At 71.8% G+C, this 55945-nt stretch carries 60 protein-coding genes (2 of these 60 running past the window's edge); 28 read left to right on the top strand and 32 right to left on the bottom strand.

Annotated features, from left to right (window positions below; genetic code table 11):
- The 8 genes from OHB44_RS15365 to OHB44_RS15330 form a co-directional block, all read right to left on the bottom strand.
- Window positions 1-879, bottom strand: the 5' portion of a protein-coding gene (locus OHB44_RS15365; RefSeq protein ID WP_330441076.1) for an NAD(P)/FAD-dependent oxidoreductase. 423 nt of this gene lie to the left of the window's left edge; 879 of the gene's 1302 nt are visible here — the first part of the coding sequence; its start codon is at window positions 877-879; the stop codon falls past the left edge of the window.
- Window positions 880-933: 54 nt separating this feature from the next.
- Window positions 934-3087 (bottom strand): amylo-alpha-1,6-glucosidase, encoded by a 2154-nt coding sequence (locus tag OHB44_RS15360; protein WP_330441075.1) that lies wholly within the window; start codon window positions 3085-3087, stop codon window positions 934-936.
- A 147-nt stretch (window positions 3088-3234) separates the two neighbouring features.
- Window positions 3235-3879 (bottom strand): LuxR C-terminal-related transcriptional regulator, encoded by a 645-nt coding sequence (locus tag OHB44_RS15355; protein WP_238682786.1) that lies wholly within the window; start codon window positions 3877-3879, stop codon window positions 3235-3237.
- On the bottom strand, window positions 3867-5141 hold the full coding sequence (locus OHB44_RS15350; RefSeq protein ID WP_238682785.1) for a sensor histidine kinase: 1275 nt from the start codon (window positions 5139-5141) through the stop codon (window positions 3867-3869). Before OHB44_RS15350 ends, OHB44_RS15355 begins: the two co-directional genes overlap by 13 nt.
- Window positions 5142-5477: 336 nt before the next feature.
- Window positions 5478-6425: an alpha/beta fold hydrolase gene (locus OHB44_RS15345; protein WP_330441074.1), complete on the bottom strand. Its 948-nt coding sequence runs from the start codon at window positions 6423-6425 to the stop codon at window positions 5478-5480.
- Window positions 6426-6579: 154 nt separating this feature from the next.
- Complete coding sequence (locus tag OHB44_RS15340; RefSeq protein ID WP_330441073.1) at window positions 6580-7107, bottom strand: GNAT family N-acetyltransferase; 528 nt, start codon at window positions 7105-7107, stop codon at window positions 6580-6582.
- 69 nt (window positions 7108-7176) lie between these two features.
- A complete protein-coding gene (locus OHB44_RS15335) occupies window positions 7177-7899 on the bottom strand; it encodes a VOC family protein (protein WP_330441072.1) in 723 nt (240 codons plus the stop codon).
- 96 nt (window positions 7900-7995) lie between these two features.
- On the bottom strand, window positions 7996-8760 hold the full coding sequence (locus tag OHB44_RS15330; protein WP_330441071.1) for a group II truncated hemoglobin: 765 nt from the start codon (window positions 8758-8760) through the stop codon (window positions 7996-7998).
- Between the two features lie 71 nt (window positions 8761-8831).
- Here OHB44_RS15330 and OHB44_RS15325 point away from each other — a divergent pair, with 71 nt between their 5' ends.
- Window positions 8832-9176 carry a winged helix-turn-helix transcriptional regulator gene (locus tag OHB44_RS15325; RefSeq protein WP_266302720.1) on the top strand — a complete coding sequence of 115 codons (345 nt, stop codon included), beginning with the start codon at window positions 8832-8834 and terminating at the stop codon, window positions 9174-9176.
- A gap of 77 nt (window positions 9177-9253) precedes the next feature.
- Window positions 9254-9661, top strand: a complete 408-nt coding sequence (locus tag OHB44_RS15320; RefSeq protein ID WP_330441070.1) for a pyridoxamine 5'-phosphate oxidase family protein — start codon at window positions 9254-9256, stop codon at window positions 9659-9661.
- Window positions 9662-9843: 182 nt separating this feature from the next.
- Here OHB44_RS15320 and OHB44_RS15315 read toward each other — a convergent pair whose 3' ends face one another.
- The 5 genes from OHB44_RS15315 to OHB44_RS15295 all read right to left on the bottom strand — a co-directional run bounded on the left by OHB44_RS15315 (window position 9844) and on the right by OHB44_RS15295 (window position 13274).
- On the bottom strand, window positions 9844-10137 hold the full coding sequence (locus OHB44_RS15315) for a DUF6510 family protein (RefSeq protein ID WP_210785135.1): 294 nt from the start codon (window positions 10135-10137) through the stop codon (window positions 9844-9846).
- A 36-nt stretch (window positions 10138-10173) separates the two neighbouring features.
- The gene (locus tag OHB44_RS15310) at window positions 10174-10953 is read right to left on the bottom strand and encodes a ferredoxin reductase (RefSeq protein ID WP_266302724.1); all 780 of its coding nucleotides are present in this window, start codon (window positions 10951-10953) and stop codon (window positions 10174-10176) included.
- Window positions 10946-11545 carry a sulfite oxidase-like oxidoreductase gene (locus OHB44_RS15305; protein ID WP_091408112.1) on the bottom strand — a complete coding sequence of 200 codons (600 nt, stop codon included), beginning with the start codon at window positions 11543-11545 and terminating at the stop codon, window positions 10946-10948. The genes OHB44_RS15310 and OHB44_RS15305 overlap by 8 nt, the downstream gene beginning before the upstream one ends.
- Before the next feature lie 75 nt (window positions 11546-11620).
- Window positions 11621-12646 (bottom strand): TerC/Alx family metal homeostasis membrane protein, encoded by a 1026-nt coding sequence (locus OHB44_RS15300; RefSeq protein ID WP_238682775.1) that lies wholly within the window; start codon window positions 12644-12646, stop codon window positions 11621-11623.
- Between the two features lie 217 nt (window positions 12647-12863).
- Window positions 12864-13274, bottom strand: a complete 411-nt coding sequence (locus tag OHB44_RS15295; protein WP_238682774.1) for a DUF2267 domain-containing protein — start codon at window positions 13272-13274, stop codon at window positions 12864-12866.
- Between the two features lie 155 nt (window positions 13275-13429).
- Here OHB44_RS15295 and OHB44_RS15290 point away from each other — a divergent pair, with 155 nt between their 5' ends.
- Both OHB44_RS15290 and OHB44_RS15285 read left to right on the top strand, forming a co-directional pair.
- The gene (locus OHB44_RS15290; RefSeq protein ID WP_030332551.1) at window positions 13430-13702 is read left to right on the top strand and encodes a DUF2795 domain-containing protein; all 273 of its coding nucleotides are present in this window, start codon (window positions 13430-13432) and stop codon (window positions 13700-13702) included.
- A 42-nt stretch (window positions 13703-13744) separates the two neighbouring features.
- On the top strand, window positions 13745-14410 hold the full coding sequence (locus tag OHB44_RS15285; RefSeq protein WP_238682773.1) for a DUF1345 domain-containing protein: 666 nt from the start codon (window positions 13745-13747) through the stop codon (window positions 14408-14410).
- A 270-nt stretch (window positions 14411-14680) separates the two neighbouring features.
- Here OHB44_RS15285 and OHB44_RS15280 read toward each other — a convergent pair whose 3' ends face one another.
- From OHB44_RS15280 to OHB44_RS15255, 6 genes are all read right to left on the bottom strand, one after another.
- Window positions 14681-15349, bottom strand: a complete 669-nt coding sequence (locus tag OHB44_RS15280; RefSeq protein ID WP_330441069.1) for a hypothetical protein — start codon at window positions 15347-15349, stop codon at window positions 14681-14683.
- A 52-nt stretch (window positions 15350-15401) separates the two neighbouring features.
- On the bottom strand, window positions 15402-16376 hold the full coding sequence (locus OHB44_RS15275; protein WP_238682771.1) for a pirin family protein: 975 nt from the start codon (window positions 16374-16376) through the stop codon (window positions 15402-15404).
- 105 nt (window positions 16377-16481) lie between these two features.
- Complete coding sequence (locus OHB44_RS15270) at window positions 16482-17468, bottom strand: hypothetical protein (protein WP_330441068.1); 987 nt, start codon at window positions 17466-17468, stop codon at window positions 16482-16484.
- 188 nt (window positions 17469-17656) lie between these two features.
- A complete protein-coding gene (locus tag OHB44_RS15265) occupies window positions 17657-18826 on the bottom strand; it encodes a DDE-type integrase/transposase/recombinase (protein WP_330437513.1) in 1170 nt (389 codons plus the stop codon).
- Between the two features lie 429 nt (window positions 18827-19255).
- On the bottom strand, window positions 19256-19840 hold the full coding sequence (locus tag OHB44_RS15260) for a hypothetical protein (RefSeq protein WP_330441067.1): 585 nt from the start codon (window positions 19838-19840) through the stop codon (window positions 19256-19258).
- A gap of 647 nt (window positions 19841-20487) precedes the next feature.
- On the bottom strand, window positions 20488-20802 hold the full coding sequence (locus tag OHB44_RS15255) for a MazG-like family protein (RefSeq protein WP_238682768.1): 315 nt from the start codon (window positions 20800-20802) through the stop codon (window positions 20488-20490).
- Between the two features lie 189 nt (window positions 20803-20991).
- Between OHB44_RS15255 and OHB44_RS15250 the strand changes: the two genes are divergently transcribed.
- Window positions 20992-22362, top strand: a complete 1371-nt coding sequence (locus tag OHB44_RS15250; protein WP_330441066.1) for an alpha/beta hydrolase family protein — start codon at window positions 20992-20994, stop codon at window positions 22360-22362.
- Between the two features lie 66 nt (window positions 22363-22428).
- Here OHB44_RS15250 and OHB44_RS15245 read toward each other — a convergent pair whose 3' ends face one another.
- The 4 genes from OHB44_RS15245 to OHB44_RS15230 all read right to left on the bottom strand — a co-directional run bounded on the left by OHB44_RS15245 (window position 22429) and on the right by OHB44_RS15230 (window position 26049).
- Window positions 22429-23142, bottom strand: a complete 714-nt coding sequence (locus OHB44_RS15245) for a hypothetical protein (RefSeq protein WP_238682766.1) — start codon at window positions 23140-23142, stop codon at window positions 22429-22431.
- A 603-nt stretch (window positions 23143-23745) separates the two neighbouring features.
- Window positions 23746-24216, bottom strand: coding sequence for a VOC family protein (locus tag OHB44_RS15240; RefSeq protein ID WP_330441065.1), 471 nt, complete (start codon window positions 24214-24216; stop codon window positions 23746-23748).
- 118 nt (window positions 24217-24334) lie between these two features.
- On the bottom strand, window positions 24335-24964 hold the full coding sequence (locus OHB44_RS15235) for an MBL fold metallo-hydrolase (RefSeq protein WP_238682764.1): 630 nt from the start codon (window positions 24962-24964) through the stop codon (window positions 24335-24337).
- Entirely contained in the window at window positions 24961-26049 is a 1089-nt protein-coding gene (locus OHB44_RS15230; protein ID WP_238682763.1) for an S-(hydroxymethyl)mycothiol dehydrogenase, read from the bottom strand. Before OHB44_RS15230 ends, OHB44_RS15235 begins: the two co-directional genes overlap by 4 nt.
- 185 nt (window positions 26050-26234) lie before the next feature.
- Between OHB44_RS15230 and OHB44_RS15225 the strand changes: the two genes are divergently transcribed.
- Window positions 26235-26654, top strand: coding sequence for a hypothetical protein (locus OHB44_RS15225; protein WP_330441064.1), 420 nt, complete (start codon window positions 26235-26237; stop codon window positions 26652-26654).
- Window positions 26655-26680: 26 nt separating this feature from the next.
- On the top strand, window positions 26681-27862 hold the full coding sequence (locus OHB44_RS15220; protein WP_330441063.1) for a low temperature requirement protein A: 1182 nt from the start codon (window positions 26681-26683) through the stop codon (window positions 27860-27862).
- 137 nt (window positions 27863-27999) lie between these two features.
- Here the strand turns inward: OHB44_RS15220 and OHB44_RS15215 are convergent, their stop codons facing one another.
- Both OHB44_RS15215 and OHB44_RS15210 read right to left on the bottom strand, forming a co-directional pair.
- Window positions 28000-28455, bottom strand: coding sequence for a hypothetical protein (locus tag OHB44_RS15215; protein ID WP_330441062.1), 456 nt, complete (start codon window positions 28453-28455; stop codon window positions 28000-28002).
- The gene (locus OHB44_RS15210; RefSeq protein ID WP_330441061.1) at window positions 28455-28934 is read right to left on the bottom strand and encodes a hypothetical protein; all 480 of its coding nucleotides are present in this window, start codon (window positions 28932-28934) and stop codon (window positions 28455-28457) included. The genes OHB44_RS15215 and OHB44_RS15210 overlap by 1 nt, the downstream gene beginning before the upstream one ends.
- Before the next feature lie 44 nt (window positions 28935-28978).
- Between OHB44_RS15210 and OHB44_RS15205 the strand changes: the two genes are divergently transcribed.
- From OHB44_RS15205 to OHB44_RS15175, 7 genes are all read left to right on the top strand, one after another.
- On the top strand, window positions 28979-29956 hold the full coding sequence (locus OHB44_RS15205) for a helix-turn-helix transcriptional regulator (protein WP_238682758.1): 978 nt from the start codon (window positions 28979-28981) through the stop codon (window positions 29954-29956).
- Window positions 29957-30048: 92 nt separating this feature from the next.
- A complete protein-coding gene (locus OHB44_RS15200; RefSeq protein WP_266302730.1) occupies window positions 30049-30681 on the top strand; it encodes an ATP-binding cassette domain-containing protein in 633 nt (210 codons plus the stop codon).
- Window positions 30678-31955: an extracellular solute-binding protein gene (locus tag OHB44_RS15195; protein ID WP_330441060.1), complete on the top strand. Its 1278-nt coding sequence runs from the start codon at window positions 30678-30680 to the stop codon at window positions 31953-31955. Before OHB44_RS15200 ends, OHB44_RS15195 begins: the two co-directional genes overlap by 4 nt.
- On the top strand, window positions 31952-33718 hold the full coding sequence (locus OHB44_RS15190) for an ABC transporter permease (RefSeq protein ID WP_266302732.1): 1767 nt from the start codon (window positions 31952-31954) through the stop codon (window positions 33716-33718). Before OHB44_RS15195 ends, OHB44_RS15190 begins: the two co-directional genes overlap by 4 nt.
- On the top strand, window positions 33715-36084 hold the full coding sequence (locus tag OHB44_RS15185) for a tetratricopeptide repeat protein (protein WP_330441059.1): 2370 nt from the start codon (window positions 33715-33717) through the stop codon (window positions 36082-36084). Before OHB44_RS15190 ends, OHB44_RS15185 begins: the two co-directional genes overlap by 4 nt.
- A gap of 40 nt (window positions 36085-36124) precedes the next feature.
- On the top strand, window positions 36125-36748 hold the full coding sequence (locus OHB44_RS15180) for an ABC transporter ATP-binding protein (protein WP_112602474.1): 624 nt from the start codon (window positions 36125-36127) through the stop codon (window positions 36746-36748).
- On the top strand, window positions 36745-38166 hold the full coding sequence (locus OHB44_RS15175) for a DUF6297 family protein (RefSeq protein WP_330441058.1): 1422 nt from the start codon (window positions 36745-36747) through the stop codon (window positions 38164-38166). The genes OHB44_RS15180 and OHB44_RS15175 overlap by 4 nt, the downstream gene beginning before the upstream one ends.
- Before the next feature lie 24 nt (window positions 38167-38190).
- Here the strand turns inward: OHB44_RS15175 and pdxR are convergent, their stop codons facing one another.
- Window positions 38191-39663, bottom strand: coding sequence for a MocR-like pyridoxine biosynthesis transcription factor PdxR (gene pdxR / locus OHB44_RS15170; protein WP_330441057.1), 1473 nt, complete (start codon window positions 39661-39663; stop codon window positions 38191-38193).
- A gap of 62 nt (window positions 39664-39725) precedes the next feature.
- Between pdxR and OHB44_RS15165 the strand changes: the two genes are divergently transcribed.
- Window positions 39726-40337, top strand: coding sequence for a LysE family translocator (locus tag OHB44_RS15165; protein WP_238682751.1), 612 nt, complete (start codon window positions 39726-39728; stop codon window positions 40335-40337).
- Window positions 40338-40344: 7 nt separating this feature from the next.
- Entirely contained in the window at window positions 40345-41085 is a 741-nt protein-coding gene (locus OHB44_RS15160; RefSeq protein WP_238682750.1) for a B3/B4 domain-containing protein, read from the top strand.
- On the opposite strand, the gene OHB44_RS15155 is transcribed toward OHB44_RS15160, so the two are convergent.
- On the bottom strand, window positions 41058-41660 hold the full coding sequence (locus tag OHB44_RS15155; protein WP_238682749.1) for an MBL fold metallo-hydrolase: 603 nt from the start codon (window positions 41658-41660) through the stop codon (window positions 41058-41060). The two genes, OHB44_RS15160 and OHB44_RS15155, sit on opposite strands and share 28 nt — an antisense overlap.
- A gap of 78 nt (window positions 41661-41738) precedes the next feature.
- On the opposite strand from OHB44_RS15155, the gene OHB44_RS15150 reads away from it, so the two are divergent.
- A complete protein-coding gene (locus OHB44_RS15150; RefSeq protein ID WP_330441056.1) occupies window positions 41739-42545 on the top strand; it encodes an SDR family oxidoreductase in 807 nt (268 codons plus the stop codon).
- A gap of 19 nt (window positions 42546-42564) precedes the next feature.
- On the opposite strand, the gene OHB44_RS15145 is transcribed toward OHB44_RS15150, so the two are convergent.
- Complete coding sequence (locus OHB44_RS15145) at window positions 42565-43173, bottom strand: hypothetical protein (protein ID WP_330441055.1); 609 nt, start codon at window positions 43171-43173, stop codon at window positions 42565-42567.
- A 181-nt stretch (window positions 43174-43354) separates the two neighbouring features.
- Here OHB44_RS15145 and OHB44_RS15140 point away from each other — a divergent pair, with 181 nt between their 5' ends.
- Together OHB44_RS15140 and OHB44_RS15135 are read left to right on the top strand one after the other, a co-directional pair.
- The gene (locus tag OHB44_RS15140; protein WP_238682746.1) at window positions 43355-44452 is read left to right on the top strand and encodes a DUF5919 domain-containing protein; all 1098 of its coding nucleotides are present in this window, start codon (window positions 43355-43357) and stop codon (window positions 44450-44452) included.
- A gap of 72 nt (window positions 44453-44524) precedes the next feature.
- Window positions 44525-45406 (top strand): pentapeptide repeat-containing protein, encoded by an 882-nt coding sequence (locus OHB44_RS15135; protein WP_330441054.1) that lies wholly within the window; start codon window positions 44525-44527, stop codon window positions 45404-45406.
- On the opposite strand, the gene OHB44_RS15130 is transcribed toward OHB44_RS15135, so the two are convergent.
- Complete coding sequence (locus tag OHB44_RS15130) at window positions 45351-45944, bottom strand: MarR family winged helix-turn-helix transcriptional regulator (protein ID WP_238682744.1); 594 nt, start codon at window positions 45942-45944, stop codon at window positions 45351-45353. The two genes, OHB44_RS15135 and OHB44_RS15130, sit on opposite strands and share 56 nt — an antisense overlap.
- 5 nt (window positions 45945-45949) lie before the next feature.
- Between OHB44_RS15130 and OHB44_RS15125 the strand changes: the two genes are divergently transcribed.
- On the top strand, window positions 45950-47170 hold the full coding sequence (locus tag OHB44_RS15125) for an MFS transporter (protein ID WP_330441053.1): 1221 nt from the start codon (window positions 45950-45952) through the stop codon (window positions 47168-47170).
- A 39-nt stretch (window positions 47171-47209) separates the two neighbouring features.
- On the top strand, window positions 47210-47446 hold the full coding sequence (locus tag OHB44_RS15120) for a preprotein translocase YidC (RefSeq protein WP_238682742.1): 237 nt from the start codon (window positions 47210-47212) through the stop codon (window positions 47444-47446).
- A 7-nt stretch (window positions 47447-47453) separates the two neighbouring features.
- On the opposite strand, the gene rnhA is transcribed toward OHB44_RS15120, so the two are convergent.
- Together rnhA and OHB44_RS15110 are read right to left on the bottom strand one after the other, a co-directional pair.
- Window positions 47454-47927, bottom strand: coding sequence for a ribonuclease HI (gene rnhA / locus OHB44_RS15115; RefSeq protein ID WP_091406604.1), 474 nt, complete (start codon window positions 47925-47927; stop codon window positions 47454-47456).
- Window positions 47928-47958: 31 nt separating this feature from the next.
- A complete protein-coding gene (locus OHB44_RS15110; protein WP_330441052.1) occupies window positions 47959-49218 on the bottom strand; it encodes a lycopene cyclase family protein in 1260 nt (419 codons plus the stop codon).
- Between the two features lie 125 nt (window positions 49219-49343).
- Between OHB44_RS15110 and OHB44_RS15105 the strand changes: the two genes are divergently transcribed.
- The 4 genes from OHB44_RS15105 (at window position 49344) to OHB44_RS15090 (ending at window position 53031) form a co-directional block, all read left to right on the top strand.
- Window positions 49344-50171, top strand: a complete 828-nt coding sequence (locus OHB44_RS15105; protein WP_330441051.1) for an ArsR/SmtB family transcription factor — start codon at window positions 49344-49346, stop codon at window positions 50169-50171.
- A gap of 415 nt (window positions 50172-50586) precedes the next feature.
- Window positions 50587-51072 (top strand): hypothetical protein, encoded by a 486-nt coding sequence (locus OHB44_RS15100; RefSeq protein ID WP_091406610.1) that lies wholly within the window; start codon window positions 50587-50589, stop codon window positions 51070-51072.
- A gap of 86 nt (window positions 51073-51158) precedes the next feature.
- A complete protein-coding gene (locus OHB44_RS15095) occupies window positions 51159-51770 on the top strand; it encodes a class F sortase (RefSeq protein ID WP_266302740.1) in 612 nt (203 codons plus the stop codon).
- A 160-nt stretch (window positions 51771-51930) separates the two neighbouring features.
- Entirely contained in the window at window positions 51931-53031 is a 1101-nt protein-coding gene (locus OHB44_RS15090; RefSeq protein ID WP_330441050.1) for a magnesium and cobalt transport protein CorA, read from the top strand.
- Between the two features lie 19 nt (window positions 53032-53050).
- Here OHB44_RS15090 and OHB44_RS15085 read toward each other — a convergent pair whose 3' ends face one another.
- Entirely contained in the window at window positions 53051-53761 is a 711-nt protein-coding gene (locus OHB44_RS15085) for an MBL fold metallo-hydrolase (protein WP_330441049.1), read from the bottom strand.
- A gap of 88 nt (window positions 53762-53849) precedes the next feature.
- On the opposite strand from OHB44_RS15085, the gene OHB44_RS15080 reads away from it, so the two are divergent.
- From OHB44_RS15080 to OHB44_RS15070, 3 genes are all read left to right on the top strand, one after another.
- The gene (locus OHB44_RS15080) at window positions 53850-54617 is read left to right on the top strand and encodes an SGNH/GDSL hydrolase family protein (protein ID WP_238682805.1); all 768 of its coding nucleotides are present in this window, start codon (window positions 53850-53852) and stop codon (window positions 54615-54617) included.
- Between the two features lie 24 nt (window positions 54618-54641).
- A complete protein-coding gene (locus OHB44_RS15075; RefSeq protein WP_238682736.1) occupies window positions 54642-55058 on the top strand; it encodes a YchJ family protein in 417 nt (138 codons plus the stop codon).
- A 188-nt stretch (window positions 55059-55246) separates the two neighbouring features.
- Window positions 55247-55945 carry the 5' portion of a hypothetical protein gene (locus OHB44_RS15070; protein WP_330441048.1) on the top strand. Its footprint extends 27 nt past the window's final position, so only the first 699 of its 726 coding nucleotides appear in the window; its start codon is at window positions 55247-55249; its stop codon lies beyond the right edge, outside the window.

Genomic DNA, 55945 nt, shown 5'->3' with positions numbered 1-55945 from the left:
ATAGCCGGGAACGTTGAGGAACTCGTCGGTGACCAGTCGACCCCGGTCGGTCCGCAGGCCCAGCTCGTTGACGAACGGGTCGGGACGCACCCCCACACACCACACCAGGGTGCAGGTCGGCACGTACTCGCCGTCGGTGAGCTTCACCCCGTCGCACGTCGCCTCGGCCACCGAGGTACCCATCCGCACGTCCACCCCACGCCGGTTGAGCACCTTGTGCGAGGTGTCCGACATCCGCTTGTCCAACTCCGGCAGCACCCGGGACGCCACGTCGAGCAGCATCCAGCGGGGTCGGACGGTGAGCCGGGGCCGCTGGGCGTGCAACGCGTCGGTGAACAACTGCCCGTGCGCCGCGACCTCGGTGCCGGTGTAGCCCGCCCCGACCACAACGAACGTGGACCGGGCCTTCTGCTCGGCCGGGTCCTCGGCCTGCTCGGCCAGCTCGATCTGCCGGACGATGTGATCATGCAGGTAGACGGCCTCGGGCAGGCCGCGGAAGCCATGCGCGTACTCGGTCACCCCCGGGATGGGCAGCAGCTTGTTGACGCTGCCCACGGCGAGCACCAACCGGTCGTACGCCAGCCGGTTCTTCTCCCCCTCGGCCTGGGTGAAGCCGACCCAGCGGTTCTGCAGGTCGACGTGGTCGGCCTCGCCGACCACCACCCGTACGCCCTTGAGCGTCCCGGTCAGCGGCACGGCGATCCGTTTGGGCTCGACCACCCCGGCCGCCACCTCGGGCAGCAGCGGCAGGTACAGGAAGTAGTCGGTGGAGTTCAGCACCACGATCTCGGCCCGATCCCGGGCGATCCGGCTCAACGTCTTCGCCGCGTGGTAACCGGCGAACCCGGCCCCCACGATCACCACACGAGGTTTCGTCATTGCGCGCCGTTTCCCGTCGAAGCCCGCGACAAACGTCCTACGCGCCAGCCGTGCTCAGCTGGGCTGAAGCCGGACGTGGCCGCTGCGACCGATCGCCTCCAACTCCCACTGTTGGCCGAACGCCCGGACCCGCTCGGCGGTGATCCGGCCCAGTTCCTCCGGGACGTCCGGATCGAGGACCAGCCGGCCGTTGACCGGGTTGACGCCGAGCATGGCGCGGATCAGGGCCAGCGGTGTGCCGGCCGCCCACGCCTGCGGGCTGCACGCGGTCGGATAGGGCACGGCGAAGAGCAGTCGCTCCCGATCGAACCCGCTGAGCGCCTCCGGCAGCCGGTGACCGAACTGTTCGGCCGCCTCGATCATCGCCAGGCTGATCCGGTTCGATTCGGCCCGGTAGCCGTACCGGGCCAGGCCGAGCGCGGCGATGGAGTTGTCGTGCGGCCAGACCGTGCCCAGGTGGTACCCGAGGGCGTTGTAGAGCCGCTCCTCCCGCGACAGCGTGCGAATGCCCCAACCGGAGAACATCTCCGGCGACATGAGTTGACGCACCACCGCGTCGGCCCGCTCCGGTGGCACGATTCCGCTCCACAGCAGGTGACCCATGTTGGAGGTCTTGGAGTCGACACGGTTCTTGTCGCCGTCCAGGGCGACCGCGTAGTAGCCGCCCCGGTCCTCGATCCAGAAGTCCTGGTTGAACCGCTCGTGCAGGGTGTTGGCCTCGTCGCGCAGCCGGCGCGCCAAGGTGGGATTGTCCAACGGACCGTCGAACAACTCGGCCAGTCGCATCTTGGCGTCGTAGGTGTAGCCCTGCAGGTCGCAGGTGGCCAGCGGGAGCACCGGAATTCGACCGTCGGCGAAGACGACGCCGTCCGGAGAGTCCCGCCAGCACTGGTTGCCCAGCCCCTCGGGCGAACGGGTCGCGTACTCGACATAGCCGTCGCCGTCCCGGTCGCCGTACTCGTCGATCCAGCGCAACGCGGCCACCGCGTTGTCCCGCAAGTGCCGGACGGTGTCGTCGTCGCCCGTCCAGCGCCAGTACTCGGAGAGCAGGACCAACCAGAGCTGGGTGGCGTCGGCGCTGCCGTAGTACGGCCCGAACGGTTTCTCGCCGCTGCGGGTCAGCTCGCCGCTGCGCACCTCGTGCAGGATCTTGCCGGGCTCCTCGTCGGTGAAGTCGTCGCACGTCTCACCCTGGAGCCGGGCCAGGGCGAGCAGGGTGCCCTTCGCCAGCTCGGGCCCGGCGACCAGCGTCTGGTACGCGGTGATCAGGGTGTCCCGTCCGAAGACGGCGAGGAACCAGGGCAGTCCGGCGCCGGGGAGGAGAATCCGCTGGCCCTTGACCTCCAGGTCGAGCCGCAACGCCGCCAGGTCGTTGCGGGACTGCCGCACGGTGTGCTCCAACGCCGCGTTGTCACTGCGCAGCACCGCCCGGTCCTCCAGCCATCGGCGCAGCGGGTCGTCGGCTCGGCCGTGGATGACGTCGGCGATGTCGCCCCGGACCGGCTCCACCACCCCCATCCCGGGTGGCAATGGCACGTGCAGGTCGACCTTCCACTCCTCGCGAGGGCCCAGCTCCAGGTCCCACACCAGGTCGTCGCCCTCGATGCGGTCGGCCGGGGTCGCGCAACACACCCGGGTCTGCGCGGAGAAGTCACCACGCTGATAGGAGAAGCACAGCTCGGACCCGTCGGCGGCGTGGTCGCGGCTGATCTCGGCGGAGCGGTCCCGGACCCTCGACTTGACCTCGAACAGGTCGGCGAAGTCGGCGGCGACGGCCAGCCGCAGCTCCACCCGGACCGGCTCCAGCCGGAAGGAGACCAGTTCCACGCGCTCGTGAAACCCGTCGCCGACGTAGCGCAGGCGCCTCAGGCCCAGCGTGTTCGGCGGCAGTCCGGGCAGCTCCGGGTTGGTGAGCACGTACTGCGCCGAGTAGTGGTCGATCGTCTCGGCGCGCAGCACCAGCAGCTCGCCGCCGTTGACGGTCAGGCTCCAACCGCTGATCAGGCGGGTGTCCAGGTGGACGAGCCCACCGATGCTGCCCGTCGGCACGTCCCCGCACGCGTTGGAGTACAGGAACGTGGGCCCGCTGAGCACCGCTAGCGAGTCGGGGCCCAACTCGGGCGGGATGGCCCGCTGGTCGGCGCTGTCCGCCTCCGCGACGGACAAACCGGGGAAGGGGTTGGCAGGGGTCGCGCGAACGGCAGCCATGCACCCACCGTAGGAAGCAGGGTACGGGGCGTCATCACCCGGTCCGGGTGAAAGGTCCGGTACTCGAACTAACGAGATCGCAACCCGTGTGTCGGCAACTCGCCAGGGCGTGCCGGCAACGTCGGATCTTGGAACCAGGCAAAGGACTCAGCCTTCCAGGTAGGCGAGTACCGCCAGGATGCGGCGGTTGTCGTCCTCGGAGGGCTTGAGACCGAGCTTGGTGAAGATGTTGTTGCTGTGTTTGCTGACGGTTTTCTCGGTGACGAACATCCGGGCGGCGATCGCAGCGTTCGAGCGGCCCTGCGCCATCAGGGTGAGGACCTCATGCTCGCGTGGGCTCAGCTCCAGGAGCTTGGGGTCGGTGGAGCGGTGGGTGAGTAGCGCACTCACCACGTCGGGGTCCATAACGGTGCTGCCGGTAGCGACCTGCCGGACACTGGCGACGAATTGGTCGACGTCCGTAACCCGGTCCTTCAACAGGTAGCCCACCGCGCCCGCGCGATCTGACATCAGCTCCCTGGCGTAGATCTGCTCGACATACTGCGATAGCACCATGATGGGCAGCCCTGGGATCTGGCGGCGGGCCTCGATCGCGCACCGCAGCCCCTCGTCGGTGAAGGTCGGCGGCAACCGCACGTCGACGATGGCGACGTCGGGGCGGTGCGTCGTCAGCGACCGGATCAGCGCGGGGCCGTTGTCAACGGCTTCCACGACCTCGAATGAGTTGGCCCGCAGGATCCTGATCAGGCCCTCGCGGAGCAGCGCGAGGTCCTCGGCTATCACGATACGCACGGCAGCGACATCCTCACCTCGGTAGGTCCGCCCGGCGGGCTGTCAACGGTCAGCGTGCCGTCGAAGGCCGCCAGGCGACGGACGATGCCACGCAGGCCCGTGCCGGAATCCATCGAAGCACCCCCACGGCCGTCGTCGGACACCAGCATCGTCAGTTCCCCGGCAGCGCCGCCCCGGTGGGGTGCGAACTCCACGGTGATCCGGATCTGCTGGGCCTGGGCGTGCTTGATGGCGTTCGACAGGGCCTCGGCGACGGCGAAGTAGGCCGCTGACTCGATCGGGGCCGGCAGCCGTCCGGGTAGGCGAGTTACCACAGTGGTCGGGATCGGATTGACCAGGGCCAAGGCCTTGAGTGCGCCATCCAGGCCACGGTCGGCCAGTACCGGCGGATGGATGCCTCGTACCAGGTCGCGCAGCTCGGTGAGGGCGGTGGAGGTCGACTCGCGGGCCTCGGCCAGCAACTGCTGGACGGCCTGCGGATCGGTGGGCAGTAACTGTTCGGCCAAGCCCAGGCTCATACCCAGCGACACCAGCCGGGCCTGCGCGCCGTCGTGCAGGTCGCGTTCGATTCGGCGCAGTTCACCGGCCTGGGTGTCGACGGTCTCAGCTCGCGAGGTCGCCAACTGTTGGACGCGAGCCCGCAGGCGCGTCTGTTCGGTGGGGCCGAGCAGAGCGCGGATCACCCGAGCGTTGAGGTTCGCGAGGCGCACCGCAGTGACGTACCAGAGCAGAAGGAAAACCGGACCGAGCGGTACCAGCCCGAACGACTGCGCGACGCTGTGCAGCCGGAAGCCCTCCCCCATCGGAGTGCGGAACACCTGAGAAGGCGTCAGCTGATAGATGAGCGGATAGATCAGGTATACGACTCCGAAGGCGAAGAACAGCAGCGACAGTCCGCAACTCAACCAAATGGTGATCGAGTTGACCACCAACCAGATCCAGTCCCGCCACGTCGCCGGGTCGCGCAGGATCGTCCAGAGCCGCACCGGCCACCCGGCGTCCGGCGTCGGCTGATAGGGCCGGGCGGGCACCGGTTCGCCGAGCCGGTCGGCGGCCCACTGGCGATGCAGGTCGGCGAACCAGCGCACCAGTACGGTCGCGAGCAGGGTCAGTGGGATTCCGGCGCCAAGCGCGGCGATCGATATCGAGGTGATCCAGAGTGTGGCCAGCACGGCACCGACGGCCGCGCCCGGGAGCAGCACCAGCGACCAGCCCAGCAGGCTCATCCGCTGCGCCAGGGCGGTTCCGCTGTTATCGGTCATCTCGTTCCCTCATTGCGCATCGTGCCGAACAGCCGGGGTGGTGATTCATGGTGGCCGGCGATCCGCGCTTCCCCACGTCGGTGTCCCCCACGTCGCGTGGGATCCGGCGGCCGTGGTGTCCGTCCGTGGTCCACGGAGGCTCGCATCGCCGATCGGCGGCTCGATCGATCGACACCCGCACACACGCTACCCATCGCGTCCGCAGTTCCGGCCCGCTCCCCGAATCTCGACCACCACCTCGCCGTCATCGGGGATCCGGACCGTGTGGCTTGTCGCGCTCGCCTACGGCGCTGCCCCGGTCAACCAGGCTCGCGGGGTCCTGTCAGCCGTCGGCCTCTACTTGAGGGTGGCGGTCATCTGTTCGATTTCCTTGAGCACCAGGGCGGGCTTGTCCTGGGGAACGTCGTGCGAGCTTCCCTCGGCGATGACGAGTGTGCGGTCGGGCCCCGCCTTGGTGAACGCCGCTGCCGCGTCGCGCCAGGCCTGAGCGTCCTGCGGAGATCCATCAAAGGGTGTCTTGTCCGACACGATATAGATGACGGGAACGCCGTCGGGCCAGGAGACCTTGTGGTACGCCTGGTGCGTGGGACCGAAGTTGTCGGCCGTGGCGATGAGCTGGCGGTTCGCCTTCGTCGACGGCGCCTTCTTGAGCTCTTCGATCTGCGGCGTGGTCAGCGCGACGAGGCGTTGGGTCTGGGTGTCGGTGAAGAATTGCGGAACGTTGGCATCGATGAGCACCGCCCCGGAGACAACGCCGGGGTTCGCGAGGACGAAGTAGTGGGCCACCTCTCCTGCCTGCGAGTGGCCCGCGAGGACCACGTTCTGGGTGACGCCGAGTTCACGCAGACCGGCCTGCAGGTCGGAGGCTGCGGCCTTGGGATCCCATGGGCCCTTCACCTCCTCGCTGGCGCCCAGACCGGCCCGGTCGTAGGTGATGATCTGCGATCCGGTGGCCTGCGACAGCTGCGGCACCAGGGCATCCCAGTACGAGGAGTCCTCGCCACCGCCGGCGTCCAGAACGATGGTGGGAGAACTTCCTGGCGTGACGTGGAAGGCAAGCTGATGCCCGTTGTTGGCGATCATATGCAAGCCCGCTGCGGGGGCCGCACTTGCCGGACCGGCCGCGCTTGTCGAGGTCGAGGGAACCGCGGCTACCGAACTGGCCGTGGGCGCGGCCTTCGGCGCGGCCGAGCCATCACACCCGGCGACTGCCGCAATCACTGCGATGGGAAGGACGAGGGCCAGGGTGGCCCGATCGAACCGGGAGATCTTCTGCGTGGTCATGGAAATGAGCTTCCACGGTTGCTGGATCTCGCTCGATCCTGCTACCTCCCAGTCGGGTTGGGAGTTACCCCTACCCTCGCCAGCGGCACATCAGAACCCGTCAGGCAGGTGCCCGGTCCGGGTCGGGCCACCAGCGCCCGCCGCACTGGCGCGCTCAGGCCGGGGTTGGTGCGGTGATCGCCCAGCGCTCGTGGTCGCGCCAGGCGCCGTCGATGAACAGGTAGTCCGGGGAGAAACCCTCCAACCGGAAACCCAGCTTGCGGGCCACCCGCCGCGACGGCTCGTTGCCCGGTTGGATGTTCGCCTCCAGCCGGTGCAACCCGACCGAGGTGAACGCATGGTCGATCACCAGGGAGACGCCCGCCGAGGCGTGCCCGGTCCCGCTGTACGGCAGGAACGCCGCGTACCCCAGGTAGCCACCACGCAGCGCGCCGAGCACGATCCCGCTGATGTTCACGTAGCCGGCGATCTCGCCGCTGGCCCGGTCGCAGATCAGGTAGCCGGCGCTGTCGCGGCGACGGATCCGGCGCAGATAGAGCTCGTACTCCTCCGGGCTGGCCGGCGCGGCCAACCAGGGGTGGTGCAGATCCCGACTGCGCCGCGCGGCGGCGACGAACTCGTCCGAGTCGGTGGGCCGGGGTCGCCGGATCGCGGCGGGACCACCGGTACGCAGGTATCTCACGGCGGATCACTCTGACCGACCGGTGCCGCCGTTGTCCAACCGGCCGTCGCGTACGCGTCGCGGCGCGGGCTAGCGGGACGTCAGCAGGCTGAACTCCTGGCCGTCGGGGTCGGCCAGCACGACTCGGCCTGTTCCCTCCTGGTCGGTGTCGACCCGGGTCGCCCCGAGCGAGAGCAGACGGTCGACCTCTGCCTGCCAATCGACGCCGACAGCCGGGGCGAGGTCGAGACGCACCCGATCCCTGCCTCCGTTCGGCATGTACGGCGGACCGCCCCAGGAAATCTTCGTGCCTCCGAGCGGCGACTGGATCGCGGTCTCCTCGTCCTGGTCCCAGACCAGCGGCCACCCCAGCGCCCGGCTCCAGAAATAGCCAACCTTCTGTGACCCGTCGCTGGCCAGCGCACCGACGAAGCCGCAGCCGGCGAGGAACCTGTTGCCCGGTGCGATGACGTCGAACTCGTTGCCCTCCGGGTCGGCCAGCACCACATGATCGATCTCCGGGCCCTGGCCGATGTCCGCGTGCCGCGCGCCAAGTTCCAGTGCCCTGGCCACCGTCTGCCGCTGGTCCTCCAGCGAACTGCTGGTCAGATCGAAGTGCATCCGATTCTGGACCACCTTCGGCTGCTGGTTCGGGGCGAAGCGGATGTGGTACTCGTTGTCGTTGGTGGGTAGGAGCAGGACGCCCTCGTGCGGATCGTCGGCGATGTTCCGCCCCAGGAGCCCGGACCAGAACTGCGCGAGCCGCAGAGGCTCGCTCGCGTCGAAACTGATCGCGAACAGGTGTGCGGTCATCGCTGCGCTCATCTCCCGTCGGGCCGGACGCCGTGCCGGCCGTCGAAGCGGGAGCCTAGGGGTGTGCCAGGTCGACCGCACCCGAGTTTCGGCGGATCATCCCCGGTACGGCGGGGCTACACCCCAACCCCAGCGTGGGATCGGCGCCTGCCGGATCGGGTCCGCGTCCGGTCGAGAATTGCCTACCGCCAACCGGGTGCCCCACTCGAGGTAGCTCGCGAAGGCGGCGCGAAACTCCGGATCATCGGGTAGGCCGACCTCGTCGGCGGCGTCCATCATCAGGTTGACCCACCGCCGACGCTGCGCCTCGCTGATCGCCCTGCCCAGGTGCTTGCCGAGCATGTGGCGGTAGCCGCCCTGCTCCGTCGTGTAGGTGGCCGGTCCACCGAAGACCTCGGCAAGCCATACCGCTACATGCCGGGGGTGGTCGGGGTGCATCTGCGCGAACATCGGCGCCAGCAGGTCGTCGGAGCGGACCAGGCGGTAGAAGGCCTCGCAGAGCCTCAGAAACGCGTCGGTGCCGCCGGCCCACTCGTACAAGCTCGGCGGCGCGGCGCCGCCGGGGCCGGCAACCGACGTTCGGGCGTAGTGCCGCATCTCCTGGATGTCCTCGACGTACGGCTTGATCGCGGCGAAGAACTGCCCGAACACCGGGCCACCCCGAAACCCCTTCAGGTGCTCGTCCACCGATGTCCAGGTGATGCGCAGCAGGTAGGAGGCGGGGTCGTCCAGGCAGCGGCTCAACTCGTAGTCCACACACTGCGGCGCGGCGCGTAACGCGCTGGCGGCCCGCTCGTACGCCGCCTCGAAACCGTCCAGCCGTTCCTGCGGGACGCGGTACCTGATGTACTCGATCACCATGGCTACAGCTCAACACCCGCAGCGGTGATGATCAAGTACGCACCTTTTGGTACGTGCCGAGGGAGGCCACGATGCCTAAGCGATACCACTGCCCGGTGGAGCTCGCCGTCGACGTCGTCGGCGGGAAATGGCGACCGGTGATCCTGGCCCATCTCAAGGAGGGCGTCCACCGCTATGGCGAGCTACGCCGCCGGATGCCAGGGGTCAGCGAGAAGATGCTGACGCAGCGTCTGCGCGAGTTGGAGGCCGACGGGCTCGTCCTGCGGCACGACCACGAGACCACACCACCCCACGTCGAGTACCGGCTCACCGAGGAAGGACTCAGCCTGGCCCCGGTGTTGCAGGCCCTGTACGACTGGGGCGCCGCGCGGGCCGCACGTACCGGTACCGCCATCGACGAACCCTCCGCCGCCTGATTCGACGCGCCGCACGCGGCCCGGCAGCAGTGGAAAGACCGTCGTCGGGACGTACGGCGTTGTGATCCACTGGCCCGGTGAGCCGAACCCCCTCGATCCCCCCGGCCGACGTCCAAGAGCGACTGTCGCGGGAACGGAACGTCTGGCTGTGCACGGTGCGGCGCGACGGGTCCCCGCACCTGACGCCGGTCTGGTTCGTCTACCTCTCGGCGACGTTCTGGGTCGGCTGCGAAAGCCGCAGCGTCAAGGCCCGCAACGTCGTGGCCGACCCACGGGTGTCAGTGGCCTTGGAGAGCGGCGACGCCCCAGTGGTGGCGGAGGGTGACGCCCACGTGCACCGAAGTGGATTCCCCAGCACCGTCGTCGAGGCGTTCGCGCGCAAGTACGACGGCTGGGACGTCGGCCGGCAGGTCGGCCCGGACGGTGAGCGGGCGCTGCTGGAGATCCCCGTCCGGCGGTGGCTGCTCGCGGGCACCGCCCAGTGAGTCTTCGCGACAGTGGCCGGCTGACCCGGGAGTCCGGCCGACAATTGCGGTGGACAGCCCTGCGACAGCGCTCCGGTGATCTCGCCGACCAGACCGCCTAGTGGAACCGGACCGCGAGCGGCACACCACGCCATCGACCAGTGCTCATCCGGCCATGTTGCCTCAGCCGGGCAAGCGTTCCGTCAGAGCGGGCCGGGGAACGTCTGTTCCATCGGCATCGGCACCTGGAGGTAGGTGGTGCCGCGCATGTCCAGCCAGGCCCGGTCCGGCCCGCGCACCAGGCGCACCATCACCTCCTCGCAGGAGGGGCAGCGGGCGACGAGGCCCGGAGCGTTCGAGTAGACGTGCAGGCTGGCCATGGAGCCGGTCGTCCCGCAGTTCTCACAGCGGCCCATCGCGCTGCTCAGGTCGACGGTGAACAGCTCACGCATCGGGCCGTCGAGCATGTTGCCGTCCAGGTACGACATCTCGGTCATCGAATTCTCCTCGGCACTGCGTGAGCGAGCGGGTGGTCAGCCGGTGGGGCCGAAGCGTTCGGTCTTGACGCGACGCGACGGGTGACCCAGGCCCACCAGCAGGTCGGCCACGGTCTCCACGAACGCTGTCGGACCGCAGACGTAGGTGAGTGGTTCCAGGTCCGGCGGCCACCCGTGCGTGTTGACGTCGGCCAGCCCGATCCGGTGCGGCTCACCGCGCCAGCCCTCGGGCGCCTCGCGGGTGTAGACGTACGCGACGTCCAACCCGAAGTCGTCGCGGACCCGGCGGCGCAGCTCGTCGGCGTAGATCACGTCGCCGGGGGTGCGCACCGAGTAGATCAGCCGGAACGGCGCCTTGCTGCCCACCGCCCGACGGGCCCGGATCATCGCCATCAGCGGCACGATGCCGGAGCCGCCCGCGACGAGTTGCACCGGCGCGGTCTCCTCGGGCCGCCAGATGAACCAGCCACCGAGCGGTCCGCGTACCTCCACCGGGTCGCCGCCGCCAAAGACATCAATGAGGTACGGCGACACCTCGCCGTCGTGCACCCGCTGCACTGTCACCTCGATGCGCGGTCCTCCCGGCCCGTCCACGGCCGGGCCGGCGATCGAGTACGACCGTGCCGCCTGGTAGCCGTCCGGGGCGGTGAGCCGCAGGTCGACGTGCTGCCCGGGCAGGTGCCCCGGCCAGTCCGGCACCTCCAGCACCAGGGTCTGCGCGGTGGATGTCTCCACCCGGCGCTCCACCAGGCGGCCAACCTGCCAACGGTTCGGCGTCCGACGCTGGGTGCTCGTCGCCGCTGCGCGCTCAGTCACCCTGGTACCGCTGTTCGCGCCACGGGTCGCCGTAGTCGTGGTACCCGGCGGTCTCCCAGAACCCCGGCTCGTCCATCGTCTTGAGCCGGAGGCCGCGCACCCACTTGGCGGACTTCCAGAAGTACAGGTGCGGCACCAGCAGTCGCGCCGGCCCGCCGTGCTCGGCTGGCAGCGGGGCGCCGTCGAAGGTGTGCACCACCCACGCCTGACCGCCCCGCAGGTCGTCGAGCGGCAGGTTGGTGGTGTACCCGCCGTAGGAGTGCGCCAGCGCGAAGTGCGCCCCCGTGTCGACGTCGGCGAGCAGCGTGTCCAGTGAGACGCCCTGCCAGTTGGTGCCCAGCTTGGACCAGCGGGTGACGCAGTGGATGTCCACCATCGGCGTCTCCTGCGGCAGGGCCATCAGCTCCTGCCACGACCAGCGGTGTTCGCTGCCGTTCTCGGCGGAGATGACGAACTCCCAGGTGTCCAGTGACACCCGGGGCGTCGGGCCGGCCGAGAGCACCGGAAAGTCCTCGGTCAGATACTGACCGGGTGGCAGGGCCGGCTCCTGCGTTCGGGGCCGACCCTGAAAGCCCGGTGACACGATTCCCATTGCACAGTCGTACCACCCGCGCCGGTGGGGGCGGAAGCTTTCCCGCGTACCGTGTCGTCAGCCGGCGCGGCGCGGTCAGTGCCGCTCCGCGACGACCTTGCGGTCCTCGGGGAGGTCGCCACCGCGGGTGGCGCGCAGGCTGGTCACCGTGACCACCACCAGCACCCCGATGATCACGCCAAGCGAGGCCAGGGTGGGGATCTGCGGGACGCTGTCCCAGATGCCGTGCGCCCAGTGCAGACCCAGCTTGAGGCCGATGAACGCCAGGATGACGGCCAGGCCGTAGCTGAGGTGCACCAGCCGGCTCAGCGCCGCGTGCAGGACGAAGTAGAGCGCCCGCAGGCCGAGCAGGGCGAACGCGTTGGTGGCGAACACCAGGTACGGGTCCTCGGTGATGCCGTAGACCGCCGGCACCGAGTCGACAGCGAAGACGATGTCGGTGGCCAGCACCGCGACCACCACCAGGGCGAACGGCGTGAGTGCCCGCTTCGCGCCCTGCCGGACGGTCATCTTGGTGCCGTGGTAGTCGTCGACCACCGGCATGACCTTGCGCAGCAGCTTCACCGACCGCATCTTGTTGATGTCGACTTCCTGCTGATGCCCGGACATGGCATCACGCAGCAGCTTCACCGCGGTGGCGATGAGGATGATCGCGAAGAGCAGGAAGGCGAAGTCGAGGGTCTGCAACGCCGCCGCGCCGAGGGCGATGAAGACGGCCCGCAGCACCAGCGCGCCGGCGATGCCGTAGAGCAGCACCCGCTGGGCGAGCACCGCCGGCACCGCGAACGCCGCCAACAGCAACATGAAGACGAAGAGGTTGTCGACCGAGAGCGACTTTTCCACCAGGTAACCGGTCAGGTATTCAACGCCCTGCTGGGAGCCGAATCGCCACCAGATCCAGCCGCCGAACGCCAGCGGCAGCGCTATGTAGAAGGCCGACCAGCCGATGGCCTCCCGCATGGACACCTCGTGCGGGCGACGGGTGACCAGGAAGTCCAGCACCAACAGCAGGAGGACCCCGATGATGGTGACCGCCCACAGCGTGGGCGTGCCCACCGACGACAGGTCACTGGCGGCAGACAGATACGACACTTGACTCATGTGGGGTCTCCTCGAACACCGTCATGTTCGAGGTCTCCTTCACCCACCACCTGGTGGGCAACCACCCGAGGCGCGCCGGGCGCGCCGTACTGACCGGAATGGTTCGTGGGAAGTACTCCCCTCGCACGACAAGGTTAGGCCAGGCGGAATCGCCGCGCCAAGCGGGACATCGATGGTTGCCCTGGTAAACCGCTGTGTGTGCCCGGTGCGAGTGCTGTCAGCCGCGGCGCAACGTCGCGCCCGGGGCCATCGCCTGCTCGACCAGGCCCCGATAGTCGCGTGGCAGTTGGGTCACCACGTCATCGAACTCACCGCCGGTGATCGCCTCGCGCAGGGTGGTGAAGACCGCTCGACCGGCGTCCTCCGCGGCGGGCTCCGGCACACCGGCGCGCAACGCGACCCGGGCGACGAACTCCGCCGCGCCGAACCGGTCCGCCTGCTCGGTGCTCGGGCTCGGTTTGAGTACCAGTTGCAGCGGTTGGGGCAACTGGGCGGCCAGGTCCAGGACCTCGCCGCCGGTCAACCGCTCGGCGAATGTCTCCAACACGGCCCGGGTCAGCTCGACCGCCCGCTCGGACGACGTGGCGGTGCGCTGGGAAACCTGGTCGATGAAGGTGTCGTAGTTCATCGCGTACTCCCTTGGACTCGCGTCGGCGCCTGCGGGTACCCGCGGTGGCCCAGGAGAAACGGCGCCGGAATCCTGCACCGGGCGGGCGTGACCGGCCGGCGGGCGGGTAACCGCCGCCGGTCGTCACCACATCGATGCCCGAGGGAGCCCACGCCATGGCGAGCTACGCCGACGTCCTGCAGTACCTGTCGAGCCTGGATTACCCGGCCGAGAAGGACGACGTGGTCCGCGAGGCCGAACGGGAGGGTGCCCCACCGGACGTGCTGAAGGCGCTGCGCGCCCTGCCGCCGGTCGACTACGCCAACGGGACCGAGGTGGCCCGGTCGGCCGGGATCGAGGCGGCGCCCGAGGTCGGCCCCGCCCAGCGGGCCGAGCAGGCCCGGGACAAGAAGCACAACCGGGTCTCACAGCACCTGCGCGGCATCTGACCCGGCGGTGGCGCCCACCACCCCGACCCGGGAGCGTCCCGAATGACCCAGACCGGTCCCGACCGGCCAGCGGACGTGCGTTTCCCGGCTGCGAAGCAGCTCGCCGTCGTGGCGGTGGTCGGCGTCATCGCCGGCTGCGTCTTCGCGCTGCTGTTGCCACTGCCGCTCGCCGCGCTGGCCGGCTGGGACGTGGGCGCGCTGAGCTGGCTCGTGCTGGTCTGGCACAAGATCTGGCCGATGGACGCCGAGCGGACCGCCCAACTGGCCGTCCACGAGGACCCGAACCGGGCGATCCGGGACGCCCTGCTGCTCGTCGCCTGCCTGGCCAGCCTGCTGGCCGTCGGGTTGGTCGTGGCCAGCGCACAGAGCGCGCCCCCCGGGATGGCCCGTGAGCTGCACAGCGGCGTGGGCGTGCTCAGCGTGGTGCTCTCCTGGTTCGTGGTGCACACCGTGTTCGCCGCCCGGTACGCCCGGATCTACTACACCGGCCCAGACGGCGGGGTGAACTTCAACCAGCCGGAACCGCCGCGCTACTCCGACTTCGCGTACGTCGCGTTCACCATCGGGACGACGTTCCAGATCTCCGACACCAACCTGACCAGCAACGAGATGCGTCGTACGGTGCTGCGCCACTCGATGGTGTCGTACCTGTTCGGCGCGTTCATCATCGCCGTGACCGTGAACCTGCTGGCGGGTCTGGCGCGGTGACGGCTATTGACGCCGCAGGCCCCGCAGTCCCCCGGAGCGCGACACGGGGGGAGCCGATCGAAGGGCCGGGACAGGCGGGCGCCCCTGGTCACGAACCGCGACCTAGGGCGCCACGCAAGCCTGCCCAGGCGGTGAACCGCATCCGAACCGGTCGCGGTCACCAGGCGGTGGAGGTCCGCTCGAACCGAGCGGCCAGCACTGCCGGGTCCAACCATACGGCAGAACATCCTCCGTTTGGTCAGAATTTGGGGAAGTGTGGGCCAGGGCACGTCACGGCCGACCGGTCACCTCCGCGTACCGATGCTCCAGGTCGACCCGGGCCAACGCCCCCACCAGCCAGGCCAACTGCTCGGACTCGCCAGTGGCCAGGCCGGCCAGGTCGTCCGCCGACCTGCCCAGCCCGAGCCGACGCGCGGCGGCCAGCGCCCGCCGATCGGCAACCGGGGCCACCTCCCGCCACAACGCCTGCGCCTCGCGGAGAAACAGGACGACGACCTGCTCGTCCACGCCCGGAAGCTCGGCCAGCAGCGCCCGCTCCCGGACCGGGTCGTGGCGCGCCACCGCCCGCAGCCGGCGCAGATCACCCCGATACCGCTCGATCACCGTCCGAGCCAGGTCACCCAGCACCGCGGCCAGCGCGTCCACGTCACCGCGCTGGCCGCTGGCGCGCAGCACCCGGACCCGGTCCTCGTGCAGCGAACGCGCCAGCCGGGCCGCGCTGTCCCACCCCTCGTCGCGCAACGCCCGCGCTCCGTCCAACGCCCGCCGGAAGTCACCACGACGGGCCAGCAGCACCGACAGGTACAACACCTGGAACAGGCTCGCCGGGTTGTTCGTCACCCGGAACCCGTACTGCTCGGCGAAGCCACGCCCGCTACCGGCGAGCCGGCGCGCCAGACGTTTACGGTCCTCCACCGGATTGATCAGACTGGTCGCCATGCCGGCGACTACCCGCGCCGGCGGCCAGCCACACACCGGCCGCACGTGCCCGTCAGCCGTGCAGGCCGCCGGTGCGGTCGCGGGCCTTGAGGCGGGTCGTGGGCAGGGCGGGTGCCGGCAGCGGCGGCGCCGAATCGTCGGCGACCACACCGAAGCGCCCGTCGCCGGCCATCCAGTCCTCCCGGGCGGCGGCGATCTCCTCGTGCGACCGACCCACGAAGTTCCACCACATCACCAACGGCTCCTCGAACGGCGTACCGCCCAGCAACAGCAACCGGGCCCCGGCCCCGCCCCGCACTGTCAGCTCCCGGCGGCCCGAGCCCAGATAGAGCAGCGCCCCCGGCTCGAACCCGACCCCGGCCGCCTCCGCGGACCCGGACATCGCCAACACGGCGTACTCGAAATCGGGCCGCAACGCCATCGTCGCCGGCGCCTCGCCGCGCAGCTCCAACTGCACCCCCACCAGCGGGGTGTGCACCACCGCCGGTGACCGCTCCCCGGCGAACTCGCCGACCAGCACTGTGACGTCCAGATCGCCGTCCCGCCAGCGAGGCAGGTCGGCGTGGTGCGCGAAGTCGGCCGCTCCGGCCCGCGCCGGGTCCGGCAGCGCCACCCAGAGCTGCACGCCGTGCATCACCGGCGGATGAGTGGCCGGCGAGCGCTCCGAATGGGCGATGCCGTTCCCGGAGGTCATCACGTTCAGTTGGCCGGGCACGATCGGCTGCACGTTGCCGAGGCTGTCCCGGTGCAGAATCTCGCCGTCGAGCAGCCAGGTCACCGTCTGCAACCCGGTGTGCGGGTGCGGCGGCACCTCCATGCCGGGCCGCTGCGCCACATCGTCCGGGCCGAAATGATCCACGAAACACCACGCGCCAACCATCCGGCGGGCACGCTGCGGAAGCAGCCGCCGCACCGTGGTGTACCGACCCAACGGCACGTCGTGGCCGGGCAACAACACACTGCCGGGATCGACGTCGGCCACGCCAGGCGGTCGGGTCTGCGCCAGCATCGATTCAGTACGCTCCACCGCCCGACTGTACGCGCACTCCCATTCGCGACCGCTGTGCTTTGAAGCGGGGCGGGCGGGGTTCACCAGCGCGTGGTTCTCACGGCCGGTTCGCCCGGCGTGGGCTTACCGGTTGCTGGAGGAGACCAGCACGCTGTTGGCGCCGGCGACCAGGTCCAGGTACAGGCGCTCCGCCGACCGGTCCCACCCCGGCGTACCCAGCACCGAGCCCGCAGCCACCCCATCCCAGCGGTCGCCGCGTACCACCACCGAGCCGGCACCGGCTCCCGCCCGCACCCGTACCGGAGTCGCCCCCGGGACCCGGACGTCGAGCTGGCTGGTGCCACCGGTGAGTCGTACGGTCAGGATGCTGGAGGGCAGGTCTGAGCGCGGGCCGGTGGGGTTGCCGGTGCCGGCGGCGGTGATCGGTGGCAGGAGAATCTCGGTACGGCTGGAACCTCCGGCGAGTTCCACCCCCAGCAGCCGAGCCCGGGTCAGGTCCAACACCTGACTGCTCACCCCGCCAACGAGGTGGAGGCGCCAGGCGACCCGCTCGTTGAGCAACACCCGCACGGCCCGTGGCCCGCGCGTCCCGGACTCCACGAGGTCGAGCCGCACGGTCTCCCCCCGCACCGCCGGTCGGCCCGCCACACCCGAGCCGGCCGGGGTACTGATCCGGTACAGGTCATCGCCCAACTCGGCCACCCGCAGCTCGAACGAGGACAGCCCATCCGCGAGCACGAAGGTGCCCTTCTGCCAACCCGCCAGCGGCGCTGTCAACGGTCGCTCGGCAGCAGCACCCGCACCACCGCGGCGACCCTCAGCCGCGTCCGGGTCGACGACGCCACCTGGGCGGGCGCCGTTACCGGGGTCGGTGCTGTCGGGGCGAGTGCCGTCGGGGCGAGTGCCGTCGGATTGCCCGGAGTAGGTCATGCCAAGGTGGTCGGGATCGGCGACGATCACGGCCACCGCTGCCGCACCCAGGAGCAACACGACGGCGGCAGCCGCCACCAACAGGCGAGCGCCGGTGGACCACCGCCGCGGTGTGGCCTTACCGGACGGTTCCGGCTCTGACTCCGGTTCGCGACCCGCGCCGTACCCCACTGCGGCCATGCCTCTTCCCTCCGCCGGTCCCCGCCCAGGGGTACGTACCCGCCGGCCGATCGGATCACTCGGCGCCGATCACGTCACTCCGCTACGTCGCCACCGTAGATCTTGGACAGTTTCCGTTCCGCGCGAACTGTGCTGTCCCGAGACATGTGTCAAGGGGAAGTCCCGATAGATGTGTCAGGTGTTGTTGATCAGGCTGCTCGGGTGAGGCTGATGTAGGTCCGGTCGGGGGCGAGGTGGAAGTGGCCGAGGGGTTGGCCGTCGTGGTGGTAGATGGTGATCCGGTTTTGGTCGCGGATGGCGGTGACGGTGGCGCCGGCGTGGGTGGTGCCGACGCTGGTGCGGTGTCCGGCGACGGTGATGGCGCCGGTGCTGCCGACCCGGCAGCGGTGCAGGGTGGCGTCGGTCTGCATCGGGAGGCTGGCTGGCCCGCCGAGGCTGGGCGCGTCTGTCCATGCCTGGGCGGGGGTGGCGCGTTGTGGCAGGGCGCTGTGGCGTCGTTGGGTGTTGTAGTAGCGGCGGTAGACGTCCAGCAGGTTCTGCAGCTCCGCGCGGGTGCTGGGGGTGGGTTGGGTGCTCAACCATTTCTTGAGGGTTTGGTGGTGGCGTTCGACCTTGCCGCAGGTTTGCGGATGGTAGGGGCTGGAATTGATCGGCCGGACATTGTGGTCCAGGAGGCACTGGACGAATGTGGAGATCGATCCGGGCCGGGTCAGTCGGCTGGTGAACGCGGTGCCGTTGTCGGACAACACGATCGCCGGGGCGCCGTACTCGTCGAACGCCTGCCTGACCGCGGTGACCGCGCCTTCGGCGGTCTCCGCGATCGTCGTGTAACAGCCGACGAGGGTTCGGGTGCAGTCGTCCAGGACGTCGAAGACCGCGGCGAGGCTGCCGTCGGCGAGCCGAACGTTCGTGGCGTCGATCTGGTAGCAGTCCCGGGGCCGGGCGTAGACGAACCGCCGAAACGAGCTGCGCGGCCGTTTCGCCGGGTTCCGCTCCAGCAGGTCATGCCGGGCCAGGACCCGGTTGATCGTCGACCTTGACGGCACCCGCCACACCGCACCGGTAGCGGCATGCACCTCGATCAGGGCATCGCGGATGAAGTCAGCCCCGTTGTCCAGGCCGAGTTCGACGCGCAGCTTGCAGATCCAGGCGTCCAACTCCGGTGGCGTCACCCGCGGACTGCTCCGCGGCCGCCGGGACCGCTCATGCCACTCGCCCACGTCCCGGATCCGCGCCTGATGCCGGTACACGGTACGGACCGACACCCCATGCTCACGCGCGAACTCGGCCGCGTTGATCCGCACTCCAGCAGCCAACTGCGCATCGAGCAGATTCATGACATGCCGCCGAGAAGCCATGCCCGGCACCATGGACCAGCACGCCCAAGATCCCCACCAAGTGACACATGTATCGGGACTTCAACACTGACAGATGTCATGGGACTGAATAGTTCCGCGCGAACGGAAACTGTCCAAGATCTACGGACACCCGCCAATTCAGACGACGTCATCTGCTCCCAGAGTGTGCAAGGCGGCGTCCCCATCCCGATGACCAACGACCAACGGCCCCGTGGCCCAGCGGTCGGCGGTCGGCGGTCGGCGGTCGGCGGTCGGCGGTCGGCGGTCGGCGGTCGGCGGTCGGTGAACGTTGGCGGCGACTGGTGTACGGCGAACGGCTAGAGCAGACAGGCCGCTGGCCGGCACCCCGGGTTGCGGGTGCCGGCCAACGGTCGGTGTCGTGCGGTGGTGCTGAGGCGCAGTGCTTCTGCGGTGGTGCTGTGACGCGGGTCAGCTGTTCCAGTACTGACCAACCAGGTCAGCGGCCTGCTGCTCCCACTGGGCGTAGGCGTCCGGGTACGCCGACACCTGCACCGTCTGCGCGGCGTCGGTCAAGGCCATGTCCTGCCACCCGTCGACCTGCTTCAAACCCTTGAGGAACGCGGTCGTGGAGTACTCAGGGTCGGTGATCTGCTCCGGCGTACCCCAACCCGAGCTCGGGCGCTGCTGGAACAGGCCCAGCGAGTCGTGGTCGTTCCTGTCGCCCAGGTGACCCAGGTTCTCCAGCTTCGACTCCTGCAGGCTCGTCGCGATCGAGATGACCGCGGCCCGCTCCGACAGACCGGCCTTCTTCGTGGCGGCGATGATCGCCTTCACGTTCGCGGTCTGCTCGTCATTCAGGCTGATACGCGACTGGTCGCCCTGGGTGCCGTGCGGGATCAGCTTGCTGGTGTCGGGCTTGTCGGCCTGCACCGCAACTGCGACGGGCTTGGCGTCGACCGGGTTTGCCACGTGGGCGATGGGGCCGGCGAAGACACCACCGGCGAACGCGAGACCAGCAACGGACAGAACGCTCTTACGCATGATCGTGTTCATGGGGGTAGCTCCTTCGGGGGTAGGACACCCAACCGCCAAGGGGGACGGCGGCAGGTGTGAGCACCTCGTCCGGCGCTGCACTAACAAGGGGAAAGTCTGGAGGGCGTCGAGGTCGGCGACCTGCCGAGCGGGGGCTCGTGGCGCCGGGTCCTTGTGTAACGACCGGGGGGCCGGGGTCATTCCGGGGTTGGCCCACCTGCCGGCACCCTCATCGTGGCGGTGCCTCCGGTCGTTCGTGGGGACTGTAACGACCGGGTGGAGGCTGGCATTCCAACCTGCGTGACCAGCCTTCAGGGGTCGGGCGGGCGGTCGGTGGTGCTGCGATCGTCAGGGTATGTAACGACCCCGGCCCGGCCATGATTCCGGCCCCCGAGTGCGCCCGGCCACACCCCACAAACACCCGCCGACGGCCAAACCGACCCACACGGCAGCCGGCCACGGCGTCCAACCGGCCCGCACCGGGTGATCCACTCGCCTTCACGGAAGTCGGGGCATCCCGGATTCCCGGACACCCCGACTTCCTGAAGCCCGAGTCGATCACGAATGACAGCGACCGGCGCATACCACCCAATGCCGGCAAAGTTCTCAGAGAGGCCCGGCAGGCGACCGCCGGGAAGGGGACGGCAACAGCCGGACGCCAGGGGCGGTTATTGGCCCGTCAGGCGGGAGCGCACTTTTGCGGCGCAGGCATCCAGAGTCGTCTGCGCGTCCAGGCCGAGGCTTTCGATGGCCACCAACGCGGTGAAGGCGACGTCGGCCAACTCCGCCGCGACGTCCTCGCGGGTGTGGGTGACACCCTTGCGCGGATTCTGCCCAAGCAGGCCGATCCAGGCAGCCGAAGCCTCCCCCGCTTCCTCGGTGAGCTTGAGGATGCGGCAGGTCAGTTCGGTCTGCCCGGTGCCGTTCGCCGCGTCCAGCCAGCCGCGCGACGCTCGGGCCGCCTCCCAGATCGACTCGTCCACGACGACCAGTCAACCCGATCGGCCCACCGGCCCGAACGACCGGGTATGACTGGACCAGCCTGTTGACTGGCGGATCAGCGAAGCCATTGACACTGGTCGACGGCAGTTCTAGGTTCAGGACGCTACCGGCCGGTAGGCAACCGTCCCGCTGGTCGCCCCCGGGCGACGACCGTCCGATGGGGAGCATCGATGCTGTCCACACCCGTTCGTACCCTCCGCCGCCTGCTGGCCGCCGCCGCGACGCTGACCCTCGCGGTCGGGTTGGCCGGTGCCGCGCCGGCCAGCGCCACCGGTCGCGACGCGAGGGGCGGCGAGCCGCTGCCCGGCTACACCATCGAGAATCCGCCGTTGGCGCCGCTGGTCGTGGGTGGCAAGCCGACGGCGGTACGCCAGGGCGTGCACCGCCACGCCGGGTACATCATCGAGGTCCCCGCCCGGTGGAACGGCGACCTGGTGTTGTGGGCGCACGGCTACCGCGGCCAGGGCACCGTGCTCTCGCCGGAACCGCCGGCCTTCGGGCTGCGCCAGCGCCTTTTGGAGCAGGGGTACGCCTGGGCGTCGTCCTCGTACGACCGCAACGGCTTCGACATCCGCTCCGGGGTGCTGGGGACGAAGGATCTCGCCGACCACTTCGGGCGGACTGTCCGCCGACCGCAGCACACCTACGTCGCCGGGGTGTCGATGGGTGGGTACGTCATCGGTCGTTCGCTGGAGCAGTACCCCGGCTTCTACGACGGCGCGATGCCGATGTGCGGTGTGCTCGGTGATCAGACGTTGCTCGACTTCTACCTGGACTACAACCTGGTCGCGCAGGCGCTCGCCGGGGTGCCGGCCCATCCCACGCCGGCTGACTATCTGACCAACGCGGTGCCCCGCATCCAGGTGGCGCTCGGCCTGGCCGGGCTGACCCCCACCGGGCCGGACACCACAACGGAGCGGGGCAAGCAGCTGCGGGCGATCACGGTGAACCGTTCCGGCGGGCCGCGTCCGGGCGCCGAGGCCGCTTTCGCGGTCTGGAAGGACTTCCTCTTCTCGATCAGCGTGCCCACCGGGAGCGGCAACTCCCCCGCCCAGCGACCCGGTCAGCTGTCCACCAACCTGCTCACCCGCTACGCCCCGAACAGCCCGGTGAACGTCAACGCGACAGTGCAGCGGGTCGCCCCGGAGAACGTCGTGCAGCGGCTCCTGCCGACGCTGACCGAGGTGCCGCGGATCGCCGGTCGGCCCACCGCGCCGGTGCTCAGCCTGCACGGTCTCGGCGACCTGTTCGTTCCGTTCAGCATGGAGCAGGCGTACGCCACCGACGTGGCGCGCAACGGTCGCGGCAAGCTGGTGGTTCAGCGGGCCATCCGGGCCACGCAGCACTGCGAGTTCACCCCGGCGGAGGCCGGCGCCGCCTGGGACGACCTGGTGTCCTGGGTACGCACCGGCAAGCGCCCGGCCGGCGATACCGTGACCGACCCGGCGGTGGTGGCCCGAGCCGACTACGGCTGCCGGTTCAGCGACCGGGACGCGTACGCGGCCGGGGTCGGCACCCGCCGCCTCTACCCGGCCTGCTGAGGTACGCGGACACGAAGAACCGGCCGGCTCCCGTCGAAGGGAGCCGGCCGGCCTCGTGTGCGGTTGTCACCAGAGCTGCTGGACGATGTCCGCCGCCTGCTCCTCCCACTGCGCGTACGCGTACGGGAAGGCGGAGACCTGCACGGTCTGCGCGGCGGCGGTCAGCGGCAGGTCCTGCCAGCCGCCGACGTTCTTGAGTGCGGTGAAGAACGCCGTGGCGGCGTACTCCGGGTCGGTGATCTGGTCGGGCGTGCCCCAACCGGACGACGGACGCTGCTGGAACAGGCCCTGCGAGTCGTGGTCGTTGTACGCGCCGAGGTGCCCGAGGTTGTACAGCTTCGACTCCTGCAGCGAGGTGGCGATGCCGATCACCGCGCCCCGGTCACCGACGCCGGTCTTCTTGGCGGCGTCGACGATGGCCCGGGCGTTGGCCAACTGGGCGTCGTCGAGCGGTACGCGCGACTGCGCGCCCTCGATGCCGTGCGGGATCAGCTGGGCTCGGCTCGGCTTGCCGGCCGGCGGCTTGCCGGTGGCGGAGCCGGTGGTCAGGCCCGACTCGACGGGCTGGTCGTCCTGGCGGGCCGAGGTGGCGGCCTTTCCGGTGGCGCGGTCGATGGCGGCGACGGCGCCCTGGTGCGGTCCGGAGGTGACCGGTGCGGCGACCGCGGTCGGCGCGAGAGCCAGACCGCCGAGGGCTGCCACACCCGCCACGCTCAGCGCGGTCTTGCGGTACGAATCCTTAGCGATGGCGGGGAGCCATCGAGTGAAGTCGACCTTCACGATGGTTGCCCTTTCGATCGTGCGGAGCGCTCCGGGGTGAACACTCCTCGGGAGATGACCGCGGAAATGGGTTTGGGCTCCGGCGGTACGGGGGACACAACCGGGTTCACGTGTCGGGCATTCCGGAAATGCCCGAGGGTCGGCCTGGTGCGGTCCCGGTCACGGCGCGGATTCGGGCAGGTGGGGCTTGCGAGACAGCAAGCCGGACAGCCGTGACGGATGGTGTTTGCGGACCCGGGGGCAAGTGTGGGAACGCCAACCTTTGCTCTGCTTACCTATATGCACCGGCTACGCTTCGTGACCGCCGGTGAGAGACCTCCGTGGCTGGCGCGAAGGGCCCAGTCGCAGCTCGGGGGCCGTGGTGCATATAGGTAAGCAGAGCAAAGGGCCAAACAGGGTGATGGGGGAGGCAGGCGGCTGGCGGTTCGTCGCTACCCTGAGTAGGCGCCTTGGCCAGCACGGTGGGTGAAGGTTGCCAGTCCGGCTCGCCCTGGCGGCCGAGAGCGTGGCGAGGCAGGCGGCGTTGGAGGATCTCGACGACCGCGCACCCCGACCGCCCGCCGTTGGCGCCGGGGTGAGAGTGACGCCCGGAAGCTGCCCGACTCAGCTGTCGCCGTCACCGTGGGACGACGCACCCCGCGTTCCGACACCCTCGTCCGGCGTGAGCAGTTCCTGGAAGATGGTGATCTGGAGGTCGGCGGGGGCAGCGAGGCGGGAGTTGAGCGACTGCCACGGCGTACGCGTCGGCGGCGCGATCTCGCTCGCCCCGGCGGCCACCAGTCGGGCGGTCGTCGCCTCCGTGTCGTCCACCTCGAAGGCCACCCGGATGCGCGGCGCGACCTGCCGACCCACCTCGACCTCGTCGACCAGGCGTTTCTGTGCGGAGTTCGCGATTTCCAGAGTGGCGCGGCCGGCGTCCAGGATCACCACCCGCGCATCCCCCTCGCCGCTGAACGCCGCCTCCTCCGGCAGGCCCAACGCGTCGCGGAAGAACTCGACGGCGGCCTCGTGGTCGGTGGCCTCCACCACGAGGCGCAGCTGACGGACGGGAGGGGCGGGCGAGTCGGCGGCCATGAGCGGGATCCTAGTGCGGTGTCCACTAACGCCCACCGGGTTTCCGGTGGGCGTTGTGGATCCTCGCCTTGAAGGGCGAGCGACTCCCCACCGGGTGTGGGGCGGGCCGCCGCGGGCGTCAGTGGCCGCGGTCCAGCCACTCCTGCAGGTGCGGCGCCTCCGCGCCGATGGTCGTGTCGTCGCCGTGGCCGGTGTGCACGATCGTGTCCGCGGGAAGGGTCAGCAAGCAGGTGCGGATCGACCGGACGATGGTGTCGAAGTCGCTGTACGAGCGGCCCGTCGCGCCGGGCCCACCGGCGAAGAGCGTGTCGCCGGTGAACACTGCGCCCAGCTCCGGCGCGTGGAAGCTGCACGCCCCGGGGCTGTGCCCGGGGGTGTGCAGCACCCGCAGCGTGGTGCCGCCCACCTCGATGCTCTGCCCGTCGTGCAGCTCGCCGTTGGGTGGCAGGTGCGGGTGGACCATGTCCCAGAGGACCCGGTCGGCGGCGTGCAGCAGCACCGGCGCGCCCGTGGCCTCGGCCAGCTCGGGCGCCACCCGGACGTGATCGTCGTGGGCGTGGGTGGCCAGGATCGCCCGGACCTGCCGGTCGCCCACCAGGGCGAGAATCGCCGCCACGTCGTGGGGCGCGTCCAGGACGACGCACTCGCGGTCGTCACCGATCACCCAGACGTTGTTGTCCACGTCGAAGGTCTGCCCGTCCAGGGAGAACGTGCCCGAGGTGACCGCGTGGTCGACGCGGGCGGTCACGGGAACACCACCACCGAGCGGAGCACGTCGCCGTGGTGCATCCGGTCGAAGGCGTTCTCGACCTGGTCGAGCGCGATCTCCTCGGTGACGAACGCGTCGAGGTCGAGCCGGCCCTGCAGGTACAGCTCGGTGAGCATCGGGAAGTCCCGGCTGGGCAGGCAGTCGCCGTACCAACTGGACTTGAGGGCGCCGCCACGTCCGAAGACGTCCAGCAACGGCAGCTCGATCTGCATCTGCGGGGTCGGTACGCCGACCAACACCACAGTGCCGGCCAGGTCGCGGGCGTAGAAGGCCTGCTTCCAGGTCTCCGGTCGGCCCACCGCGTCGATCACCACGTCGGCGCCGAAGCCACCGGTGGCGGCACGGATCGCCTCGACCGGGTCGGTCTCGGACGCGTTCACCGTGTGCGTGGCGCCGAACGTGCGGGCCCAGTCGAGCTTGCGGCTGTCGGTGTCCACAGCGACGATCGTGGTGGCGCCGGCGAGGACCGCGCCGGCGACCGCCGCGTCCCCGACGCCGCCGCAGCCGATCACCGCGACCGAGTCGCCCCGGGTGACGTTTCCGGTGTTCATCGCCGCACCCAGCCCGGCCATCACCCCGCATCCCAGCAGACCCACGGCGGCGGGTCGGGCCGCCGGGTCGACCTTTGTGCACTGCCCGGCGTGCACCAGGGTCTTCTCGGCGAACGCCCCGATGCCCAGCGCCGGGGCCAGTTCGGTGCCATCGGTGAGGGTCATCCGCTGGGTGGCGTTGTGGGTGTTGAAGCAGTACCAGGGCCGCCCCCGACGGCAGGCGCGGCACACCCCGCAGACCGCCCGCCAGTTGAGCACCACGAAATCGCCCGGGGCGACGTCGGTGACGCCCTCGCCGACCTGCTCCACGATGCCCGCCGCCTCGTGACCGAGCAGGAAGGGGTAGTCGTCGTTGATGCCACCCTCGCGGTAGTGCAGGTCGGTGTGGCAGACCCCGCACGACTGAATCCGGACGATCGCCTCACCGGGCCCGGGATCGGGCACCACGATGGTGGTGACCTCGACCGGCGCGCCCTTGCTGCGGGAGATGACTCCCCGGACTTCCTGGCTCACTTCGCCTCCTGCTGGTGGTCTGCGGCGGGGCCGGGCGCCGGGGTGGGCGGGTGTGCCACGGGCTCGGCGGTGGGCCCCCGGCGAACCTACCGCGACCACCACGGCCAGCCCAGCCGGCCCGGCGGGTTATCGCGGGCGGTGCGGGGTACGCGGGCCGCATTCGACCACGGCCAACGGGAGTGACAATGAAACTCGCGCACCTGCCGCTACGGGTCAGCATCGGCGCGTACTTCCTCAACTCGGGTCTGGGCAAGCGCACTCTGGAGGGCACCGCCGCGGAGGGCTTGCACGGCATGGCAGTCGCCGCCATGCCCCAGCTCGATCAACTGGAGCCGGCGCGATTCGCCAAGCTGCTGTCGTACTCGGAGATCGCCCTGGGGGCCGCGCTGATCGCGCCGTTCGTCCCGGCGCCCCTGGTCGGGCTCGGCCTGACCGCGTTCGGCGCGGGCCTGGTGCAGCTGTACCTGAAGACGCCGGGGATGCGCGAACCCGGCAGCATCCGCCCGACCCAGCAGGGCGCGGGGCTGGCCAAGGACGTCTGGCTGGTCGGCGCGGGGCTGACCCTGATGCTGGAGGGGCTGACCCACGGCCGTCGGCGCCGCTGACCCGGCGGGCGGTCTGAGGAGCTGCGGTGACCCGACCTCGGCCGGTACGGCCGTTCTACCGACCGATGCGCCCACATCGTCGCGACGAGCCGCACCGCACCGCCACGCCGCTGGAACTCTTCTTCGACCTGTGCTTCGTGGTGGCCGTGGCGCAGGCCGCCGGCAACCTGCACCACGACATCTCCGAGGGACACCTCGGCCACGCCCTGAGCAGGTACCTGATGGTGTTCTTCGCGATCTGGTGGTCGTGGATGAACTTCACCTGGTTCGCCTCGGCCTACGACACCGACGACGACCTCTACCGAATCACCACGCTGGTGCAGATCGCCGGGGCGTTGATCATTGCCGCCGGGGTGACCAGTGCGTTCACCGACGGCGATTTCACCGTGATCACCTACGGGTACGTGGTGATGCGGCTGGCCGCCGTCGTGCACTGGAGCCGAGCGGCGATCGGCGACCCGGCGCACCGGGCGGCGGCGACCCGCTACGCGATCGGCGTGACGGTGGTGCAACTCGGCTGGCTGTTGCGGTTGCTGCTGCCCGCCGAGTGGGGCATCGCGTCGTTCGTGCTGCTCGCTCTGGCCGACCTGCTGGTGCCGGCGGTGGCCGAACGGCCCGGGATGACCCCATGGCACCCGGCGCACATCACCGAACGGTACGGGCTGTTCACCCTGATCGTGCTCGGTGAGGCGGTGGGGGCCGTCTCGTTGGCGATCCAGGACGGGCTCGACGCCGGGGAACACGACCTCTGGTCGCTCGCGGCGGCCGGCGCGGTCATCGTGTTCGCGCTCTGGTGGCTGTACTTCGACCGGCCGAACGAGGCTCCCGACCGGCAGCCGTACTCCCTGATCTGGGGTTATGGCCACTACCTGATCTTCGCGGCAATCGCCGCGGTCGGCGCCGGCCTGAGCGTGTCGGTGGACTACGAGCGACACCTCGCGCACATCTCGGAGAGGACCGTCGGGTACGCGGTGGGCGTCCCGATCGCCGTCTTCCTGCTCACGGTCTGGTTGCTGCACGTACGCCGGCAGCAGCACGGCGCGGTGGTCGTCGCCTTCCCGGCCGTCGCGCTGCTGGCACTGCTCGCGCCGCTCGGCCCGGCACCGGCGTACGTACTCGCGGCACTGCTGGTCGCTCTGGTAGCGCTGACAGTGGTGTTGCGCCGCGGCGACGTCGGCACGAGCGCGGCGGTGGTCGACCCGGCCTGACTGCGGTCACACCCGGTGGCGGAAGCGGCGCCGATGATCAGCACATCGACGTGGTCGGAGGCCATCGCGTTCCTCCATCCGGGGCGGTGATCGGACCCTAACACCGCACCCGAACGGCGGAAGTCGTCGCGGGAGCCCTAGGACGCTCGGGTGAACGTCATGATCCAGTTGGTCTCCCAGGTCTGCTCGCCGTCGACCGAGAACGCCTGCTCCCAGCGGGCGGTGGTCGCGCTGATGCCGGACCAGATGAACCGGCACCGGACCGGCCGCCCCTCGTGTTGGTCGTCGGCGTAGAAGCGGCCCACCCCGTCGACGAAGCGACCCACCATCGGTGGCAGTCCCAGGATCCCGTCGACGCTGCTCATCCAGTAGATCGACCACTCCTCGCGAGCCGGGTCGAAGATCCGGACGGTGGCACCAGCGGAGCCCTTGGTCGGGAACGTGATCTCGTCGAAGTGACCGCCACCGGCGAAGAAGCCGTGCGCCACCGACACCCCGGGGAACTCCTCCCACTCGTCCGAGCCGACCAGCCGCTTGCGCAGCCGCCGGTTGACGACGTTCCAGGTGCCCATGAAGAAATCGAAGTCGCCCATCAGCGGCCCACCGGCCCTTCCGCTCGCGTGTCACGCAGATAATCGGTCAGATTCGGACTCTCCGGCAGCAGCATGTGCCGGACCCAGGCGGCCCGCTCGTGTTCCAGAACCGCCAACTCCCAGACACAGCCCACTGCCGGGCGGCGTAGGTGGACGAAGTGTGCCGGGTCGTCGTCGGGGCAGTCCAGCGCCGGCTGCCCGGCCGCGGCGACACGGACCTCCACCGCGTTGTCCCACACCCAGGTGTACGCCAGCAGATAGGCGCCGGTGTCCGCGCCCCGGTGCAGCACCACCCACCCGGCGGCCGGGGTGCCGTCGTTGACGACGTCGGCCAGCAGGTCGGGCAGCAGGTCGTACGCGGCCTTCTCCACCTCGGGTTCGATAGGTCGCTCCGGCTGGTCTATGTGGTAGCGCTTGAGTTGCCGGCCGCCGATCAGCACCGGTCCGGGCGTTCGTAGTTCCTTGTCGCGAAATGCCATGCCGGGACGGTAGGACGGGTTCCCTGACAACTAGTGTCAGTGAAGTGCGGGCTTCTCGACTTCTCTCCGTCCTGCTGCTGCTCCAGTCGCACGGGCGGTTGACCGCCGCGCAGCTCGCCGAGCGGTTGGCCGTCTCCGCCCGCACCATCTACCGGGACGTCGAGTCGCTGCACGCCGCCGGCATCCCGCTCTACGGCGAGGCCGGACACGCCGGCGGCTACCAACTGGTCGACGGCTGGCGGACCCGGCTGACCGGGCTGACCGCCGAGGAGGCCGACCGGCTGTTCCTCGCCGGGCTGCCCGGCCCCGCCGACGAGTTGGGCTACGGCGACGTGGTGGCGGCGCTGCAACTCAAGCTGCACGCCGCGCTCCCCGCGCCGCTGCGCGACCGGGCGACCCGACTGCAACAACGCTTCCACCTGGACACTCCCGGGTGGTACGCCGATGGCGACGCCTCCCCTGAGCTGGCCCGCACGGCCGAGGCGGTCTGGCGGCAGCACCGCGTCGAGGTGCGCTACCGCGGCTGGAACGGCGAGGTGACCCGGGTCCTGGAGCCGTACGGCCTGGTGCTCAAGGGCGGCCGTTGGTACGTGGTGGCCGACCAGCCCGGCCGGGGCGCCCCGGCGACCTACCGAGTCAACCAGATCCTCGCGTTGACCCCACTGGCGCAGGAGTTCGACCGACCGGCCGACTTCGACCTGCCGTCCTGGTGGCGGGCGCACGTGGTGCAGTTCCGGGCCCGGCTGCACCGCGACGAGGCCCACGTCCGGCTGTCCCCCGCCGGGCGGGAGCGGTTACGCGAGGTCGGCAGCGATCCGGTGGTGACAGCGATGGACACCAGCGCCGGACCACCGGACGCGCGGGGTTGGGTGACAGCGGTACTGCCGATCGAGTCGCTCACCCACGCCCACGGTGAGCTGCTGCGCCTCGGTGCCGACGTCGAGGTGCTGGCCCCGGTGGCGCTGCGCGAACGGCTTGCCGCCACGGCGGCCGGGCTCGCGGCGCTCTACTCCCCCGCCTGAACAGCTCCGATCGTCTCCACAGTGGAAGCGTCGCGGGCGTCGATTGTCGTCACGGTGTGCCACCCTGGGACGGTCATCAATGGTCACCGGAGGTGAGGGCCACGTTACGGCTACGCGCACTGGTCGCCGTCCCCGGCACCGGGCCGGTGACCCTCGACGTTCCCGCCGGCACGCTCGCCGCCCTGGTGGCGCCGCCCCGGTTCGGCACGGCGGTCGCCCGGGTGCTGGCCGGGCTGGCCCCGCCGGTGACCGGTCGCGTCCTCGTCGGCGACCGGGACGTCACCGGCCTGCCGCCGCCCCGCCGGCAGATCGGCTACGTGCCCGCCGGTGGCGCGCTGCTGCCGCAGCTCACCGTGCGGCGCAACATCGAGTACGGCCAGCGCAAACGCGAACGGGTGCACGAGGTGGCCAACGACTGGACGGCCACCGTCGTCGACCGGCTCGAGTTGGGGCTCTCCCTCGCCCTGCTGCCGCACCAGATCTCCGCCGCGCAGCGGTTCCGGGTGGCGCTCGCCCGAGCGGCGGCCTGCCTGCCCGAGGTGCTGGTGGTCGACCTGCCGGCCGGTTCCGCGGGCGACAGCCGCCTCGGTGACCTGATGCCTCGCCTCTCGCCGCCGGACGCCCCCGGGGTGGCGGTGCTGGTCTGCACCGCCGACCCGGCCACCCTGGCCGAGATACCGGTGCGGCACGAGCTGGTCACCGAGCCGAGCGAGGCGGCCCGATGAGGCCGTCCACCGGCGTGAGTCGTCGTACGCTGCTGCGCGCCACCGCCGCGGGCGCCACCGCGCTGACCGCCGGCTGTTCCGACGGAACCCGGTCCGTGCAGGTCGCTGTGGTCTGGAGCACCAGCGAGCTGGACCGGTTCCGCGAGGTCGTCGCCGCCTACCCCGCCCCGGTGCAGGTGATCAGCGCCGGCAACGACATCGACGCGTTCCTGCGCGCCCGACACCTGGCCGGCACCAGCCCGGACGTGGCGATCCTGCCGCGCCCCGGCCTGGTCACCGAGTACGCCCAGCGCGGCTGGCTGAGCCCGCTGCGCGCGTCCACCGAGTACGCCGTACCCGCCGGGTTGGGCGAGCTACTGACGGCCGAGGGCCAGCGCTACGGCGTCTGGGTCAAGGCGGCGCACAAGTCGCTGGTCTGGCACCTGCCCTCGATGCTGCCCGTGCAGCCGGCCAACTGGGACGCGCTGGTCCGGCGGACCCGGGAGCTCGGTGCGCTCGCCCGGCGCGACGGCGGGCCGGCGCCCCTGGCCATCGGCGCCGCGGACGGCTGGGTGCTCACCGACTGGTTCGAGAACGTGCTGGCCGACATGGCACCCGAGAGTTACAACGCCCTGGCCCGGCCGGACGCCGACTGGCAGGGCAGACCGGTGCGCGAGGCGCTGGACCGGCTCGCCGGGCTGTGGAGCATCAACGGGGCGTTCGTCGGCGGTGGCCGTCGTGCCCTGCTCACCCAGTACGAGGAGTCGGTGATCCAGGTGGTGCACACGAAGCGGGCGGTGATGCTCGTCGGCGCCGACTTCACCGCCGATGTCGCCGACCCGTTCCAGCGCGGCCCGGAGGCACCTGTCACGTTCCGGTTCCCGGGCGCCCAGCCGGGCGGCGGCCCGCTGATCGTCGGCGGGGACGCGGCGGTGGCGTTCGCCGACGCCCGGGGTGGGGTCGAGCTGGTCGAGTGGCTCACCCGGGCCGACTCGTTCCAGCCGTGGCTGCGCGCCGGCGGTTACCTCTCACCCAACACCACCGTCGCGATCGACAGCTACCGGGACCGCGTCGGCCAGGGTCTCGCCGAGGAGATGCGGGCGCCCGGCACCCTGCGTTTCGACCTCTCCGACCAGTTGCCCGGCGCGTTCACCGGCTCGGACGGGGTCGGCATCTGGCGAATCATGCAGGGCTTCTTCGCCGACGTCACCGACGGGGTCCGCGCCAGCGAGGCGATCCGCCGGGCCACCGGCCTGCTCGCCGCGGCGGCCCGCACCGCGGGGGGCGGCCGATGAGCCAGGTGCGGGTCCTCGGCGAGCTGGCGGTCCTCGACGACGTCGGTCCAGCCCGGCGGGGTCGGGCCTATCCGGCGGCGGGGGCCACGTCGGCCCTGCTGCTGCCGGCCGCGGTGCTGCTCGGCGGGCTGGTGCTGTGGCCGGTGCTGCGGACCATGCACGCCAGCGTCACCACCGACGGTCGCTGGGTCGGCGCCGCGCACTTCCGGACCGCGCTCGCCGCCCCGGGCACCGGCGCGGTGGTCGGCCGGACGGTCCTCTGGGCCCTGCTGGTGCCGGCGGTGGTGACGGCGCTGGGCTATCTGCTCGCCGCCGCGTCCCGCCGCTCCCAGGAGGGCGGCCTGGTCCGGTTGATCCTCCTGGTGCCGGTGGCGTTGCCGCTGGTCGTCACCGGGGTCACCTTCCGGCTGATGTACGACCCGGACCCGAGTCGGGGACTGGCCACACTGGTCGCGACCCGACTGACCGGCCGCTCGGTGGAGGACGCCCCGCAGTTGCTCGGGCCGGGAATGGTCACCGTCGCGTTGATGTCGGCGTTCGTCTGGGCCTGGGTCGGGTTGGCGGTACTGGTCTTCCGCTCCGCGCTCGACGCGGTGCCGCCGAGCCTCGCCGACGCGGTCCGCGCCTACGGCGGCACGCGCCGCCACGTGCTGTGGGACGCCCAGTGGCGGCCACTGCTGCTGCGCACGACCGCAGTGGTCTTCGCGTTGGTGGCGGTCGGCACCAGCCGCACGTTCGACCTCATCCTGGTGATGACCCCCGGTTCGGTCCGCGACGAGGCCTCGGTGCTGGCGCTGCGGATCTGGCAGACGTCCGGGGGCACCACCACCGGCGACGGCGCCGCGCTCGGCGTGGTGTGGCTGGTGGCGGTGATCGGCGGGATCATGGTGGCCGCGCTCTTCGTCCGGCAGGCCTGGCCCCCACCGCGCGTCGAGGCCGCACCCGACCCCGCCCCGGTCGCCCCGCCCCGGCGGGTGTTCCGGCTGCTCGCGGCGGGCGCCGCGATCGCCTGGCTGGTGCCGCTGGCGGTGCTGGTCGCCACGTCGGCGCACGGCCGAGTGGACGCCGCCGCGCGCGGCTGGTGGTCGGCGCCGCCGAACGGCGAGTCCTACCGCGACCTGGTCACCGGCACCGAACTGTGGCGCACGCTCGGCTTCACCCTGCTGCTGGCCACCGCGGTGACCGCCACGGTGCTGGTGGTCGCGCTGCTGGCCGCGTACCCGTTGGCCTGGTTGACCGGGCCAGCCGCGCAGGCCACCGGGCTGCTGCTGCTAGCTGCCAGCGTCGTGCCGATCCAGGTCATCGCCGGGCCGGTCAACGAGGTGCTGGGCCTGGTGCTCTCCTCCGGCACGGCCCAGGGCCTGGCCCTGGTGCACATCGCGCTGGGCGTGCCGTTCGCGGTGCTGGTGCTGCGCAACGCGTTCGCCGACCTGCCGGTGGAGCAGGTCCGCGACGCCCGGTTGGGCGGGCGTCGGTGGTGGCACACCCTGCGCCGGTTGGCCCGGCACAACCTGTCGGCGGTGGTGGCGGTCTCCGTGCTGGAGTTCGTCCAGGTCTGGAACGACCTGGTGGTAGGGCGACTGTTCGGTGGACCCGGGTCGTCGCCGCTCGGGCCGTTCCTGGCCGAACAGACCCGCAGCTTCGTGAGCAACAGTGGGGCGTTGGCCGCCAGTTCGGTGCTCGCCTCGGTCCTGCCGGTGGTGCTGGTGGTCCTCTCGCGGCGGCACCTGGTCGCCGGGCTCGTCTCCGGAGGCGTGCGGTGACCGGGCCGGGTGGATCGCGTGGTGGCTCACGCTGGCCGGCGCTGATCGCGATCGGCGGCGTGGTCGGCAGCGTCCTCGCCAACGTGGCCAGCAACCTGGCCGGCAATGTCCTCTCCGAGCTGGCGGCCAGCGTGCTCGGGCCGGTGACCATCGTCCTGGCCTCCGGCGGCGTCGTCGGTTACGTGGTGTACGAGGTGCGCCGCCGCCGGGGTGGCCGGGAGGTCGACCCCGAGCCGACGGAGGTGCTCACCACCCCCGCCGCCGGGGCGCCCAACCTGCCCTACACGGCCGAGTTCACCGGCCGTGAGGAGCACGTCGAGGCACTGGTCGGCCTGCTCACCCGGGAACACGCGGTGGCGGTTCTGGGTCGACGCGCGGTGGGCACCTCGGCGTGCGCGGTGCAGGCCGCGAACGAGTGCCGGGAGGATTTCCCCGACGGGCAGTACTACCTCGACCTGCGGCGGCGCGGCCGACCCCGCTCGGCCCGGCAGGTGCTCACCGCGCTGGCCCGGATTCTGGGCACCGCCCCGCCGACCTCCGGCCGGCCGGACGCGCTCGCCGCCGCCGCCGACGCACTGCGGGGCCAGCTCGACGGTCGCAAGATCGTCCTGGTGCTTGACAACGTCGACCGTCCCGACCAGGTCCGGCCACTGTTGCCGCCCACCGCGCGCACCTGCCGCCTGTTGCTTGCCGGCGGTCCGGCGCTGGTCGGTCTGGAGGGTGTGGTCGCGCACTGGATCGCCGAACCGGGCACGTCCGAGGCGGTGGAGCTGTTCGCGACGGCGGGCGGGGCCGCACCCGCCGCCCGGGTCCGTCGCGCCGACCCGCGCACCGATCCGGCGGTACGCGAGATCGTCGACCTGTGCGGGCGGCAACCGCGTACCGTCCGCGCGCTCGGTTACCGCACCGCTCAGCACGGCTGGCGGCACTCCGACGTGCTGGACGCGCTGCGCCGCGCGGTGCAGACGCCACCGCACCAGCGGCTCGCCGTCTCACCGGCGGCCCGCCTGGTCACCGAACGGGACATCGCGTACCGGGTGTTGCCCCGCCAGGCCCGACGGTTGTACCGGCTGATGTCGCTGGTTCCCGCCCCGGTGGACCGGCCCACCATCGCCGCGCTGGCCGGACGGCACCCCGACCTGGTGACCGCGCTGCTCGACCGGTTGGCAGCGGCGGCGTTCGTGGTCGGCGCGCCCGGCGACCGGTACGAGATCCGCCCGCTGCTGGCCGGCAGCGCCCGACTGCACCTGCGCGACGCCGATCCGGTCCGGGCCCGGGTCGCCGCGCAGGCCCGGCTGACCCGGCACCTGGCCCGCCGGGCCGAACGGCACGCGGCCAACCTGGCGGTGCTCGGCTCCCCGGGGGACCGGGAGTGGTCGCTGCCGCTGGACGACGACCCGTACGGCTGGTTCGACCTGCACCAGGAGCTGCTGCTGGCGGTGGTTCGGGTGCCGGCCGGCGCGAAGGAGACACTGCCCCGACGGGTCCGTCGGTGGTGGTTCCGGCTGGCAGTGGCGCTGTGCGGGTGGCTGGCGTACGCCGACCGGCTCGACGAGTGGGAGCAGGTCTGCCGCACCGTGCTGGCCACCCCGACCGCCGACGACCGTCCGGAGATCGCCGGATGGGCGCACAACGAGTTGGGGGTGCTGCGTCGACGCCGGCACGACCCGCAGGGGGCGGCGGCCGCGCTCACCCTCGCGGTCAACGAGCGGGGGCGGCGGGGCAACGCCCAGGCGCGGATGAACCTCGGCCTCGCCCTGCTCGACCTGGGGCAGCTCGACGACGCGGTGGAGCACCTGGAGATGTCCCGTCGACACCGCTCCGGCGCCGACCGGGCCGGACACGCCCTCACCGAGTTGGGCCTGGGCGCGGCCCAGCTGGCCCGGGGCGAACCGGACACCGCGCACCACCACCTGGTGCGGGCGGCCAACACGTTCCGGTCGGTCGGCGACGCGCGCGGGTACGCGGCGGCGCTGACGAACCTGGTGCTGGTGCACGCGGCGCTCGGCGAGCACCTGGACGCCGCCCAGGCGTGGCGGGCCGCTTTGCGCGAGTACGAGTCGGTCAACGACCCGACCAGCCGGGCGACGGCGCTGCTCAACGCCGGGGCGACGCTGCTGAGCAGCACCCCGGGGCAGGCGCGGACGGCGTACGAGCTGCTGGCCGAGAGCCGCCGGCTGCGCGAGGAGACCCAGCCGACCGCCGGGCTGGCGCGCACCCTGCTCTACCTGGGTGACGCCTGCGCCGCGCTGGGCGACCAGGCCGACGCGCGGCGGCACTGGGCGGACGCGGCGGCGGTGGCCGAGGAGGTCGCCGACGCCCAGGGGTTGGCCGCCGCCGACGCCCGACTGGCCCGGGTGACGTAGGTCGCTCGGGTTGGTCGGTGGCGCGGCTCTGGGAGACTGTGTGATCGTGGACGCGCTCTCGGTACGGGGACTCAGTCGCAACTTCGGCAACCTGGTCGTGCTCGACGAGGTGAGCTTCACGCTCCCGGCGGGCCGGATCGCGGTGGTGCTGGGCCCGAATGGCAGCGGCAAGACGACTCTGCTGCGCTGTGTCGTCGGCGCTGACCGGCCGGACGCGGGCGAGGTGCTGGTGCAGGGCCGCCGGGCCGATGAGACCGATCCTCAGGTGCGGGCGCTGGTGGCGGCCGCCCTGGACGACATCGACTTCTTCCCCGACCTGTCGGTCGTCGAGCACCTGGAGTTGGTCGCGTACGCCCACGGGGGTGACGCCGAACCGGTCGAGGAGGTCCTCGCCGAGCTGGGTCTGGAGCCGGCCCGCGACCAACTGCCGGTGACACTGTCCAGCGGGCAGCGCCGCCGGCTGGCGTTGGCGTCCTGTTTCGTCCGGCCCCGCCGGGTGCTGATCCTGGACGAGCCCGAGCAGCGGCTGGACGTCCGCGGCCGACAGTGGCTCGCCGACCGACTCCTGCGGGAACGCGCGGCGGGCACTGCCGTGCTGTTGGCCTCGCACGACCCGGAGCTGATCGACGCGGTGGTCGACGAGCGCATCGAGATCGGCAAGTGACCGCCGCGCCGGCCACGATCGCCGACGCGCCGGTAGGGGTGCCGACCGCCCGGCAGGTGCGGACGCACCTGCGCAAGGCCCGCAGCCGGCACCACGACCATTCCCTCGGTGACGTGCTCGGCGACGCGTACGTCATGGTCCTGTTCGTGGGGATGTACGGCTGGTTCGCGATCAGCGCAAGCCGCGACCTGCTGGACTCCCCCACCGTGGGGCAGGCCGAGCCGGGCGTGCGGTGGTGGCTGGCGGTCGCCGCGCTGCTGGCCGGCGCGGGGCTCGCCTGGCGTGGTCTGCGCGCACTCGGCCCGCTGCTGGTGACCCCGGCGACGCAGAGTTGGGCGACCAGCGCGCCCATCGACCGGCGGGCCTGGCTGGCGCCGCGTTTCGTCCTGTTGCTGCTGGGCGCGGCGGCCGGCACCGCGGCGCTCGGAGTGGCAGTGGCGGCGCTCGGTGGGGTCAGCGAACCGTCCGCCCTGGGTTGGGCGGCGGCGGCCGGCGGCGGGTGGGGCGCGGCCGCGCTGGCGCTCAGCGTCGTCGCGCAGAGCAGCCGGTCGGGGCGACGTTGGCCGACGGTGGTCGGGGCGGTGCCGATGGTGGCGGCGGCCGCGATCACCGCCTTGGTGGTGCTCGTCGGTCGCCTCGGCGACGGGCTGTCCCGGCCGACGACGACGCCGACCGTCGCGTTGTTCGCCGCCGCGGTGCCCCTCGCGGGCCTCGGCATGATCCTCGCGGTACGCGCACTGCCCCGGGTCGACCGGGCCACCCTGACCACCGGCGCGCAGTTCGCCAACGCCGCCGCCACGGCCACCATCCTGCTGGACCCGAGCCTGCTCGCCGGCCTGGTGGAGAGCCGCCGCTGGCGCCGGATCGGCCGGGTTCGCAGCCGCCGGTTCCGGCCCGGCCCCGGCTGGTGGGCGCTGCTCCAGGCCGACGTACGCCGGTTGCGCCGCCACCCGAGCGCCGTGCTGATCTGGGCGGCGCTGATCGGGGTTCAGTACGCTGCCGCGCTCGCCCTGCCCGGGTTGGCCGGGGCCGCGCAGGTGGTGTTCGCGTACCTCGCCGCCAACCGGCTGACCGGCGGTCTGCGGTCGGTCAGCCGCTCGCCCGGGCTGCGCCGGGCGCTCGGTGGCAGCGACAACCTGCTGCGCGGGATCCACGTGGTGGTGCCGGCTGTCGGCGCGGGCCTGTGGTGGTTGCTGACCCTGCCGACCGTCGACCCGGGGCCGGCCTGGCTGGCGCCGACACTGGCGCTGGGGGTGGTGGCCGCCGCATTCCGGGCCGGCACCCGCCCGCCGATCGACTACGGCGGCGCGACGGTCAACACACCGTTCGGGATGATCCCGGTCGACCTGATGCGTCAGGGGTCACGGGGGCCGGCGCTGCTCGCCGTGCTGGTCCTCGTCCAACTGTTCCTGGGCTGAGCCCCAGCATGCCGCTGCCGATGGTCAATGGTGGCCGAGCGCGGCGGCGACAGCGGCGACGCCGTCGGCGATCTCGGTGGGTGTCCGGGCCGCGTAGCCGAGCACGAGGCCCGGCCGGTAGGGACGCTGGCAGTGCCAGGACAGCGGTTGCACCTTCACCCCGCGCGCCAGCGTCGCGGCCGCCAGCTCGGTGTCGACCACGGCGTCGTCCAGCGTGATCATCAGGTGCAGGCCGGCGGCGGCGCCGTGCACCGTCGCCAGTGGCAACGCGCGGGCCAGCGCGGCAATCATGGCGTCCCGCCGGCGGATGTGGCGGCGACGCAGCAGCCGCAGATGCCGCTCGAAGGCGCCGGAGGTCATCAACTCCGCCAGCACCAGTTGCGGTAGCACGGCGTTGCCCAGGTCGGCGTTGCGCTTGGCGGCCACCACGGCCTCGCGCAGCCGCGCCGGCACGAGCAGCCAGCCCACCCGCAGGGCGGGTGCGAGCAGTTTGGAGACGCTGCCGGCGTAGCAGACCTGCTCGGGCAGCAGACCACGCAGCGCCGGCACCGGAGGACGGTCGTAGCGGTGCTCGGCGTCGTAGTCGTCCTCGATGATCAGACCGCCGGCCCGCGCCCAGGCGACGAGTTGGCGGCGGCGGTCCCCGTCGAGCACCACGCCGGTCGGGAACTGGTGGGCGGGGGTGAGCATCACGGCTGGTGCGCCACTGGCGGTCAACTCGTCGACCCGCAGCCCGGCGTCGTCGACGCTGATCGGTGGGGTGTCCATTCGCCAGTTGTTCAGGTGCTGGCGCACCCCGAGCGAGCCCGGGTCCTCGACGGCGATCCGGTCGACGCCGGCGGCGGTGAGCGCCTGGGCGAGCAGCCCGAGCGCCTGGGAGACGCCGGCCACGATGATCACCTCGGCGGGGTCGACGCTGATGCCGCGGTTGCGGGCCAGCCAGGCGGCGACGGCCTGTCGCAGCACGGGCGTGCCACAGGGGTCGCCGTAGCCAAGGTCGGCCGCGGCGAGGCGGCGCAGCACGCTCCGTTCGGCGCGTAGCCAGTCCGCGCGAGGAAAGGCGGCCAGATCGGGTACGCCGGGCGTCAGGTCGATGGTCGCGTGCGCCGCGCGTAGCGCCTCGAAGATGTCGGTGCCTGGTGCCGGAGGGAAGGTCGTGACCGGTGCCGGCGCGGCGGCCGGTGTGGATGTGGGCGCGGCCGGCGCGGCGACGACGACAGTGCCGGCCCGGCCCCGACCGGCGATGTGCCCCTCCTCGGTCAGGCGCTGGTACGCCTCGGTGACCACGCCCCGGGAGACACCGAGGTCGGCGGCGAGCACCCGGGTCGGCGGCAGCCGGTCACCGACCGGCACCCGTCCTTCGGCGATGGCGTGCCGGAGCCGGTCGGTCAGCCAGTCGGCGCGCCCGCCTGGTGTCGCGTCGGTGATGGTCAGGTGCAGGAAGTCGGACCCGGCCGATATGGACCTCTCGGATGCAGTCGCTTTGGCTCTGCCCATCGGACCATTGTGGCAGCAGAGTGAACAGGAGCCAGACCTGCCAACTCCGCCGGAGGACGATCGTGACCATCCCGTTCCTGATCACCACGCTGATCGTGGTGGTCACCCCCGGCACCGGGGTGATCTTCACGCTCTCCGCCGGCCTGTCGCGGGGTGCGCGGGCCGGGGTGCTGGCCGCGTTCGCCTGCACGCTGGGGACGTTGCCGCATCTGCTGGCCGCGATGACCGGGTTGGCCGCGCTGATGCAGACCAGCGCGGTGGCGTTCGAGACCGTCCGGTACCTCGGCGTCGGCTACCTGCTCTACCTGGCCTGGTCCATGGCGCGGGACCGCGACGCGTTCGCGGTGGCCTCCGACGCCCCACCCCGCTCGGCGATCCGGGTGATCGTCTCCGGGGTGCTCGTCAACCTGCTCAACCCGAAGCCGACGATGTTCTTCGTCGCGTTCCTGCCGCAGTTCGTGGACACCACGGCACCGGGCTCGACCCGGGCGATGCTCGGCTGCGGTGCGGTGTTCATGCTGCTCACCTTCGTGGTGTTCAGCGGCTACGGCATCTTCGCGGCCCGGGTACGCGACCGGGTGCTGACCCGACCCCGGGTCACCGACTGGCTGCGCCGGTCCGCCGCCGGCACGTTCGTCGCGCTCGGCGTGACCCTCGCCCTCACCGAACGATAGGACCACAGTGCGGTTCGAACACTCTCCGCGGCTTCGCGACGCGTACCCCGACCTGGTCGCCGGTGTGGTGCAGGTCGCCGGGATCACCGCTACCGCCGACGTGGCGGCACGCACTGCCGCTCATCTCGCCGAGGCCCGGCGGCGGTTGGCCGGTGGGGCCGAGAGCAGGTTCCCGGAGATCCAGGCGTGGCGGCGGGCGTACGCGGCGATGGGGCTGCGACCTACCAAGTACCGGTGCGCGGCCGAGGCGCTGCTGCGTCGGCTGCGGCTGGACGGCGAGCTGCCCCGGGTGCACCCGCTCGTCGACCTCTGCAACGCCATCTCGGCCGCGTACGCCATCCCGGTCGCGGCGCTCGACCTGGACCGGGTCGACGGCGACCTGGTGGTCCGGCCGGCACACGGCGACGAGGCGTACCTGAGTTTCGCGGGCGACACCGAGCATCCCGAGCCGGGCGAGGTGACCTTCGTCGACTCCGCCGGTCGGGCACACGCCCGACGGTGGACGAACCGGCAGAGCGGCTGGTCGGCAGTGCGGGCGGGCACGTCGTCGGTGCTGATCGTCGCCGAGGCGCTGCACCCGGGTGGCGGGCCGGCCGTGACCCGGCTGGTCGCCGACCTCGCGACGGAGCTGGCCGAGGGGTGGTCCGCCCCGACGGCCACCGCGGTGCTCACCGCCGCCGCACCCCGTTTCCGCACCCCGGCGGCGGACGACGACACGGGTCAGGCGGTGTCGCCGGGCAGCAGGTGACGGTAGCCGGGGATCGTCTCGGCGAACCAACCCGCGACACTGGCCAGGCCACGGTCGTTGAGTTGCGCGTCGTGGATCGGGTACGCCGCCGCCGCGCCCACGGCGCCGGCGAACCGGATCGCCTCGTCGAGGCGCAGCCAGGACCCCTGGGCCGGGACGAGCAGGGTGCGCACCGGCTCGTCCGGCACGTGCAGGGCGTCGCCCGGATGGTAGAGCTCACCGCCGATCAGGTAGCCGAGGTTCGGGCAGTCGGGCTGCCCCCCGTGGATCGCGGCGTGCCGGCCACCGTGCGCGCTGACCGGAATGCCGGCCGCCGTGAACCGCTGCCCCGCACGGACCCGGGTCACCGGCAGCGGGGCGAGATCCGGCAGTCGGGCGCCCTCCGGCGCGTACACGGGCACACCGAGACCGGCGAGCCGCAACACGTCAATGTGGTCGGTGTGCTCATGGGTGACCAGGACGGCGTCCGCACCGACCAGGGCTCGCGGCTCGCTCCACGTCCCCGGGTCGACGACCAGCACCCCGCCGTCGTGCTCGACGCGGACACAGGCGTGCGTGAACCGGGTGATCCGCATCAGGCGACCGTACGCCGCCGGCGGACGAGCGTGGCCCCCGTGGCGGTTGGACCGGCCCCGCCGGGGTAGTGCGGCAGAATGCCTCAGCGATACGAGAACTACCCGAGGATCGCCGTCGTCACCGGCGCGGACTCCGGCATCGGCAAGGCCTGCGCGGTGGCGCTGGCCAGTGCCGGCTTCGAGATCGGCATCACCTGGTACGGCGACCCCGACGGCGCGGAGCGGACGGCCACCGAGGTCCGCGCGACAGGGCGGCGTTGCGAGGTCGCCGAGGTGGACCTGACCCGGCTGCCGGACGCGGCGGCGGTGGTGGACGAGTTGGCCGACCGGCTGGGCGGCATCGGGGTGCTTGTCAACAACGCCGGCACCGGGGCCTCGACGCCGTTCGTGGACACCGGGTGGGAGCAGTGGCGCGAGGTGCTCGCCGTCGACCTGGACGCGCCCTTCCTGTGCGCCCAGCGGGCCGCGCGACGGATGCGGGCCACCGGCGCCGGCGGGCGGATCATCAACATCACCAGCGTCCACGAGCACGCGCCCCGGGTCGGCTCCGCCGCGTACTGCGCCGCGAAGGGCGGGCTCGGGCTGCTGACCCGCGTGATGGCCCAGGAGTTGGCCGCCGACGGAATCACCGTCAACGCCGTCGCACCGGGCGAGATCGCCACGCCGATGACCGGTCAGGAGGATGTCGACCCGTTCACCCACGAACGGCCCGGCGTGCCGCTGGGGCGGCCCGGCGACGCCCGGGAGGTGGCCGCCGTTGTCGCGTTGCTCGCCTCCCCCGCCGCCAGTTACGTCACCGGCGCCTCGTGGCCGGTCGACGGAGGCATGCTGCTGATGGGTCCCCAGGCCGCGGCGTTGACGAACGACGACTGGCGAACGGTCTGAGCGGCACCGGCGAGCGCCGTCAGCGCATCGGTGCGGCCGACGCCCGGACGATGTACGCGAACTGCACACCGAACGCCACCACCGCTACCAACACCCCGACCACTACCGTCAACGCGCCCCCGGCCCCGACGGTCGTGGCCACCAGGGCGATGCCGAGCCCGCTCAGCACCGCGTTGACCGCACCCACGAGTGCGGCAGTGGTCAACAGGAACTCCCACCGCCCCGGTCGCGTGCCGACCAGGTTCCAGGCCGTGCTCATGGCGTCGTCGGCCACCACCGCGTCGGCGAAGAAGTCGTGCTCGCCGGCGAGCTTGTGTTGGTAGTAGGCCCGGATGCGTTGGATCCGCCGCAGGTCCAACGAGTTCTCCACGGTGGTCTCCACCAGCCGCAGAAACGTCAGCACCCCGAGGATGACCAGCGTCGGCAGCACCGCGGCCAGGTACGGCCGCACCAGCTTGTCGTTGCTGGCGACGAAGCCGAGGCCGATCAGTGCCGCCGACAGGACGGACAGGAAGATGGTGGCGCGGCCGGTGGCCTCGGCGATGGTGCCGGCGCGGGACGTCTGCAACGCGTAGTGCTCGGTGGTCAGCACGGTGAGAAGCGCCTGCTCGCGTTCGCTATCGTCCACCCCGCCACCCTCCGTGGTCGCACGACTCCGTTACCGTCACCCTATGAGCGGTGGAGCGGGTCCGAGCGGTGAACCAGCCGCTCGGAGAACGGGACAGCGCCCAGCAAAGCGGGCACGTATCCTCCGAACTCCGGTGATCAGCAAGCGGCGGTGGGGCCGACCGACGGCGGAAGGGGACCGGATGCCCGGGTGGGCTGGTCGGGGCGGGCGGCAACGACGGGCCTTCGTCGTCGGTGGGGCACTCTTCGCGATCGCCGTCGTCATGCTGGTGGCCGCGTGGCGCAGCACCGGCTTCCTCAGCGACCTGCTGCTCAACCTCGGGGCCAGCGTGGTCCTCGCGGCCATCTCGTACGTCATCTTCGACCCGTTGTTCGAGGAGGCCCGAAAGGCCCGGGTGCAGGAGCACCTCAGCTTCGACCAGCAGGCGTTCGTAACGCGGCTGCACCGCTCCGGCCGTCGGGTGCGCATCCTCGACACCTGGACGATCCTGCTCGAGCAACGGCACCGCGAAGAGACCCTGAGCGCGGTACGAGCGGCGCTCGCCAACGGCGCCCAGGTGCAGTTGCTCCTGCTCGACCCCGACTGCACCGCCGCCCAGCAACGCTCCGAGGAGCTGGAACGGCAACGGGTGGACGTGCCCCGACAGATCCGCACCAACCTGCGCCATTTGGCCGCGTTCGCCGACGCGCTCGACGCGCGGCTGCGCCACCGCCTCCAGGTCCGGCTCTACGACGCGTCCCCGTCGATCCAGCTCTACCAGTGGGACGGGCGGGCGCTGATCTCGTTCTTCCCGATCGGGAAGTTGTCGTTCAACGTGCCGCAGCTCGAGGTGGACATGGACAGCCCGTGGGGCGGGTTCGTGCACGCCCGGTTCGAGGAGCTGTGGGAGCACGAGCAGGCCACCCTCGACCTGGAGCGGTACTGGTCGGTCATGGTCACGCTGCGCCACGACGAGTCGGACGTGGTCGAGGTACGCGTGCCGTTCGTGACGGTCGACGGGCAGCACTACGTCGACTGCCGGGGGTTCCGGGTGACCGGGCCGCTGACCGTGCGAGCCGTGCTGCCGCCCCGCGCGCCGGGCGCGGCCCCCGGGGTGTTCGCGCTGGCCGAGCCCGCCGACGGGGACCGCACGCCGGTCGCCGTGGTGAAACGGCACTTCGACCAGAAGTACGGGCACGACGACGGCGAGCGGGACGTCCGCCGACTGGTGCCGCCACCGGGCGATGCCCGTACGCCGGCGCCCCGCCCCGCGACGGCCGGTGACACGCACGCACGGTGACCCCCGACCGACCCGTGGGCGCGGCACAGGAAACAATGGTGGTCCAGCCTGATCATCAGGAGGACCGTCGGCGTGTCGCACCGCACCGCACCGCCGTCCGGGGCGGCACAGCTACGCGCCGACTGCGGACGCTGCTTCGGGCTGTGCTGCGTGGTGCCCGCCTTCGCCGCGTCGGCGGACTTCGCCATCGACAAGCCGGCCGGCTCGCCCTGCCCCAACCTGCGCTCCGACCACCGCTGCGGCATCCACACCGAGCTGCGACAGCGTGGTTTTCCCGGCTGCACGGTGTTCGACTGCTTCGGCGCCGGGCAGCAGGTCGCCCAGGTGACCTTCGGCGGGCGGGACTGGCGGGACGCGCCGGAGACGTTGCCGGCGATGGCGGAGGCGTTCGCGGTGCTGCGACCGCTGCACGAACTGCTCTGGTACCTCACCGAGGCGGTGGCGCTGCGCCCGCCGGCCGACCTGCGCGCCGAGCTGGAACGCGCCCGCACCGATACGCTGACGCTCACCGAGGGTGACCCGGCGCGGCTTCGCGCGGTGGACGTCGCCGACCACCGGAACCGGGTCAACCCGCTGCTGTCCCGGGCCAGCGACGCGGCCCGCGCTCCCGGCGGCGCCGACCGGCGGGGTGCGCACCTGCTCGGGGTGGACCTGCGCCGCGTCGACCTCCGCCGGGCCAACCTGCGCGGTGCGCTGCTCATCGGCGTCGACCTGCGCGGAGTGGACCTCGGACTGGCCGACGTCACCGGCGCCGACCTGCGCGGGGCCGACCTGCGGGGCGCGGACCTGCGGCGCACGCTCTTCCTGCACCAGACCCAGCTGGACGCCGCCCGGGGTGACACACACACGGGGCTGCCGCAGACGCTCACCCGGCCGGCGCACTGGACGGCGCTGCCGCTCACCCCGGTCCGTCAGCCGACCCGCTCCCCCGCCCGTCGGGGTCGTCGCCGCTAGGAACGGCCCGACCGCCGCACGCTGCCGTCACCTCCTGGAAGCCGGCGTGGACCGGGCACTGTGGGCAGCGGGCGCGGTCGCAGAGCCGGCAGAGGTGGGCCAGGCTGCCGGCGTCGGCCACCTCGTCGTGCAGCAGGGCGCGGGCGATGTCGGCGAGCTGGGCGCGCTGCTCGACGGTCAACGGGGCGAGCAGCGCGGTCAGCACCTCCTGTCGGGCGCGCAGGGTCCGGGCGGCCGCCGCCGTGCCCTCGGTGGTGAGGTGCAGGGCGCGGCTGCGCGCGTCGGTGCCGGGACGCCGCTCCACCCAGCCCTGTTCCCGAAGCCGCCGGACCAGGTGCGCGACGCCGGGCTGGGTCAGCCCCAGCACCTGGCCCAACCACTCGGCGGTCACCCCCGGCTGGTCCTTGAGGACGACGAGCGCCTCGGCGAGCGCGCCGCCGGCACCGACGGACGCGCTGACCGACGACCGCATCCGCGAACCGACGTGCAGGGCGAGTGCGCCGAGCAGGTTCGGCGAGCCGTCCTCAGGTAAATTCATAACTTGTGAATGTACCTCGCCGGGCGATGTTGCTCATCATGTTGATGACGGTGGCGCAGCTCCCGGTCGCGCTGCGGCAACTGCTCGTCGTGCTGCTCGGTCACCAGAACACCGGCAGCTTCGCCACCGCCGGCGTGGCCAGCGCCGGCTGCGGGATCGGGCTGGCGGTCACCGCGCCGCTGGTCGGCCGACTCCTGGGCCGGCTCGGCGCCCGGCCGGTGCTGCTCACCACCGGCCTCGCCCACCTGCTCGCCCTGCTCGGCCTGGCCGCCACCACCGAACCGGTGGCGTTCGTGGCGCTGGCCACCGCGGCCGGGCTCAGCACGCCACCGGCGGTCGGCAGCGGACGCGCCCAACTCGCCCGGCTCGTCGCCCCCGCCGCGCTGGCCCGCGCGTACGCGGTCAACGCCGTCGGGCAGGAGGTGCTCTACGTGGGCGGCCCCCTGGCGGTGACACTGAGCCTGCTGATCAGCGGACCCACTGCCGCGCTGCTCGCCTTCGCGGTGATCGGCAGCATCGGGCTGCTCGGCATGGTCGCCGTGCTGCCACCGCGCGAGGTCGACCGGCAGCCTCGCGAGAAGGGATCCGCGCTGCCCGGCCAGGCCACCCGCCGCACCGTCGTCGGCACCCACGTCGGCTACATGATGGGCATCGGGGCGATGTGGGTGCTGGTGCCCGCGTTCGCCACCACCGTCGGGCACCCGGACCAGGCCGGGCTGCTGGTGACCATCTGGTCGGTGGGCAGCCTGGCCGGTGGCGTGCTGCTGGCGAGCCGGGGGCGGCCCGGCAGCCCGGCGGCGGCGTACCTGACGATGCTCGGCACGCTGGCCGCCACCTCGGTGGCGCTGCTGCTGCCGCGCAGCGTGCCGCAGATGGCCGTCGCGCTGGCGGTCTTCGGTCTCGCGCTGGCACCGTTCCTCGCCGTCACCGACGAGATCCTCGCCCGGTCCACCCCGGCGGTCCGGCTACCCGAGACGTACGGATGGTTGCAGACGGCCGGGCAACTCGGCATCGCCGCCGGCTCCGCGACCAGTGGCGTGGTCAACGACCACCTCGGTAACACCTGGGCGTTCCTGGTGGTCGTCGGCGCACTCGCGCTGGCGCTGGTCGTCGCGCTCAGCCGCCGCCGGACGCTGCGGCTGCCGTCCGCTGCGCCGCAGGCCGAGACGGTCGAGTCGGCGGTCCCCGCCGGCGGGTCAGGTTTCGGCCGGGACGACGCCGGGTAGCCAGCGCCGACGCGGACCGGCATCGACGGGGGGCACGGCGTGGGCTACCGAAATCGTCAAGGTGAGCAGCCGGGCGACCCGCAGCACAGCGAGGACGAGGCCGGCCAGACGCCACTGGTGCAGGTCGAGGCGGACACCGAGGTCCCCGCACCGGCGGACACCGACGTCCGGCCGGACATCGTGACCGAGCCCGACAACTCGGGTGTCGCCGGTGGTTCGTCCGGCAGCAGCGGCGGAGGTTCCAGCATGCCCGGGCACCCCGACTCCACTCGCTGACCGGGGCTCAGCGGCTGGTCAGCGCGCCCCGGGCCTCGGTCATGCCCTTGTTGGCGAGCCCGTCGGCCCGCTCGTTCTCCGGGTGGCCGTTGTGCCCCTTGACCCACAGCCAGGTGACCTCGTGCCGTTCGCAGGCCGCCTCCAGCCGCTGCCACAGGTCGGCGTTCTTCACCGGCTGCTTCGCGGCGGTCCGCCAACCGTTGCGCTTCCACGACGCCAGCCAACTGGTGATCCCGTTGCGCACGTACGTGCTGTCGGTGTGCAGCTCCACGGTGACCGGCCGGTTCAGGCTCTCCAACGCCTGGATGGCCGCCATCAGCTCCATCCGGTTGTTGGTGGTGGGCGTGGCCTCGCCGCCGCACAGCTCCCGCTCGTGATCGCCGTAGCGCAGCAGCGCACCCCAACCACCCGGACCGGGGTTGCCGCTGCACGCCCCGTCGGTCCAGATCTGCACGCCCCTGCCGGCCGCCGCGTCCACCATGCCCGGCAACCTACCGGGCGCTGACGTCGTCCTACCCGCTCGGGGGGCCGGCGCGCCGAGCCGTCGGCGTCGAACCCACCACAGCGGGTGGGATGGCCGGCGCGGGCCGGGTGGGGCGTAGCCGGTCGCGGACGCGGTGTGCGGCGTCACCGGCGGTCGCGGCGATCATCGGCAACAGCCGGGTCGAATTCATGATCGCGACCTCCTCGGCCGCAGTGGTGCCGCCGTCGAGGAAGCGCAGCACCCGCTCGGCCGGGTTGCGGTCGAAGAGCCGGTCGAAGAACTCGGGACCGCCCACCCCGCCCCGGTCCAGCGCCCGCAGCGCCACCGCGTCCATCCAGCGGTGCCGGCGCGGGTACGCCGGCTCAGGCACCGGCGCGCGACCCGCGGCGAGGGCGCGGGCCACCTGGTCGGCCTGCCGGTACATGGCGGAGAAGGTGAAGCCGGTGGAGGGACGGGTCGCGCCACCGGCCGTGCCGAGCCGGACCACGCGGGGGGTGGGCCGGGCCGGGAACGGCGCGTCGGTCATCGGGATCACCCCGTTCTCCACCTCACGCACCCGCAGCCCGGTCGGATCCAGCCCGAGCAGATCCCGGTAGCCGGCCAGCGCCGCGTCGTACCCGGCGTCGGTCAGCAGGTCGGGCGAGAACTCGGTGTACTCGACAAGGGCGTAGCGGTCGCTCACCGGCAGCACATACCCGAAGGAGACGCCCCGGGGCGGCTGCGGGGTACGGAAGTCCATCAGCACCGCACGCGTCGGGTCGAACACCGGCCGGTCCGCCTCCAGCCACCACCCCCGGAAGTGCTGCAACCAGGTGGTACGCCCCGCTCGCGTCGGCGGGCGGGGACGGGAGTCGAGCACCCAGCCGGCCCGTACGCCGTGCCCGTCGCCGGTGCCTACCAGCACCCGGTCACCGTCGTCGCGCACCGTCTCGGCGGGCGCGACGATCCGGGTGGCGTCGAGGCGACGTTCGGCGTCGGCAGCCCGGTCGTAGACCGGGCCGGAGCGGAGCATGGCGTACCGCAGCGGGGTGAGGTCCAGGACGCGGCGTCGCGCCGCCGTCGCCACCTCGACCTGCTGCCAACTCGCGCTGAGCAGCGGGTCCAGGTCGCTGTCGGGGTGGCCCCAGAACGCCCAGGTGCGGTCCTGACCGCGTCGGCGCACCGGGTCGACGATGGCGATCCGCAGATCCCGGACACCGTGCCGGTCCAGTGCGGCGAGCAGCAACGACGCGGCGCCGCCGCCACCGAGCAGCGCGAGGTCGACGTCGAGCGGCGCGGAGTCGGTCACCCGCACCACGCTGCCACACGATCGCACCCGGTCGCCTGCCGCCACCGACGGCCAGATTGACAGGCAACCCATTGGTTGCATAACTTGACAGGCAACCGAATGATTGCCTGTTGCGGGGAGGGTCGATGGACGACGCGTTCCGGGCGCTGGCCGACCCCAGCAGGCGTCAACTGCTGGACCGGCTCAACGAGCGCAACGGCCAGACCCTGCGGGAGCTGTGCGACGGGCTGGCCGGCACCCGACAGGCAGTCAGCAAGCACCTCTCGGTGCTGGAGGCGGCCCACCTCGTCACGACCGTGCGGCGCGGCCGAGAGAAGCTGCACTACCTCAACGCCGCCCCGATCAACGCCATCGCCGACCGGTGGCTCAGCCGCTACGACCGGGAGCGCGCTGCCACCCTGGCCGACCTGACCACCGCATTGGAGCGACAACCCATGGAGAGCCCGACCTTCGTCTACACCACCTACGTCACCACCACCGCACAGCGACTGTGGTCCGCGCTCACCGATCCGGCGTTCACCCGTCGCTACTGGGGTGGAGTCGCTCTGGTTTCGGACTGGCAGGTCGGGTCACCAGTGCTGTGGCAGGACGCACCGGACGGCGAGCCGCGCGACCTCGGCCAGCGGGTGCTCGTCGCCGAGCCGTACCGTCGCCTCTCCTACAGCTGGCACGGCTTCCAACCCGAGCACGCCGAGCACTTCGGCTGGACCGCCGAGGAGCTGGCCGCCCGGCTCGGTGAGCGCCGGTCGACGGTGACCTTCGAGATCGAGCCGCACAGCGGGTCGACCGTCCGGCTGACCGTCATCCACGACGACTTCTCCCCCGACAGTGAGATGCACCGGGCGATCAGCGGCCAGCTCGACGGCAGCGGCGGCTGGCCGGAGCTGATGGCCAGCCTCAAGACCCTGCTGGAGACCGGCGAGCCGATGCCCGACCCGACCGAGACCCGCTGACCCGAGACGGGCCCTGGTCCAAGATCCGAACAACTTCCGGGATGTAGTGGCCCCCGGACCGCGCGAGGCACCTACATCCCTGTTCTTGTGGGGATCTTGGACCGGCCCGGACGGTCGATCGCGGCGGCCAGGCGGTGCATTTCCGCCGTCTGCGGCAATACCTCGCCATCGACACAGCGACGACAGCCCGACCGGATGGACATCGATCGGAGCACCGGTGCCGGTCGGGCCGTCCGGGCCTTTCCGCAGCTCTCCCCGCCTTCGGGTGGACACGTGACGGCAACGAGGATTTCTCATTTTCACCTGATCGAGGACCCAACCCACCTAGTGTTGGGCACACCGGTGCTAGTCACGGAGTTGGCCACCCGAACGACGTCCCACGCAGTCAGCGGACGAAAAGTGAGGGAAGACGCGTATGAAGGTCTCAACAGCACTCTGCTCGGCGGCGCTCGGCGTGGGCCTCGGCACGCTCCTGCTGCCAGGCGCCGCACTGGCCGACACCACCGTGTCACCGGCCACCACCCCGGTCGGTGGGACCGTCGTGCTCACCGCGACGACCTGCAACCCGAAGTCGGGTGACGCCCTCTTCCGGGTCACCGGCCCCAACCGCGACCAGAACGTCCGATCCACCACGGCCGCCGCCGGCGGCGGGCTGAGCGCCGAGCTCTTCACCGCCGGGTTCACCCTGGGCACGTACACGGTGGCGGCGACCTGCGGCGACGGCAGCTCGGCCGGCACCGCCACCTTCGCCGTCACCCCGATCGGCGGCGCGCCGGCCGGCTCCGGTGGCGACAACCGTGACACCGGCGCTCTCGCCGCCGGCGGCACGCTGCTCGGCACCGCCCTCGCCGGCGCGGTGATCCTGATCCGCCGGCGTCGTCCGGTGTCCACTGTCGCCTGATCGGCGACCGTTCCATCCCTGAGACGGGTGCCCGCGCCGGTGACACCGGTGCGGGCACCCCGACGATCCGGTACGGAGGTGCACACGTGTGGTGGCGGCGGACCCTACCGGCAGTGGTCGCCCTGCTCGGCGTGACCGGGCTCGGGCTGATCACCGTCGGCCTCACCGCCGACCCGGCGCGGCCACCACGACCGTCGGCCGACGCGCCGACCCGCACCCACCCCGCACCGGACCTCGCTCCGCTGCCACCCGCCGCGCCGGTCCGGGTGCAGATCCCCGCCATCGACCTACGAGCCGACATCGTCCCCGTCGGCGCCGACGCCGCCGGGGTGCTGGAGGTGCCGCCACTGGACCGGCCCACCCTCGCCGGCTGGTATCGACACGGGGTCAGCCCCGGTGAGACCGGCAACGCCGTCCTGGTGGGACACGTCGACGCGCCGTCCGGCCCGGCGGTCTTCTTCGACCTCGGTCGGCTCCGCGCCGGGCAGCAGGTGCAGGTCACCCGCGCAGACGCACGGGTCGCCACGTTCACGGTCGACGACGTCCGGGCGTACCCCAAGGAGCACTTCCCCACCACCCTGGTCTACGGCCCGGCGGACGCCGCCGGGCTGCGCCTGATCACCTGTGGCGGCCGGTTCGACGCGACGACCGGCAACTACGTCGACAACGTCGTCGTCTTCGCCACCCGCACCGCCTGAACCGAGCCGCCCGCCCGATCCGGACCAGAGGCCCGAACCGAGCCGCTGGCCCGAGCAGCCCGCGCCGCCTCCCCGCTGTCGGGAGCCGGACCCCGCTCGGCAGAATGCGGTGGCACCATCCCCTGATCGGGACGGTGCGCCGGCGACGGGGAGGCACGCGGTGGATCAGCGACCGGTACGGGACCGGACCGGTCGGGGCGTACGCGCCCTGGCCCGGCGACTGCTCGGACGGGTCGAGGGCGACTCCCCCACCCCCCGCCGGTCCAACCCGGACGCCGTGGTCGACTGCGCCGTCTACGTCAACGGCCGCCGGGAACCCGGTCAGCCCCACTACGCCGACGCGTACGCCCGGGCGCGGCACGGCCGCGACGCCTTCGTGTGGCTGGGACTGCACGATCCCGGCCCGGCGGTGCTCGCCGCGGTCGGCCAGACCTTCGGCCTCGACGAGCTGACAGTCGAACAGGCGCTCGCCGACGGGCACCGGCCCACAGTGCAGCGCCACGGGCCGGTCACGCTACTGGTCCTGCGCACCGCCGGGTACGTGGAGCACGACGAGCTGACCGACACGTCCGAGGTGATCGACACCGGGGACGTCATGGTGCTGCTCGGTGACCGCTTCGCCATCACCGTGCGGCACGGCGCCGCCGGTGCGCTGCGCAGCGTCCGCGCCGACATCGAGCGCCGCCCCTCGCTGCTGGCCGCCGGTCCGTGGGCGGTGGCGTACGCGGTCTGCGCCCGCATGGTCGACTCCTACCTGGAGGTGGCCGGGCACGTGGAACGGGACCTGGAGCGGGTCGAGGAGGCCGTGTTCGCCCGCGACCGCAGGGCCGACATCCAGCACATCTACCAGCTCAAACGCGAGGTGGTGGAGTTCAAACGGGCGGTCCTGCCGTTGCAGGCGCCGATGCGTACGCTGCTCGAACCCGACGGACCGCCGCGTGCCCTGCACCGCTGGTTCGTCGACGTCGACGGCCGGCTGAGCCGGGCGGTGGATCGGGTGGCCGCGTACGACGACCTGCTCACCTCGATCGTCCAGTCGCGACTGGCGCAGCTCGCCGTCGAGCAGAACAACGACATGCGCAAGATCGCCGCCTGGGCGGCCATCGCGGCCACCCAGACCGGCATCGCCGGCATCTACGGCATGAACTTCAACCACATGCCCGAGCTGGCCTGGCGCTACGGCTACGCCGGGGCCCTCACCCTGATGGCGGCGGCGGCCCTGTTCCTGTACCGGCTGTTCCGGCGCTCCGGCTGGCTGTGAGGCCCCGCCGACGGGCTGCTCAACGGTACGCGGAGAGGAAGGCGCGGATGCGGTCGCGGGGTTTGTCGGTCATCTCGGGGCCGTGGGTGAAGGCCGCGAGGTCGTAATCCAGCTCCCCGAGGACGTGCGCGGTCTCCCGGGTCATCTGGAAGTCGCTGCACAGCCACTTCATCGGCCACCGGACGCCGAACACGTTGAACAACGCGTCCCCGGTGATCAGCAGGCGGGTCGGCTCGTGCAGGAGCGACACGTGCCCGGGCGAGTGCCCGGGGGTGTGCACCACCCGCAGGCCACCACCGACGTCGAGCAGGTCCCCGTCGGCCAGCGGCTGGGCCACCTCGACCGCCGGAAACCGGCCGCTGTTGAGCCGGGCGAACAGCCGGCCGCCGGTCACCGTCGGGTCGCTGACCGGCGCGCGACCCGCCTCCGCGTACGGCACGTCGGCGGCGTGCGCCGCGACCGGGGCCCCGGTGCGGCGGGCCAGTGCCGCAGCGCCGCCAGCGTGATCGGGGTGGGCGTGGGTGAGGACGATACGGACGACGTCCGCCGGCACCTTGCCCATCGCCGCGAGCCCGCGCACGATCCGGGCCGGTGCCTTGGCCAGCCCGCAGTCGACCAACGTGACGCTGCCGTCGTCGTCGACGAAGGCGTACGAGTTGACGGCCGCGCGGCCCACAGTGGGGATACGCCAGACGTTCGGGGCCAGTGGCACCGCAGGGGCTCGCGTCATGTCGCGAGTCTAGGAAGGATCGTCAACTGTCGTTCTCGACCGACCGGCGGTTCCCCTGAGTTGACGGAGGGCTAACCTCGCGCGGGTGATGTGGCAGCGGTACGTGGCGATCGGCGACAGCACCACCGAAGGGCTCGACGACCCGGACGGCGTCGGCGGCTACCGGGGCTGGGCCGACCGGTTCGCCCTGGCGGTGGCCCGCGCCCAGGGCGGTCTGGAATACGCGAACCTGGCCATCCGTGGCCGGACCACCGCGTTGATCCGCGCCGAGCAGCTCCAGCCCGCCCTCGACCTGGCCCCCGACCTGGCCACGGTGGTCGCCGGCATGAACGACGTGCTGCGCCCCTCCTTCGACGCGGACCAGGTCGCTGGGGATGTCGCGGCGATGCAGCAGGCACTGGTCGAGCAGGGGGCCACCGTGCTGACCTTCACGATGCCGGATCCGGCGCCCGTGATGCCGTTGGCCCGGCCGTTGCGGGGTCGCATGCTGGCGCTCAACGAGGCGCTGCGGGCCGCCACCGCGCGGACCGGGGCCACCCTCCTCGACCTGGGCGCTCATCCGGTCTCCTCCGATCCCCGGCTGTGGAGCGACGACCGGCTGCACGCCAACAGCGCCGGGCATGAGCGGATCGCCGCCGCACTGGCGTACACGGCGGGTCTACCCGGGTTCGACGACTCCTGGACGTGCCCGTTGCCGCCGGCACCACGGCGGCGCCGCGGTGAGGTGTTCGGCGCCGAGCTGGCCTGGACCCGCCGACACCTGCTGCCCTGGGTGGTCCGGCACCTGCGCGGCCAGTCGTCGGGCGACGATCGGGTGGCCAAGCGGCCGGTGCCGCTGCCGGTGCCACTGGACTGAAGCAGGTGCGGCAGGATTGGCGACGTGGGTAAGGGTGCGGGACGTCGGCGGGCGAACGCGACGACAGGGCGGGTGTGCCCGTGCGGTTCCGGCCGGGCGTACGCGGACTGCTGTGCGCCGGCGCACGGCGGCGAACCTCCCGCGACGGCCGAGGCGTTGATGCGCTCCCGGTTCAGCGCCTTCGCCCTCGGCGACACCGGTTACCTGCTGCGCAGCTGGCACTCCTCGACCCGACCCGCTTCCCTGGAGCTCGACCCGGGGCAGCGGTGGACCCGACTGGAGATCGTGGAGACCGAGCGGGGCGGCCTGCTCGACGCCGCCGGCACGGTGACCTTCCACGCCCACTACCGGGACGCGGGCCGGCCCGGCACGTTGACCGAACACAGCCGGTTCGTCCGCGAGGACGGCCGGTGGGTCTACCTCGACGGTGACCAACCCTGACGGCCGTTCGGGCGTAGGATGACGTCGGCGTAGTCCTGCGCCGCACCTCCCTCCCGGCGCTCACGCCGTCGGCAACGCGGAGGCAAAGGGGGCCGTGAGCCCTCGGGACGTGGTGCCACATGCCCCACTCCGGCGGGGTCGGCGGGAGCGTGAGTCCCGGTGACCGTGCCGTTGACCGGGAGCATGTGATGACCACCCAGAGATCGTTCAAGGCCCGGGTCCGTGCCCGGATGGAGAAGACCGGCGAGAGTTACACCACCGCCCGCCGGCACCTGATCAGTCGGACCGTCGAGCCGGCGTCCACCGCCGCGTCCCCTCCAGCACCCACCGAACCGACCGCCTCGGCTGCCGCCGCGCAGACCGAGCGGATCGCCGACGACCTGATCCGCGCCCGGACCGGCCGTGGCTGGGACGAGTGGTTCGCAGTGCTCGACGCCGCGTCCGCCACCGAGTGGACGCACACCCGGATCGCCCGTCACCTCGCCACCGAACACGAGGTGCCGGGCTGGTGGGCACAGACCGTCACCGTCGGGTACGAGCAGGCACGCGGCCTGCGCGCGCCGGGTCAACGGCGTGGCGGTGGCTTCGAGGCCAGCGCGAGCCGGACGGTTGCCGTGCCGGCACTGCGACTGTTCGAGGCGTTCGCCGACGAGACGGCACGCGCCCGCTGGCTGCCCGACGTCGAGGTACGCGTCCGCACCGCCACCGCGCCGCGCAGCTTCCGCGCCGACTGGGCCGGGGGCCCCACCAGGATCGTCGTCGGCATCGACGCTGTCGGCGAGTCAAAGGCCCGGGTCAGCGTCCTGCACGAGAAGCTGACCGGAGCCGAGCAGGCCGCGGAGCTGAAGGCGTACTGGAGGGACCGGCTCGCCGTGCTGAAGGTGTTG

This window comes from Micromonospora sp. NBC_00821 (assembly GCF_036347035.1).
GTDB lineage: Bacteria > Actinomycetota > Actinomycetes > Mycobacteriales > Micromonosporaceae > Micromonospora > Micromonospora hortensis.
Note: the sequence above shows the minus strand (reverse complement) of the source record. Positions and strands in the feature narration are given on the sequence as shown.

Bases quoted from the DNA above. Each gene is read 5' to 3' on its own strand.
- OHB44_RS15360 (WP_330441075.1), bottom strand. From the start codon at position 3,087: ATGGCTGCCGTTCGCGCGACCCCTGCCAACCCCTTCCCCGGTTTGTCC.
- OHB44_RS15330 (WP_330441071.1), bottom strand. From the start codon at position 8,760: ATGGTGATCGAGTACATCAGGTACCGCGTCCCGCAGGAACGGCTGGAC.
- OHB44_RS15210 (WP_330441061.1), bottom strand. From the start codon at position 28,934: ATGGCATTTCGCGACAAGGAACTACGAACGCCCGGACCGGTGCTGATC.
- OHB44_RS15225 (WP_330441064.1), top strand. From the start codon at position 26,235: ATGAAACTCGCGCACCTGCCGCTACGGGTCAGCATCGGCGCGTACTTC.
- OHB44_RS15350 (WP_238682785.1), bottom strand. From the start codon at position 5,141: ATGACCGATAACAGCGGAACCGCCCTGGCGCAGCGGATGAGCCTGCTG.
- OHB44_RS15080 (WP_238682805.1), top strand. From the start codon at position 53,850: ATGTGGCAGCGGTACGTGGCGATCGGCGACAGCACCACCGAAGGGCTC.
- OHB44_RS15155 (WP_238682749.1), bottom strand. From the start codon at position 41,660: ATGCGGATCACCCGGTTCACGCACGCCTGTGTCCGCGTCGAGCACGAC.
- OHB44_RS15300 (WP_238682775.1), bottom strand. From the start codon at position 12,646: ATGAGTCAAGTGTCGTATCTGTCTGCCGCCAGTGACCTGTCGTCGGTG.
- OHB44_RS15085 (WP_330441049.1), bottom strand. From the start codon at position 53,761: ATGACGCGAGCCCCTGCGGTGCCACTGGCCCCGAACGTCTGGCGTATC.
- OHB44_RS15345 (WP_330441074.1), bottom strand. From the start codon at position 6,425: ATGACCACGCAGAAGATCTCCCGGTTCGATCGGGCCACCCTGGCCCTC.
- OHB44_RS15270 (WP_330441068.1), bottom strand. From the start codon at position 17,468: ATGGCCGCAGTGGGGTACGGCGCGGGTCGCGAACCGGAGTCAGAGCCG.
- OHB44_RS15295 (WP_238682774.1), bottom strand. From the start codon at position 13,274: ATGAACTACGACACCTTCATCGACCAGGTTTCCCAGCGCACCGCCACG.
- OHB44_RS15100 (WP_091406610.1), top strand. From the start codon at position 50,587: ATGAAGGTCTCAACAGCACTCTGCTCGGCGGCGCTCGGCGTGGGCCTC.
- OHB44_RS15240 (WP_330441065.1), bottom strand. From the start codon at position 24,216: ATGGCCGCCGACTCGCCCGCCCCTCCCGTCCGTCAGCTGCGCCTCGTG.
- pdxR (WP_330441057.1), bottom strand. From the start codon at position 39,663: ATGGGCAGAGCCAAAGCGACTGCATCCGAGAGGTCCATATCGGCCGGG.
- OHB44_RS15190 (WP_266302732.1), top strand. From the start codon at position 31,952: ATGAGCCAGGTGCGGGTCCTCGGCGAGCTGGCGGTCCTCGACGACGTC.
- OHB44_RS15260 (WP_330441067.1), bottom strand. From the start codon at position 19,840: ATGAACACGATCATGCGTAAGAGCGTTCTGTCCGTTGCTGGTCTCGCG.
- OHB44_RS15265 (WP_330437513.1), bottom strand. From the start codon at position 18,826: ATGGCTTCTCGGCGGCATGTCATGAATCTGCTCGATGCGCAGTTGGCT.
- OHB44_RS15250 (WP_330441066.1), top strand. From the start codon at position 20,992: ATGCTGTCCACACCCGTTCGTACCCTCCGCCGCCTGCTGGCCGCCGCC.
- rnhA (WP_091406604.1), bottom strand. From the start codon at position 47,927: ATGGTGGACGCGGCGGCCGGCAGGGGCGTGCAGATCTGGACCGACGGG.
- OHB44_RS15335 (WP_330441072.1), bottom strand. From the start codon at position 7,899: ATGACCGCACACCTGTTCGCGATCAGTTTCGACGCGAGCGAGCCTCTG.
- OHB44_RS15195 (WP_330441060.1), top strand. From the start codon at position 30,678: ATGAGGCCGTCCACCGGCGTGAGTCGTCGTACGCTGCTGCGCGCCACC.
- OHB44_RS15215 (WP_330441062.1), bottom strand. From the start codon at position 28,455: ATGGGCGACTTCGATTTCTTCATGGGCACCTGGAACGTCGTCAACCGG.
- OHB44_RS15305 (WP_091408112.1), bottom strand. From the start codon at position 11,545: ATGGGAATCGTGTCACCGGGCTTTCAGGGTCGGCCCCGAACGCAGGAG.
- OHB44_RS15280 (WP_330441069.1), bottom strand. From the start codon at position 15,349: ATGGCGACCAGTCTGATCAATCCGGTGGAGGACCGTAAACGTCTGGCG.
- OHB44_RS15290 (WP_030332551.1), top strand. From the start codon at position 13,430: ATGGCGAGCTACGCCGACGTCCTGCAGTACCTGTCGAGCCTGGATTAC.
- OHB44_RS15315 (WP_210785135.1), bottom strand. From the start codon at position 10,137: ATGACCGAGATGTCGTACCTGGACGGCAACATGCTCGACGGCCCGATG.
- OHB44_RS15130 (WP_238682744.1), bottom strand. From the start codon at position 45,944: ATGAATTTACCTGAGGACGGCTCGCCGAACCTGCTCGGCGCACTCGCC.
- OHB44_RS15325 (WP_266302720.1), top strand. From the start codon at position 8,832: ATGCCTAAGCGATACCACTGCCCGGTGGAGCTCGCCGTCGACGTCGTC.
- OHB44_RS15150 (WP_330441056.1), top strand. From the start codon at position 41,739: ATGCCTCAGCGATACGAGAACTACCCGAGGATCGCCGTCGTCACCGGC.
- OHB44_RS15140 (WP_238682746.1), top strand. From the start codon at position 43,355: ATGCCCGGGTGGGCTGGTCGGGGCGGGCGGCAACGACGGGCCTTCGTC.
- OHB44_RS15105 (WP_330441051.1), top strand. From the start codon at position 49,344: ATGGACGACGCGTTCCGGGCGCTGGCCGACCCCAGCAGGCGTCAACTG.
- OHB44_RS15285 (WP_238682773.1), top strand. From the start codon at position 13,745: ATGACCCAGACCGGTCCCGACCGGCCAGCGGACGTGCGTTTCCCGGCT.